Consider the following 57,671-nt stretch of genomic DNA (forward strand, 5'->3'; position numbering starts at 1 on the left):
GTTGAACTGGCCAGAGAAGTCTTCCCATGGGTTCGACTTGCACTGCTTGATGCCCAGGGAGATACGACGACGCTCTTCGTCGATGTCCAGAACCATGACTTCCACTTCGTCGCCGACTTGTACGACTTTCGAAGGGTGGATGTTCTTGTTGGTCCAGTCCATTTCCGAAACGTGTACCAGACCTTCAACGCCTTCTTCCAGCTCAGCGAAGCAGCCGTAGTCGGTCAGGTTGGTTACACGAGCGGTAACGCGAGTGCCTTCTGGGTAACGGGCTTTGATAGCAACCCATGGATCTTCACCCAGTTGCTTCAGACCCAGGGAAACACGGTTGCGTTCGCGATCGTATTTCAGAACCTTGACGTCGATTTCGTCACCAACGTTGACGATCTCGGAAGGATGCTTGATGCGCTTCCAGGCCATGTCGGTGATGTGCAGCAGGCCGTCCACGCCACCCAGATCGACGAATGCGCCGTAATCGGTGAGGTTTTTGACGATACCTTTGACTTGCTGGCCTTCCTGCAGGGATTCCAGCAGAGCTTCACGCTCGGCGGAGTTCTCGGCTTCGAGGACGCTGCGACGGGAAACGACAACGTTGTTGCGCTTCTGGTCCAGCTTGATGACCTTGAATTCCAGCTCTTTGCCTTCCAGGTGCGTGGTGTCGCGCACTGGACGGACGTCAACCAGGGAACCTGGCAGGAACGCACGGATGCCGTTAACGTCGACAGTGAAGCCGCCTTTAACCTTACCGTTGATAACGCCCTTGACCACTTCCTCGGCTGCGAAGGCTGCTTCCAGAACGATCCAGCATTCAGCGCGCTTGGCTTTTTCACGGGACAGCTTGGTTTCGCCAAAGCCGTCTTCAACCGAATCCAGAGCAACGTGAACTTCATCACCAACGTTGATGTTCAGTTCGCCAGCATCGTTGTAGAACTGCTCAAGCGGGATGAGTGCTTCAGACTTCAGACCAGCGTGAACGGTTACCCAGCGAGCCTGGTAATCGATATCAACGATAACACCGGTGATGATGGAGCCTGCCTGAAGGTTCAGGGTTTTCAGGCTTTCTTCAAAGAGTTCCGCAAAGCTTTCGCTCATTTTAATTCCTGTAGATGAGGGCGAAGTAAACGCCCATCTCCACACCCCAGACGGTGTGGGTTAGTTTCATTTAAAAGAAGCACCGCAGGACTATGACTGGTCCCCTGCGGCCCTCTTGGTCACCCGGCGATATCGCGAATGGCGATCTCGCTCATGATGCGTTCAAGCACCTGATCGATGGAAAGCTCCGTGGAATCCAGCTGAATCGCGTCGGCCGCCGGCTTGAGCGGGGCTACTGCGCGCTGGGTGTCACGCTCATCGCGTGCACGGATCTCATCTAGCAGACTCGACAGACTAACACCCTCGACTTTGCCCTTCAACTGCAAATATCGACGGCGCGCCCGCTCCTCGGCACTGGCGGTCAGGAAAATCTTCAGCGGTGCATCCGGAAATACCACCGTGCCCATGTCGCGACCGTCCGCCACCAGCCCCGGCGCTTCCTGGAACGCACGCTGGCGCTGCAGCAGCGCCTCGCGCACGGCGGGCAGCGCGGCTACTTGCGAGGCGCCGGAACCGACGCTTTCGGTGCGAATGACATCGCTGACTTCGTCGCCTTCGAGAATGATCCGCTGCAGCTGACCTTCCGTCGCGGCGATAAACTGCACATCCAGATGAGCGGCCAATGTCTTCAGCAGCTCTTCATTGGTCAGGTCGACGCCATGGTTGTGCGCAGCGAACGCGAGCAAGCGATACAGCGCACCGGAATCCAGCAGGTTCCAGCCCAGACGCTTGGCCAGAATCCCGGCGACCGTGCCTTTGCCGGAGCCACTTGGCCCATCGATGGTGATGACCGGTGCAATGTTTTTCACGACTGAGCCTCTTGTGCCACACGAATGCCGACTTGCCCGCACAGCGCAAGGAAGTTGGGGAACGAGGTCGCGACGTTGGCGCAATCGTGGATGCGGATCGGTGCGGTAGCGCGCAAAGAAGCGACGCTGAAGGCCATGGCGATACGGTGGTCGCCGTGACCGTGCACTTCACCGCCGCCGATCTGGCCGCCGTCGATGATGATGCCGTCCGGGGTCGGTTCGCACTTGACGCCCAGCGCCAGCAAACCGTCCGCCATGACCTGAATCCGGTCGGACTCCTTGACCCGCAGCTCTTCGGCGCCGGTCAGCACGGTACGCCCTTCGGCGCATGCAGCAGCAACGAACAGTACCGGGAATTCGTCGATCGCCAGCGGCACCAGTTCTTCCGGAATCTCGATACCCTTGAGTTTAGCTGCCCGCACGCGCAAGTCAGCCACTGGCTCGCCACCGACTTCGCGCTGGTTTTCCAGAGTGATATCGGCACCCATCAGGCGCAGGATATCGATCACGCCAGTGCGGGTCGGGTTGATGCCGACATGTTCAAGCACCAGTTCGGAACCTTCGGCAATCGAGGCCGCGACCAGGAAGAACGCCGACGACGAGATATCGCCAGGCACTTCGATGTGAGTTGCGCAGAGCTTGCCGCCGGACTCGACAGAAGCCGTGGCACCGTCGACGCTGACCGAGTAGCCGAAGCCGCGCAGCATGCGCTCGGTGTGGTCGCGGGTCGGTGCCGGCTCGGTGACGGTGGTCTTGCCTTCGGCATACAGACCGGCAAGCAGCAGACAGGATTTCACCTGGGCACTGGCCATCGGCATGGTGTAGGTCAGACCCTTGAGCTTGTGGCCACCGCGAATGGTCATCGGTGGACGACCCTCAGCAGCGGTTTCGATGACTGCACCCATTTCCCGCAAAGGATTGGCCACGCGGTTCATCGGACGCTTCGAAAGCGAGGCATCACCCGTCAAAACACTGTCGAAGTTCTGCGCCGCCAGCAGGCCGGAGAGCAGACGCATCGAGGTGCCGGAGTTGCCCAGATAGATCGGGCCCGGCGCAGGTTTCAGGCCGTGCAGGCCGACACCGTGAATGGTCACGCGGCCGTGGTGCGGGCCTTCGATGACCACGCCCATGTCGCGGAATGCCTGCAAGGTCGCCAGGGCGTCTTCGCCCTCGAGGAAGCCTTCGACTTCGGTGACGCCTTCGGCCAGCGAGCCGAGCATGATCGAACGGTGGGAAATCGATTTGTCACCCGGTACGCGAATCCGACCGGACAGGCGGCCACCAGGTTGAGCCAGGAAGATCAGATCGTTGGAATTCATAGCGTCCACATAGGCCCTGCGGGCCAGGATTTTACTGAAATGCTCGCGGGCAACCCGGGCGCGCGTGAAAACGCCCAACAATTGGTGCCCATCCCCTGCATCGACCGCGTCGCGCAAGGCGTCGAGGTCGCTGCGAAATGTATCGAGTGTGCGCAGGACAGCCTCGCGGTTGGCGAGGAAGATGTCGTGCCACATCACCGGGTCGCTTCCGGCGATTCTTGTGAAATCGCGAAAACCACCGGCAGCGTAACGGAAGATCTCCAGATTTTCATTGCGCTTGGCCAATGAATCGACCAGACCGAAGGCCAGCAGGTGCGGCAGATGGCTGGTCGCGGCAAGCACTTCATCGTGACGCTCGACCTGCATGTGCTCGACATCGGCGCCCAGTTCGCGCCAGAGACGATCGACCACCGCCAGCGCGGCAGGATCGGTTTGCTCGAGCGGCGTCAGGATCACCTTGTGCCGACGGAACAGTTCGGCATTCGAGGCTTCCACCCCGCTCTGCTCGGAACCGGCAATCGGGTGCCCGGGGACGAAACGCGACGGCATGCCGCCGAACGCTTCGGTCGCCGCGCGCACCACGTTGCCTTTGGCACTGCCGACATCCGTAAGAATCGCCTGCCCCAGATCCATGACAGCCAGACGCGCGAGCAGCTTTTCCATGGCCAGAATCGGCACCGCCAGCTGAATCACATCGGCACCGACGCAAGCCGCCGCCAAGTCGTCTTCGCAGCGATCGACCACACCCAGCTCAACGGCGAGCTTGCGCGATTGCGTGTCCAGATCGACGCCGACCACTTCACGGCACAGGCCGCTTTCACGCAAACCCTTGGCAAACGAACCACCGATCAACCCCAGACCGACCACCACAAGGCGACCGATCATAGGTGCAGCAGGTTGCAGCGCAGTGACATCAACCACGAGCCAGAACCTTGCGCAGCGCCTCAAGGAAACGGCTGTTTTCTGCCGGCAGACCGATGGTCACCCGCAGGTGGTTCGGCATGCCGTAATTGGCCACCGGACGCACGATCACGCCTTCGCGCAGCAAGCCCTGAAAAATCGGCGCTGCGACCTGGCCGAGATCGACGCAGATGAAGTTGCCTTTGGACTCGATCCAGCCCAGCCCCAGCTCGCGGAAGCCATCCTGCAGCTGCTGCATGCCGGATTCGTTGAGCTGACGGCTTTGCGCCAGATATTCCTCGTCCTTCAGCGCCGCACACGCCGCCGCCAACGCGAGGCTGTTGACGTTGAATGGCTGACGAACGCGGTTCAGCACGTCCGCCACCACAGGCGTCGACAAGCCATAACCGACGCGCAGCGCGGCCAGACCATAGGCCTTGGAGAAGGTGCGCGACACCAGCAGGTTCGGATACGCCGCGAGGAAGTCGAGACCGTCCGGCAAATCACTGCCTTCGGCGTACTCGATGTAGGCCTCGTCGAGGACTACCAGCACATGCTCGGGAACGTCCTGCAGGAATTCGTCCAGCGCTTCGGCCCCGAACCAGGTGCCGGTCGGGTTGTTCGGGTTGGCGATGAACACCACGCGAGTGTTGGCATCGATGGCTGCGAGCATGGCCGGCAGGTCATGCCCCCAATCCTTGGCCGGAACCACCTTGGCTTGTGCGCCAACGGCTTGGGTAGCAATTGGATATACCGCGAAAGCGTGCTCGCTGAACACGGCATTCAGGCCCGGTGCCAGATAGGCACGCGCAACCAACTCAAGAATATCGTTGGAGCCATTGCCCAGGGTGACCTGATTCAGCTCGACTCGGCACTGCTCGGCGAGCAAAGACTTCAGGGCGAAGCCATTGCCGTCCGGGTAGCGGGTCAGCTCGGCCAGCTCATCGCGAATTGCCGCCAGCGCCTTCGGACTGGCGCCCAGTGGGTTTTCGTTGCTCGCCAGTTTGACGATTTTTGCCGGATCCAGATCCAGCTCGCGCGCCAGTTCGTCCACCGGCTTGCCCGGAACGTACGGCGAAAGTTGTTGCACGCCCGGCTGTGCCAGAGCGAGGAAGTTGCCACTCATTTGCTACCGCCCCTTAGAGAACTGCTTTCGGGTAGGAACCCAGCACTTTGAGTGCTACTGCTTCCTGACTGATCTTTTCCAGCACACCTTTGATCAACGGATCACGGTGATGGCCGACGAAGTCGATGAAGAACACGTAGGTCCATTTGCCGCTGCGCGACGGACGGGTTTCGATGCGGGTCAGGTCGATACCATTGTCGTGGAACGGCACCAGCAGCTCATGAAGCGCGCCGGGCTTGTTGCTCATCGACACGATGATCGAGGTCTTGTCGTCGCCGGTCGGCGGCACTTCCTGGTTACCGATCATCAGGAAGCGCGTCGAGTTGTCCGGACGATCTTCGATTTTCTCGGCCAGACGCGTCAGACCGTACAGCCCCGCAGCCATATCGCCAGCGATCGCCGCCGAGTTCCACTCACCCTTGACCCGCTTGGCCGCTTCGGCGTTGCTCGACACCGCGACGCGCTCGACATTGGGGTAATGCGCGTCCAGCCACTTGCGGCACTGGGCCAGCGACTGCGCGTGGGAATAGATGCGACTGATGCTGTCGGTCTTGGTGTTTTCGCCGACCAGCAGATGGTGGTGGATGCGCAACTCGACTTCGCCACAGATCACCATGTCGTGCTCGAGAAAGCTGTCCAGCGTGTGGTTGACCGCGCCTTCGGTGGAGTTTTCCACCGGCACCACGCCGAAATTCACCGCACCGGCAGCGACTTCACGGAACACTTCGTCGATTGCCGCCATTGGCTTGCTGATCACCGCATGGCCGAAGTGTTTCATCGCTGCCGCTTGGGTGAAAGTGCCTTCAGGACCGAGATAAGCCACTTTCAGTGGCTGCTCCAGAGCCAGGCACGAGGACATGATTTCGCGGAACAGCCGCGCCATTTCTTCGTTGCCCAGCGGCCCCTGATTGCGCTCCATCACGCGCTTGAGCACCTGAGCTTCGCGCTCGGGACGATAGAACACCGGCACTTCGCCTTCGGCCAGCGAGGCCATCTTCACGCGGGCGACTTCCTGGGCGCAACGCGCACGCTCACTGATCAGCTCGAGGACTTTGGTGTCCAGAGCGTCGATGCGAACGCGCAGTGCCTTGAGTTCTTGCTCGGACATCAGCCGTGTTCCTTCTCGAATTCCGCCATGTACGCCACCAGCGCGTTGACCGCAGTGATGTCGACGGCGTTGTAGATGGAGGCGCGCATGCCGCCCACCGAACGGTGGCCCTTGAGGTTGAGCAGACCGCGCTCGTCGGCACCGACAAGGAACGGCTTGTCCAGACGATCGTCAGCGAGACGGAACGGCACGTTCATCCACGAGCGATCCGACTTGTTGATCGGGTTGCTGTAGAGACCGCTGGCGTCGATGAAGTCGTACAGGGTGCGCTGCTTGACGTCGTTGAGCTTGGCGATCGCTTCGACGCCGCCCTGCTCTTTCAGCCACTGGAACACCAGGCCGGACAAGTACCAGGCCAGCGTCGGCGGGGTGTTGTACATCGAGCCATTATCGGCCGCGACCTTGTAATTAAGCATGGTCGGGCACAGCGAGCGCGCTTTGCCGAGCAGGTCTTCGCGGATGATGTTGACGACGATGCCGCTCGGGCCGATGTTCTTCTGCGCGCCGGCGTAGATCATGCCGAAACGCGAAATATCGACCGGGCGCGAGAGGATGTCCGAAGACATGTCCGCCACCAGCGGTACATCACCGGTTTGCGGGATCCACTGAAATTCCAGACCGCCGATGGTTTCGTTCGGCGCGTAGTGAACGTACGCGGCGTCTTTCGACAGGTTCCACTCGTTCTGGCCGGGAATGGCGAAATAGTCGTAAGGCTTGGCAGTGGCAGCAACGTTGACGTGACCGTAACGCGAGGCTTCTTCGATGGCTTTCTGCGACCAGATACCGGTGTCGATGTAGTCGGCCGAGCCGCCTTCAGGCAACAGGTTCAGCGGGATCTGCGCGAACTGCTGGCTGGCGCCGCCCTGCAGAAACAGCACTTTGTAGTTCGACGGGATATTCAGCAGGTCACGCAGATCCTGCTCGGCCTGGGTGGCGATGGACACGAACTCATCGCTGCGATGGCTCATTTCCATGACCGACAGACCCTTGCCGTGCCAATCAAGGAGTTCACCCTGGGCGCGCTGCAGGACAGCTTCAGGCAGCGCCGCCGGGCCGGCGCAGAAGTTATAGGCTCGCTTGCTCACATCCAATCTCGCTCTGATTTGGTGATACACAAAAACTGTAAATCGCTGATGCTGCACATAGGCGAATGTGCACATTCTGGCATCCGAACATCTAGCCTGTAGGAGCTGCCGAAGGCTGCGATCTTTTGATCTTCACCCCGAAAAGCAAGATCAAAAGATCGCAGCCTTCGGCAGCTCCTACAGGGACCTCTCGAAAATTCATACCGGACAAATAACAAGGGGGCGAATTCTCATCCGCCCCCTCGTTTGTCCGCTTATTCCTGCGGTTCTTCGTCTGCTGCGGCGTCGAGTTGCTGGTCGTCTGCGGCCTCGTCGATACCGACGGTGCCTGCGATTTCCTCGCCCTCTTCACCTTCGAGCTCTTCGCCTTCGATTTCCGAAGGCTCCTGAACCCGCTCCAGCCCGACCAGGGTTTCATCCTTGGCCAGCTTGATCAGCGTCACGCCCTGAGTATTACGGCCCAGGCTCGACACTTCGCCGACACGGGTACGTACCAGGGTGCCCTGATCGGAGATCAGCATGATTTCTTCGCCGTCGAGCACCTGTACCGCGCCGACCAGACGGCCGTTACGCTCGTTGCTGACCATGGCGATCACGCCCTGGCCGCCACGCTTGTACTCAGGGAACTCAGTGATCGCGGTGCGCTTGCCATAACCGCGCTCGGAAGCGGTGAGGATCTGGCTGCCTTCTTCCGGGATCAGCATGGAAATCAGCTTCTGCCCTTCCGGCAGACGCATGCCGCGCACACCGCGAGCGGTACGGCCCATCGCACGTACATCGGACTCTTTGAAGCGGGTAACCTTGCCGCCGTCGGAGAACAGCATCACTTCGCGCTCGCCATCGGTGATGGCCGCAGAGATCAGCACGTCGCCCTCGTCCAGCTCCAGCGCGATCAGACCGACGCTGCGCTGACGGCTGAAGGATTCCAGCGGGGTCTTCTTCACAGTGCCGTTGGCGGTGGCCATGAAGATGTAGTGACCTTCGGTGTATTCCTCGACCGGCAGCATGGTGGTGATGTATTCACCGTCATCCAGCGGCAGCAGGTTGACCAGCGGACGACCACGGGCCGCGCGGGATGCTTCCGGAATTTCGTAGGTCTTGAGCCAGTACACCTTGCCCTTGCTGGAGAACAGCAGCAGCGTGGTGTGGCTGTTGGCGACCAGCAGGTGAGCGATGTAGTCCTCGTCCTTGACGCCGGTGGCGGATTTGCCTTTGCCGCCACGACGCTGAGCCTGGTACGCAGCCAGCGGCTGGGTCTTGGCGTAGCCACCATGGGAAATGGTCACGACGCGCTCTTCTTCCGGGATCATGTCACCCAGGGTCAGGTCGAGACGGGCATCGAGAATTTCGGTGCGACGCACGTCGCCGTATTCGGCGCGGATCACTTCCAGTTCTTCGCGGATCACTTCCATCAGGCGCACAGCGCTGTTGAGGATGCGGATCAACTCGCCGATCTGGTTGAGGATCTCTTGATACTCGGCCAGCAGCTTCTCGTGCTCCAGACCGGTCAGGCGGTGCAGGCGCAGTTCCAGAATGGCTTGCGCCTGTTCTGGCGAGAGGAAGTACTTGCCTTCGCGCAGGCCATATTGCGGATCGAGGTTTTCCGGACGGCACGAATCGGCACCGGCGCGTTCAACCATCGCCACCACAGCCGAGGACTCCCAAGGCGTGCTGATCAGCGCTTCCTTGGCTTCCGACGGCGTTGGCGAAGCCTTGATCAGGGCGATCACCGGGTCGATGTTCGACAGCGCAACGGCCTGGCCTTCGAGAATGTGCCCACGCTCGCGCGCCTTGCGCAGTTCGAACACGGTACGACGGGTGACCACTTCGCGACGGTGACGGACGAAGGCTTCCAGCAGATCCTTGAGGTTGAGGATACGTGGGCGGCCGTCGATCAGCGCGACGATGTTGATACCGAACACCGATTGCAGCTGGGTCTGGGCGTAGAGGTTGTTGAGAATCACCTCTGGCACTTCGCCGCGACGCAGTTCGATCACGACGCGCATACCGTCCTTGTCGGACTCGTCGCGCAGCTCGGTGATGCCTTCGAGCTTCTTCTCTTTGACCAGCTCGGCGATCTTCTCGATCAGACGTGCCTTGTTCAGCTGGTAAGGCAGTTCGGTGATGACGATCTGCTGACGGCCACCGACCTTGTCGATGTCTTCGATGATCGAGCGGGCACGCATGTAAATGCGTCCGCGACCGGTGCGGTAGGCTTCGATGATGCCGGCGCGACCGTTGATGATCGCAGCCGTCGGGAAGTCCGGACCGGGAATGTATTGCATCAGCTCATCGACGGTCAGCTCAGGATTGTCGATGAGGGCCAGGCAACCGTCGATGACTTCACCGAGGTTGTGCGGCGGAATGTTGGTCGCCATACCTACGGCGATACCGCTGGAACCGTTGACCAGCAGGTTCGGTACACGGGTCGGCATGACCGCCGGGATCAGTTCGGTGCCGTCGTAGTTCGGCACCCAGTCCACGGTTTCCTTGTGCAGGTCAGCCAGCAGCTCGTGCGCCAGCTTGGTCATGCGCACTTCGGTGTATCGCATGGCCGCAGCGTTGTCGCCGTCGACCGAACCGAAGTTGCCCTGGCCGTCGACCAGCAGGTAGCGCAGGGAGAAAGGCTGGGCCATACGAACGATGGTGTCGTACACGGCAGTGTCACCGTGCGGGTGATACTTACCGATCACGTCGCCGACGACACGGGCAGATTTCTTGTACGGCTTGTTGTAGTCGTTGCCCAGCTCGCTCATCGCGAACAGTACGCGACGGTGCACGGGCTTGAGGCCATCGCGCGCATCCGGCAGTGCACGGCCGACGATCACGCTCATTGCGTAGTCGAGGTAGGACTGTTTCAGCTCGTCTTCGATATTGACCGGGAGGATTTCTTTGGCCAGTTCGCCCATGAGAAGCCTGATTCCTTTTTCTGGTGAAACTTCGTCATATCCATGTGGGAGCAACGAAGCTCGTCGGGGCCGGCCGAGTGCCATGCGCCGACTTACGACAAATCAACATTGGATCGCGGATTTGCGCAGTAAAGACAGCTCCGTGGAGCCGCCTCGGAAAACGCCGGATGTTATCACAAAGGCCGCCACGCACCTATCCCCCAGATGCGCATGGAGCATAGTTAGTTGACTGATGACAGGCTTGAGAGGGACGAGAGAGGCTCAGAGCTTGGTTGAATGTGAAATCGGGGGTTGAATTAGCGATGTTTATTGACATTACCGACCTCTTCGCGAGCAGGCTCGCTCCCACACGGGTCTGCGGCGATCACAAAACCTGTGGGAGCGAGCCTGCTCGCGAAGGGCTCGCTGCAAGACCAAAGCCTGTCAATGCAGGCGCTTGCGGCACATAAGCTGGGCCATTTTCGCGGTATCCGGGCGTTCGACGATGCCTTTCTCGGTGACGATCGCATCGATCAGATCCGCCGGGGTGACATCAAACACCGGGTTGAACGCTTCAACATCGGCGCCGACGCGCTTGCCACCGACTTCCAGCAGTTCGGCGCCATCACGTTCTTCGATCGGAATGTCATCGCCGCTGGCCAGGTTCATGTCGATGGTCGAACTTGGCGCCACGACCATGAAGCGCACGCCGTGGTGCATGGCGTTGACTGCCAGTTGATAGGTGCCGATCTTGTTCGCCACGTCGCCATTGGCGGTGATGCGGTCGGCGCCGACGATCACCCAGGTCACGCCTTTGGTTTTCATGATGTGCGCGGCGGCGGAGTCGGCGTTCAGGGTTACCGGGATGCCTTCGTTGGCCAGTTCCCACGCGGTCAGGCGCGAGCCTTGCAGCCACGGCCGGGTTTCATCGGCGTAAACGCGCTCGACCATGCCTTCTATATAAGCTGCGCGGATCACCCCCAGCGCGGTACCGAACCCGCCGGTGGCCAGCGCGCCGGTGTTGCAGTGGGTCAGAATCGCCTGAGCGTTGCCCTGATGCTTGCGAATCAGATCGACGCCAAGCTGCGCCATGGTCAGGTTGGCCTCGCGATCACTTTCGTGAATGGCAATAGCTTCGGCTTCCAGCGCGGCCAGAGGATCGGCGTTGCTTTTCAGGCGATCCAGGCGATCGTGCATGCGGCCTAGCGCCCAGAACAGATTGACCGCGGTCGGACGCGAATCGGCGAGCAGGGCAAAATCCTCTTCCAGCGCCGCATACCAGTCGCCGCCTTCGGCAATCCGCGCCCGCGCTGCGAGGACGATGCCATAGGCCGCGCTGATACCGATGGCCGGTGCGCCACGCACGACCATCGAGCGAATCGCTTCGGCCACGCCGGCGGCGCTGGTGTAGGCGATCCAGTTTTCCTCGAACGGCAAAATACGCTGATCCAGCAGGTGCAGCGCGCCATCACGCCAATCGATGGCCTTCACTTTCTCCGCAGCCAACAGTCGATCGCGCATCCCACACCCCGCACTCATGATCAAAAGCCGCCGATTATAGCGATCCCCCCGCGAAGACGCTCGGGTATACTTCGCCATCCTTTACAAAAGCACTGGAACCGACCCTCGATGCCGAAACCTGCCATTGCGCTCGACCTGTTATTGCTGCCGACCTGGCTGGTCCCCGTTGAACCGGCAGGCGTGGTGCTCAAGGAGCACGGCCTGGGCATCCGTGACGGTTGCATCGTGTTTATCGGCCCGCGCGCCGAAGCATTGAAGTGTAACGCGACAGAAATCCGTGAACTGCCGGATGTTCTGTTGGCACCAGGGCTGATCAACGCCCACGGCCATGCGGCGATGACGCTGTTCCGTGGCCTGGCCGACGATCTGCCATTAATGACCTGGCTGGAAAATCATATCTGGCCGGCCGAGGGCAAATGGGTCGATGAAGATTTCGTCCGCGACGGTACCGACCTGGCCATTGCCGAGCAGATCAAGGGCGGCATCAGCTGTTTCTCGGACATGTATTTCTTCCCGAAAGTCGCCAGCGAGCGCGTACACAACAGCGGTATCCGCGCGCAGATCGCCATTCCGATCCTCGATTTCCCGATTCCGGGCGCCAGCAACGCCGACGAAGCCATTCGTCAGGGCGTCGAATTGTTCGGCGACCTCAAGCATCACGAGCGCATCAAGATCACTTTTGGCCCGCATGCACCCTACACCGTCGGTGATGAGAATCTGGAAAAAATCAGGGTGATCGCCGAGGAACTGGACGCCGCGATACACATGCACGTGCACGAGACCGCTTTCGAAGTGCAGCAGGCCGTCGAGCAGACCGGTGAGCGGCCACTGGCTCGGCTCGGCCGCCTTGGCCTGCTCGGCCCGCGCTTCCAGGCGGTGCACATGACCCAGATCAGCGATGAAGACCTCGCGCTGCTGGTAGAAAGCAACAGCAGCGTGATCCACTGCCCGGAGTCCAACCTCAAACTGGCCAGCGGCTTCTGCCCGGTCGAGCGTTTGTGGCAGGCTGGGGTGAACGTCGCCGTCGGCACCGATGGCGCGGCGAGCAACAATGATCTCGATCTGCTCGGCGAAACTCGCACCGCTGCCCTGCTGGCCAAGGCCGTCGCCGGTTCCGCCACCGCGCTGGACGCCCACCGCGCCTTGCGCATGGCCACTCTCAATGGCGCCCGTGCGCTGGGGATCGAGGCGCAGGTCGGCTCGTTGGAGATCGGCAAAGCTGCGGACATCGTCGCTTTCGACCTGTCCGGGCTGGCGCAGCAACCGGTGTATGACCCGGTGTCGCAGCTGATTTATGCCACCGGGCGTGATTGCGTGAAACACCTGTGGGTCGCTGGCAGGCAACTGCTCGACGACCGGCGCCTGACCCGCATGGACGAACAACAGTTGGGCGCGACCGCCCGCCACTGGGGCCAGCGCATCAGCGGCCACACCGAATCGTAAACACCGCGGCGCAATCTCCGCGGCTACAGCCCTTTTCAGGTTTTTCGAGGAATTGAACATGAGCAACGTCGACCACGCCGAAATCGCCAAATTCGAGGCCCTGGCCCATCGCTGGTGGGACCGTGAAAGCGAATTCAAGCCGCTGCACGACATCAACCCGCTGCGGGTCAACTGGATCGACGAACGAGTCAATCTGGCCGGCAAGAAAGTCCTCGACGTCGGTTGCGGCGGCGGCATTCTCAGCGAAGCCATGGCCCAGCGTGGCGCCACGGTGATGGGCATCGACATGGGCGAAGCGCCGCTGGCGGTCGCACAACTGCATCAGCTGGAATCCGGTGTCAGCGTCGAATATCGCCAGATCACCGCCGAAGCCCTCGCCGACGAAATGCCCGAGCAGTTCGACGTGGTCACCTGCCTGGAAATGCTCGAACACGTGCCGGATCCATCCTCGGTGATCCGCGCCTGCTTCCGCATGGTCAAGCCGGGCGGCCAGGTGTTCTTCTCGACCATCAACCGCAACCCGAAAGCGTATCTGTTCGCGATCATCGGCGCCGAATACATCATGAAGCTGCTGCCACGCGGCACCCACGACTTCAAGAAATTCATCCGCCCGTCGGAGCTCGGTGCGTGGAGCCGCATGGCCGGCCTGACCGTCAAGGACATCATCGGCCTGACCTACAACCCGCTGACCAAGCACTACAAACTGGCCAACGACGTTGACGTCAACTACATGATCCAGACCCTGCGCGAGGAATAAGCCGATGGCCATCAGAGCGGTACTTTTCGACATGGACGGCACCCTGCTCGACACCGCGCCGGACTTCATCGCTATCTGCCAGGCGATGCGCGCCGATCGCGGTCTGCCGCCGATCAACGACAAGCACATCCGCGACGAGATTTCCGGCGGGGCCAAGGCCATGGTTGCGGTGACGTTCTCGATGGATCCGGAATCGCCCGGTTTCGAGGAGCTGCGCCAGGAGTTTCTCGAACGCTATCTGGTCGGTTGCGCGGTGCACAGCAAACTGTTCGACGGCATGGGCGAACTGCTCGCCGATATCGAAAAGGCCAACCTGATCTGGGGCGTGGTGACCAATAAACCGCTGCGCTTCGCCGAGCCGATCATGCAACGTCTGGGGTTGGCCGAGCGTTCGGCGCTGCTGATCTGCCCGGATCATGTGAAGAACAGCAAGCCGGATCCGGAGCCTTTGATCCTCGCCTGCAACATGCTTGATCTGGATCCGTCGACCGTACTGTTTATCGGCGATGATCTGCGCGATATCGAATCGGGCCGCGACGCCGGCACCAAAACCGCTGCGGTGACCTACGGCTACATTCACCCGGACGACAATCCGCGGCATTGGGGCGCGGACGTGGTGGTGGATCACCCGCTGGAATTGCGCAAGGTGCTTGATAGCGCGCTTTGCAGCTGCTGATCAAAATCAAAAGGACTATGAGGTTTTTATGTTTGATTACACCGCTCGCCCTGAATTGCTCAAGGATCGGGTCATTCTGGTCACCGGTGCCGGGCGCGGCATCGGCGCAGCTGCGGCGAAAACCTATGCCGCTCACGGTGCGACCGTGCTGTTGCTGGGCAAGACCGAAGCCAATCTGACCGAGGTCTACGACGAAATCGAAGCAGCGGGCCACCCGCAACCGGCGGTGATCCCTTTCAATCTCGAGACCGCCCTGCCCCATCAGTACGATGAGCTGGCAGCGATGATCGAAACCGAGTTCGGCCACCTCGACGGCCTGCTGCACAACGCTTCGATCATTGGCCCGCGCACGCCGATCGAGCAACTCTCCGGCGAAAACTTCATGCGCGTCATGCAGGTCAACGTCAACGCCATGTTCATGCTGACCAGCACCCTGCTGCCACTGCTCAAGCTCTCGCAGGACGCCTCGGTGGTGTTCACTTCCAGCAGCGTCGGGCGCAAGGGCCGCGCGTATTGGGGCGCTTACGGTGTTTCGAAGTTTGCCACCGAGGGGCTGATGCAAACCCTGGCCGATGAAGTGGAAAGCGTTGCGCCGGTACGCTCCAACAGCATCAACCCGGGCGGCACACGCACCAGCATGCGCGCGCAGGCTTATCCGGGGGAAAATCCGCTGAACAATCCGACCCCGGAAGAGATCATGCCGGTGTATCTGTACTTGATGGGCCCCGACAGCGCGGGCGTCAATGGCCAGGCTTTCAACGCCCAGTAGCGCCATACGTCGCATTTGTTGCCGCGGCAGAATGCTGTCGCGGCAAGCCATTGCCGCTTAAAACCCTCGCAATGCCGCCAATAACCCAGCGCGGCATTCCGTGAGCCGCCAGCAACTCATTGATTCGAAAAGCTTTAAATAAAATCGAACCGAATGGCACGGGTTTCGCTCTAAATTCCCTCAAAACATGCCGTGTGATGGCCATGGGGCAGACGCCGATTTCGATAGCTGACTGATCGTCTTGCGGCAGACTAAACTTACGCCAATCGTCCTACGGGACTGATGGATCAGTACGACGCGCAGCCCATAGCCGCTCTCACCCAGCCTGTAAGACAGACTTACTGCTTAGGGGCTCACGCCATATGAAATCTCCTTCCCAGACCCATGCAATTGACTTTGACAGTGCCAAATTGCAGCGCCTGGGCTTCGGTCAACTTCCGGCGCTGATCGAGCGCCCGACCAGCCTGGCGCAACTGCGTCAGCAAATGAGCCTGCAACTGCAAACCAGCCTGGAGCCTCAGCGCATCCTTGGCCTGTTCTTCCGCGAAATCCAACGCCTGGTGCCACTGGACGCCCTGAGCTATGTGCATCAGGCCAGTGACCTGCGCCTCGAGTTCGGTGCACGCGGCCACCATTCGGTGAGCTACACCCTCAGCCACGAAGGCGAGCACATGGGCGAGCTGGTCTTTCGCCGCAATCAGCGTTTCAACGACAAGGAACAGGGCGACCTCGAGTCGCTGCTGTCGTGCCTGCTGTACCCGATGCGCAACGCTCTGCTGTACCGCGCTGCAACGCAAAGTGCATTGCGCGACCCGTTGACGGGTGCCGGCAATCGAGTGGCCATGGAGCAGACCCTGCAGCGCGAAATCGATATGTCGCGCCGCCATGCGCAGCCGCTGTCGGTGCTGATGCTCGACATCGACCACTTCAAACGAGTCAACGATGACCACGGGCATGGCGCCGGTGATGAGGTGCTCAGAGCCATTGCGGCGTCGATCAAGGCGCAACTGCGCAACGTCGACATGGTGTTCCGTTATGGCGGCGAAGAGTTTCTGATCCTGCTGTCCAACACCGGTCGCGAAGCGGCGGCAATGGTTGGCGAGCGTTTGCGCCAGGCGACGCAGTCGGAGGAATACTTTGCCGATGGTCAGTTGATCGAGATCACCGTGAGCCTGGGATGCTCGACGTTACTGCCGGGCGAATCGGCGGACAGCTTGCTGCGCCGGGCCGACAGTGCGTTGTATGTCGCAAAGCGCGAGGGGCGGAACCGGCTGGCGATGGCCGGCTAAAAATCATTGTGGGAGCGGGCCTGCTCGCGAAGAGGGAGCGTCAGACAACGAGTCGTTGAATGACCCACCGCTTTCGCGAGCAGGCTCGCTCCCACAGTTTCAATCAGCTTTCGGTTACGGTCCTGCGCTCGCGGTTGACCAGCAACCGCTCCGAGGTTTCGAGCTGCATGCACCGTTCCAGGAACAGGTACATGTAGTCGTAGCTCTTGCAGATCGCCTGACGCAGTTCCGCCTGCAAGGCCTTGCTCGGGTTCATGCCGGCCAGGGTGCAGATGATTTCCAGCGCTTCCCACGGGTGGGCATCGTCGTACTGGGCGTGCATCTTCAACCACTTCATCGCGCGCTTGCGGTCCTCTTCCGGGAACGCCGCCGCGTAGACCCCGGTCGAGCAGACTACCGCTGACCACTCCCCGGTCGCGCCTTCGATCGCATAGTTGGTCGCGGCAATCGCCACGATCAGCGAATCCGCCGAGCTGGTGTGCCAGCACCAGTGACTCAGCGCGTGCAGCTCCGGCGGCACTTGCTGGGCCTGGAGATCTTCGAGGCTGACGCCATGGGCGCGACTCCAGTGCATCCAGTAGTCAGCGTGATTGAGTTCGACGCGGATATTGCGCATCAGCCAGCGCCGCGCCATGTCCTCGCCGGGATGGCGGGCGAAGCGGGTCTTGGTGAGGTTCTGCGCCATGTACAAGGCAAACTGCTCGACCACCGGCCAGCCGCCGATGAGGTACTGGCGCATGGTTTTCGCGCTGAGTCTGTTGTCGCGCATGCGCTGATAAAGTTCATGCTCGACAACCCGGCGCTTGCTCTGGCTGCAATCCTTGATGAGCTGTTGGGCCCAGGCAGGATAACTTGCAGCTTCCATGAGGGGTCCGGTTCGGTTGAATGTGTCGATCACTGTTCGGCTCCTTTTGAGTTGTGATGGCAAGGATCGGCGAGAGACTTCAACGGAACGTGCCAGGCGCTTTGAACAACAACGGCTGCGGTCTGGCAGGGCGACTTTGCAAACTGTCACAGGTAAACAACTGTGGCCGCTCAATAACATACCCCTGAGCGTAATCCACACCTATTTCAAGCAACGCCTGTTCGATCTGGTTAGTTTCAACAAACTCGGCAATTGTCTGCTTACCCATAACATGGCCGATGTGATTGATCACTTCGACCATTGCCCGATTAATCGGGTCGTCCAGCATGTCCTTTACGAAACTCCCGTCGATCTTCAGGAAGTCTACAGGCAAATGTTTCAAGTAAGCGAATGAAGACATTCCGGCACAAAAGTCATCCAGCGAAAAGTGGCAACCTAAGCCTTTGAGTTCATTGATAAAACGAATTGCACTGCCAAGATTTGCAATTGCACTGGTTTCAGTAATTTCAAAACAAATCATTTCAGGCGGTATAGCGTAGTTAGCAAACTGTTCCCGCAGGAAGTGCAAAAAGGCGTCATCTCCGATAGTAATGCCTGACAGATTAATCGCACACATCGCTAAAGGAAGTTCATGTTCCTGTTCAATGCACTGAGCAATAACCTTGAAAACATTTTGAACTACCCAGCGATCTAACTGGGTCATCAAACCATATCGCTCCGCCGCCGGGATAAAGCTGTCAGGCAGAATCATCCGCCCCGATTCATCATGTAAACGCAGCAGAATCTCGATGTGTCCGGCCTGACCTGCATGCGGTTTGAGTGGAGCGATCTGCTGGGCGTAAAGGCAGAAGCGGTTCTCTTCCAGCGCCATGTGCAGGCGCTGCACCCAGGCCATTTCACCGAAACGCATGGAAAGCTCTGAGTCGTCGGCGTGATAGACCTGCACGCGGTTGCGGCCCTTTTCCTTGGCCATGTAGCAAGCCATGTCCGCCGCGCGCAGCGAGGCTTCGAGGGTGGTCGGATTCTGCGCCACATGCACCAGGCCGATACTGACTGTGGTCAGGAACGGTCGGCCTTTCCAGACAAAGTGCAGGTTCTGCACGGTCTGGCGCAGGCTCTCGGCGATCTTCTCCGCCACCTCCGGCGGGCAGTTCTCCAGCAGAATGCCGAACTCGTCGCCGCCCAGCCGGGCCAGCGTGTCGCCCTCGCGCAAGTCTGATTGCAACAGCGTGCAGATGTGCCGCAGCAATTCATCGCCTGCCGCATGCCCGCAGGTGTCGTTGACCAGTTTGAACTGGTCGAGATCGAGGAACATCAGCGCATGCCGCCCTGGCTGGCGTGTCAGGTTATGCAAGGCCTGTTCGAGTCGATATTCGAATTCGCGGCGATTGGCCAGACCGGTCAGCGCATCATGGGTCGCTTGCCAGGACAGATTGGCAATGTACTGCCGCTCCTGGGTCATGTCGTGCAGCACCAGCACCGTGCCGCTGACATTCCCGGCATTGCGGATCGGCGCGCCGACCAGGGTCACCGACAACGTGCTGCCGTCCAGACGCTGGATCAATTTGGAATGTTCGCTACCGCCGCTGAGCTGGCCGCTGAGAATGTGCTCGATCAAGGTCAGCCCTTCGGTCTGGGCGTTCTCGTCGAGCAGGTTGAACAGCGCCGACAACGGCAGGCCCGCCGCCTGTTCGGCCTTCCAGTGAGTCATGACCTCGGCGGCCGGGTTCATGTAATCAATCGCGCCGTTGACGTCGGTGGTGATCACGCCATCGCCAATCGACTGTAGCGTAATGTGCGCGCGATCCTTCTCCAGCTGCAGCGCCTGGGCAAACTCATGGCGCTGCTTGAGCAGTTTGTGCGTGCGCCACAGCGCCAGCACGATCAGACCCAGCGCGGTGGCCAGGTTGGTGAACAGCAGCAGGCGCATGATCACCCGCGAGCCTTCGCCCAAGGCATCGCTGAAGGCTCTGGCGGCTGGAGTCACTGCATCGTTGATCGCGAAGATCTGTACTTTCCAGCGTTGCACATCGCCGGGGCTGGCCCGGTTCTGCGCAATGCCTTGATGCATCTCCTGCGCAACTTCGTGCAATCGGTCGAGATACGCATCGCCGATTGTCCAGCGATCTATCGCAGTTTCCAGATAACTGAAATGGCGAAAATTGAGGTACAGCCAGATCAGGCTGGAGACGTCGTCCGGGTGATTGCCGCCCTTGAGGATGCCTTCGCGCGCGGCTTGCAGATCCGGCGGCTGGCGATCCAGCGCCAGACGCAATTGGTGCCCGCCCTGCGGCACGGCGATCGCCGACAGGTATTTGCGGTAGATCGCCTCGTCACGGCTGTCGGCGTAGAGGTTCAGGTAATAGATGGCATCTTTCTGGCTCTTGGACCACAGGCTTTCGCCAGCCACGTAGCCACGCACGGCCGATAGCACATAAAGGCTCACGCCCCCCAGTAATGCCTGGAACACCACGACAGCAATAAAGGGCCAGACGATACCCAACAACCGTGGTGTTCCCAGAGTCTGCTTTTGCTTCATGAGATTCCTTGCATGAGCACTGCCTGCTCGCCTTCCGGGCGAATTCGCTATGACGAGACTAGGTGGGGTTCTCGTTCAAGGCAAGGCGCGGCTGTACGCCGCGCGCAGAACGTCTGACAGGTCGGCAAGGGTTTCGATCAATGCTGTTGCAAGTTGCCGTAGAGCTTGGCGTACAGACCGCCGTCGGCGATCAGTTGGCGGTGGTCGCCGTCCTCGGCGATCTGCCCGCCGTCGAATACCAGCACCCGGTCGGCCTGTTTCACCGCCGACAGGCGATGGGCAATGATCAGCGTAGTACGGCCATTGAGAAATTTCGCCATCGCCTGATGCAGGTTGTACTCGGTGGCGGCGTCGAGGGCCGAGGTGGCTTCGTCGAGAATCACTACTTTAGGCTCGGCGAGAATCATCCGCGCAATCGCCAGACGCTGGCGCTGGCCGCCGGACAAACGCACGCCGGAGCGACCAACGATGCTGTCGAGGCCGTTGGGCAGCGCGCGAATGGTCGCGGCCATTTGCGCAATATCCAGAGCCTGCCAGCAGGCTTCGTCGCTGCGCATGCGGCCCATGGTCAGGTTGGCGCGCACGCTGTCGTTGAACAGCGCCGGATGCTGCAGCACCACCGCGACGTTCTCGCGCACGGTCTCCAGACCGATTTCCTGCTGAGTTGACCCACCGAAGCGAATGGTCCCGGCCGCTGGCGTGTACAGGCCCAGCAGCAATTGCACCAAGGTACTTTTGCCGCCGCCGCTGGCGCCGACGATCGCGACTTTTTCACCGGGCAGGATCGACAGGTTCATCTGATCCAGCACCAGCTCGTCGCCATAACCGAAGCTCAGGCCTTGTACCTCGATGCCGACAGTGTCGCGGCCCTTGAACGGATCGACGCCGCCGGGGTACTGCGGCTCGTCGGCGCGCGCCAGCAGTTCATTGATCCGCGTCAGCGCGCCGCCCGCTGCGTAATAGGCGTATTGCAGATTGAGCAGCTGTTCGACCGGGCCGATCATGAACCAGAGGTAACTGAACACCGCGAGCATCTGCCCGATCGACAGGTCGGAAAACAGCACGGTGAGCATCGCCGCCGCGCGAAAGATGTCGATGCCGAACTGGAACAGCAAACCACTGGCGCGGTTTGAGGCGTCGGTTTTCCACTGCGAGTTGACTGCGTAGTTGCGCACTTCCTGCGCGCGCAAACCGAGGCGCCCGAGGAAATAGCCCTGGCGGTTGCCGGCGCGCACTTCCTGAATCGCATCGAGGGTTTCGCTCAGCGCCTGAGTGAAGCGCGAGGTGCTGTCGTTTTCCAGTTTCTTCAGATGCTTGACGCGCTTGCCCAACTGCACCGTGGCGTAGATCACCAGCGGGTTGAACAGCAGAATCAGCAGTGCCAGCTTCCAGTGCATCCACATCAGGATGCTGGCGGTGCCGACCAGCGTCAGCATGGCGACGAGGAAGCGGCTGAGGGTTTCGCCGACGAATTTGTCGAGGGTGTCCAGATCGGTGACCAGGTGGGTGGTCACCGTGCCGCTGCCGAGGCTTTCGTACTCGCCGAGGGAAATGCGCTTGAGCCGCTCGATCAGGCGCACGCGAATGCGGTAGACGATGTCCTTGGCCAGCCGCGCGAACAGCCGCGACTGCAACACGCCAAAACACAGGGCGCTGCAACGCAAGGTCAGGGTCACCACCAGCATCAGGCCGATATAACCCGCTGCCTGCTGCCACATGCCCGGCAGGAAATGGTTCATGACTTTCAGCGCAGCATCGCCGTGGCCGAGCAGCACTTCGTCGACCAGCAATGGCAGCAGCAATGGAATCGGCACGCTGCACAGCGTCGCCAGCACGGCCACGCCGTTGGCGATCCACAGGGATTTCTTGTGATGCAGTGCCAGACGCCGGACTTCAGCCCAGCTCAGCCGGTCGACACGCTCTACGGATGGCGTGTCATCGGCGCGGTCAGACACAGGCCGCACGCTCCAGCCAGCGGCCGAGCAATGGCGACAGCTCGCTGAGCGGTTGATAGCCATTGGTCAGCAGCGCCAGTTGCCCGTTGCGCTCGGCCAGCAGAGTCGGAAAACCGGCGATGCCCAGATCCTGTACCCAGGTGAAATCAGCCTGGGTCGCCTTGTGCTGATCGGCATGATCGAACAACGCCGCGAATTCGATACGCGGCACCCCGGCCTGTTCCGCCAGCTCGACCAGCACGCTGGCCTGGGTGACATCGCGACCCTCGGCGTAAAACGCCTGCTGGATCAGCCCGACCAGTGTCCACGCGCAATCCGGCGCCAGACTGCGCGCGGTGACAATGGCGCGACAGGCAGGCTCGGTGTCGTAGACAAAACCGTCGGGCAGCGCGCCGTCGAACTTGAACGGCTGGCCGGTGGCCTCGGTGACCGCTTGCCAGTGCTCGAGAATATAGCGCCGCGTGGTCGGCTCCAGCGCCGAACCGCTGCCGGTACGCAAGCCGCCCACCACCAGATGCAGCTCGACCCCGGCTGCCTGCGCCTGCTCGACCAGTGCCTTGGCCACCGGAGCAAACCCCCAGCACCATGAACACATAGGATCCATCACATAGAGCAGGCGCGCAGACATGGTTAAGCCTCGGTGGATGCTTGCTTATAGTTGTAGCCGATCGGGTGCGGCTGGTTGCGCGCCTTGGCCAGTTCGATCTGCTTTTGCCGATCGATGGCGCTGCGCCGGGTTTTCTCGCTGAGCTTGTCCCAGCAATGCGGGCAACTGATACCCGCGACGTAGTGCTGGGAGGCGCGATCTTCAACACTGACCGGTGTGCGGCAGGCATGACATTGATCGTAGTCGCCTTCCGTCAGGTCGTGGCGCACGGTGACGCGGTTGTCGAAGACGAAGCAGTCGCCGCGCCACTTGGTTTCTTCCTGCGGCACCTCTTCGAGGTACTTCAGGATGCCGCCCTTGAGGTGATAAACCTCTTCGAAACCCTCGCCGAGCATGTAGCTCGAGGCTTTCTCGCAGCGAATGCCGCCGGTGCAGAACATCGCGACCTTCTTGTGCACGGCCGGGTCGAAGTGTTCTTTGATGTAGTCGGGAAACTCGCGAAAACTGGTGGTTTTCGGATCGATGGCGCCTTCGAAGGTGCCGATCGACACTTCGTAATCGTTGCGCGTGTCGATCAGCAGCACCTCCGGGTCGCTGATCAGCGCGTTCCAGTCCTGCGGTTCGACGTAGGTGCCGACCTTCTTGTTCGGGTCAACGCCTTCGACGCCGAGGGTGACGATCTCTTTCTTCAGCTTGACCTTGGTGCGATAAAACGGCTGTTCGTCGCAGTACGATTCCTTGTGGTCGATGTCGACCATGCGTGGATCGTTCTTGAGCCAGGCGAGCAGACCGTCGATGCCTTCGCGGCTGCCGGAAACCGTGCCGTTGATGCCTTCTTCGGCGATCAGCAGGGTGCCTTTGATGCCGTTGTCGACCATCGCTTGCAGCAGTGGCTCGCGCAGGTCAACGTAATCTTCGAGGGTGACGAACTTGTACAGTGCCGCCACGACAATCGGTTGTGTCATGGGTATTTCTCCAGGTGGCTACCCTCGCAAAGGGTGAACCGGATTCAAAAAAAACGCGCCGGCTAAGCGGCGCGTCGGGATTCTAGCAAAAAAGCAGCTGCAAGCTCCAAGCTTCAAGCGGTACGTCGCTGCTTTTGATTCTGCTTGAAGCTTGCAGCTCGAAGCTTACCGCTGATCCCCTCCTGCACAGGTCGGCGACGCCGGGGCGCCATCGATCTCTGCCCATTCCTGCGGGGTATAGGTGTGCAGCGCCAACGCATGGAACTCGCCCATCAGCTCGCCGAGCGTGCCGTAGACTTTCTGGTGGCGCTTGACCCGGTTCAGGCCTTCGAACTGCGCGCTGACCACCACCGCTTTGTAGTGGGTCTGCGACCCGCGACTGTGCATGTGGCTTTCGTCCAGCACTTGCAGGTGCTCAGGCTGTAACAGGGCCAGCGTCGATTCGATGCGTTGTTGCATGGTCATCACGAACTCCGCTTACTTCTTCTTGGCCGGCGCAGCAGCGCCTTTCGGGTCCAGCTCTTTGGTCATGTCGTCGAGCAGCTTGTTGACCACAGGCACCGCGCTTTCCAGTTTGCCCTGGGTCATCTGCGCCGATTGCTGGGTCAGCTGCGGCATTTTTTCCAGGACTTTCTTGCCCAGTGGCGACTGGTAGAAAGCAACCAGGTCCTTGAGCTCGGATTCGCTGAAGTTGCTGGTGTAGAGCTTGACCATGTCCGGCTTGAGCTTGTTCCAGCCGATGGCCTGGTCCAGCGCGGCGTTGGCCTTGGCCTGGTAGGTTTCAAGCACGGCTTTCTTCGATTCAGGGGCTTTGGTCTGTTCAAAGCGCTGGGCGAACATTTGCTGCACTTGCATGTACACCGGGGTGCCCAGCTTGTCAGCGTGAGCCAGCGTCAGGAAAGCTTCGGCACTGGCGTTGTGGCTGGCGGTATCGGCAAGCACCTGGCCGCTGGCGCAAACCAGTGCAACCGCGGTACAGATGGCGCGAAGACGAGTCATCGAGTTTCCTTTAAGCAAAGCGAGGTCGAACCCCAAGGGCGACCATTCTGCGCCTAACAATCGCTGTGGCTCAACCCCCGGCCCTTGCCGCGCTTGATTGGCGGGGTTTTGCGGTCAACAATCGAGTCGATGGAACCACCCGGGCCGACGCCGGCCTAAATTGCGCCAACAGACCAACAGGAGTGTGCACGATGAGCCGTATCGAAACCGACAGCCTGGGCCAGATCGAGGTCCCGGACGACGCTTACTGGGGTGCTCAGACGCAACGCTCGCTGATCAACTTCGCCATCGGTCAGGAACGCATGCCGCTACCGGTGCTGCACGCCCTCGCCCTGATCAAGAAAGCCGCCGCGCGGGTCAACGACCGCAACGGCGACTTGCCCGCCGACATCGCCCGCCTGATCGAACAGGCCGCCGATGAAGTCCTCGCCGGCGAGCATGACGAGCAGTTTCCGCTGGTGGTCTGGCAGACCGGCAGCGGCACCCAGAGCAACATGAACGTCAACGAGGTGATCGCCGGTCGCGCCAACGAACTGGCCGGCAACCCGCGCGGCGGCAAGTCGCCGGTGCACCCCAACGATCACGTCAACCGCTCGCAAAGTTCCAACGACTGCTTCCCTACCGCCATGAGCATCGCCACCGCCAAAGCGGTGCAGGAACAACTGCTGCCGGCGATTGCCGAGCTGTCCGGCGGCCTTGCCGAACTGGCGGCGCGGCACATGAAACTGGTGAAGACCGGGCGCACGCACATGATGGACGCGACGCCGATCACCTTCGGTCAGGAACTGTCCGGCTTCATCGCGCAACTGGATTACGCCGAGCGCGCGATTCGTGCCGCGTTGCCGGCAGTCTGCGAACTGGCTCAGGGCGGCACTGCGGTCGGCACCGGGCTGAATTCACCGCACGGCTTTGGTGAGGCGATTGCCGCCGAACTCGCAGCACTGTCCGGTCTGCCGTTCGTCACCGCGCCGAACAAGTTCGCTGCACTGGCCGGCCATGAACCGCTGGTGACCCTGTCCGGCGCGCTGAAAACCCTCGCCGTGGCCTTGATGAAGATCGCCAACGACCTGCGTCTGCTGGGCTCAGGTCCTCGCGCAGGTTTCGCTGAAGTGAAGCTGCCGGCCAACGAACCGGGCAGTTCGATCATGCCCGGCAAGGTCAACCCGACCCAGTGCGAAGCGCTGTCGATGCTCGCCTGCCAGGTGCTCGGCAACGACGTGGCGATCGGTTTCGCTGCCAGTCAGGGGCACTTGCAGTTGAACGTGTTCAAACCGGTGATCATCCACAACCTGCTGCAGTCGATCCGTCTGCTTGGTGATGGCTGCAGCAACTTCCAGCAGCACTGCATCGCCGGGCTCGAACCGGATGCGGAGGTCATGGCCAAGCATCTGGAACGTGGGCTGATGCTGGTGACCGCGCTGAACCCGCACATCGGTTATGACAAGTCGGCGGAGATCGCCAAGAAGGCTTACAGCGAAGGGCTGACTTTGCGTGAGGCGGCGTTGCAGCTGGGTTATCTGACTGATGAAGAGTTCGATGCCTGGGTGCGCCCGGAGAACATGATCGAGGCTGGCGCCAAGGGCTAAAGCAAAAGATCGCAGCCTTCGGCAGCTCCTACAGGGAAACGCATTCCAATTGTAGGAACTGCCGCAGGCTGCGATCTTTTGAACTTCAGGCCATACGCATCCGCCGCGCCCTGAGCCCGGCAATCAACGATGGCCCCAACGCGACCAGCGCCGAACCCAGCACCACCAGCACTGCCCCGCCATAGCCCAGCGCATTGATCTGCTCGGCATGCACATAGTCCGGCCAGATCCGCGCCGCAATCGCCACTGCCGCAAACGTCACCAACGGCGTGATCGCCAGTGTCGCGCTGACCCGCGACGCTTCCCAATGCGCCAGTGCTTCGGCGAATGCGCCGTAGGCAATCAACGTGTTCATGCAGCACGCCAACAGCAGCCAGCCCTGCAACGGGCTCAGATTCAGCGCTTCCAGCGGATGCACCCACGGTGTCAGCAACAGCGCGCAGAACAGGTAGATCACCATCATCACTTGCAGCGAATTCCACACCGTCAGCAATTGCTTCTGGCCCAGCGCATAGAAGGTCCAGACCGTCGACGCCAGCAGCACCAACAACACACCGGCGGTGTAATCGGACAGCGAAGTCAGCAGCTCGGCCAGGCGCTGATTGAAGAACAGGCCGAAGCCGATCAGCAGTACCAGCAAGCCGAGGCCCTGGCCGATGCTGAAGCGCTCCTTGAACACGAACAGACTGGCGATCAGCAGCATGATCGGGCCCATTTGCACCACCAGTTGCGCGGTGCCAGGGCTGAGCAGGTTGAGGCCCATCAGGTACAACACGTAATTGCCGACCAGCCCCAACACCGCCATCAGCACCAGCCAGCCGCCCTTGGGCCCGAGCACCTTGCGACTCGGCAGGCGTTTGACCGAGGCCAGATAAATGAACAGGCAGCCGCCGGACACCAATAGGCGAAACCAGGTCACCGTGACCGGGTCCATTACCTGCAACACCTGTTTGAGCTTGATCGGCAGGATGCCCCACAGAAACGCAGTCAGCAGCGCCAGGAACAGTCCGTACACCCAGCGCCCCGATGAAATGTGCATACGAACCCCGAAAGCCTGCTGACAAGAGCCTGCATTCTAGGCGCCCTGTCCCGTGCAACACAGGGACAGTTGCCGGCAGGCCGCGAATGAAACTGTGCAGGTCGCAGCAGTAAACCGGCGCGCCGCCGTTGATCGGCCGGGCAGGCGCGCCAAGTGCTTCAGGCATAAGCTGAATGCAGACTTTTCAACGCATTGATCAGGGAGACCGACATGTACGCCATGCGCGCCGAGGACAGCGCCCCCGCCACCCGTTTCCGCAGCGACCGCGTGTGTCGGGTCAATGGCGAGCTGTATTTCAGCACCCGGGAAAATACCCTTGAAGGGCCGTATGACAGTCAGGTAATTGAGCGGGAGATTCAGGCTTATATAGCGCGGATGCAGCGGCGGGATTCCAGCCGCTGAACGTGGCGCTGCCTTCGCGAGCAGGCTCGCTCCCACAGGGGAATGCGATCACCTGTGGGAGCGAGCCTGCTCGCGAAGGGGCCTGAACAGGCAACCAATTTTTTAGCGCACCACCTCAAACAACCCGCTCGCCCCCATCCCGCCACCCACGCACATGGTGACGATGCCGTAACGCAAATTACGCCGCTGCAATTCCCGGATCAGATGCCCGACCTGACGCGAGCCGGTCATGCCGAACGGGTGGCCGATGGAAATCGAGCCGCCGTTGACGTTGTACTTGTCGTTGTCGATCTCCAGCCGATCTCGGCTGTACAGGCACTGCGAAGCGAATGCCTCGTTCAATTCCCACAGATCGATATCCGCCACTTGCAGGCCCTTGGCCTTGAGCAGTTTCGGCACCGAGAACACCGGGCCGATGCCCATTTCGTCCGGCTCGCAACCGGCGACGGTGAAGCCACGGAAAAACGCTTTCGGTTTGAGCCCCAGCTCCAGCGCTTTGTCCAGGCTCATCACCAGTGTCATCGAGGCACCATCGGACAGCTGCGAGGAATTGCCCGCCGTCACCGAACCGTCGTCGGCGAACACCGGTTTCAGTCCGGCAAGGCTTTCGTAGGTGGTGTCCGGGCGGTTGCAGTCGTCGCGCTCGACGACGCCGTCGACAATCTGCACTTCCCCGCTGTTCTTGTCCTCGACGCGGTATTTCACCGCCATCGGCACGATTTCATCATCGAACAAACCCGCAGCCTGGGCCTGGGCCGTACGCAGCTGGCTTTGCAGCGCGTAGCGATCCTGGGCCTCGCGGCTGACGCCGTAACGGCGTGCCACCACTTCGGCGGTCTGGCCCATGGTGTAGTAGATGCCGGGAGTCTGTTGCTTGAGCAGCGGATTGATCAGGTGATCAGTGTTGACGCTTTTCAGGGTCAGGCTGATCGACTCGACGCCGCCGGCAACGATGATGTCGCTGCAACCGGAGGCGATCTGGTTGGCGGCAATTGCAATGGCCTGCAAACCCGACGAGCAGAAACGGTTGAGGGTCATGCCGGCAGTGCCGGTGCCCAGGCGCGAGAGCACCGCGACGTTGCGGCCGATGTTGTAGCCCTGCGCGCCCTCGTTGGAGCCGGCGCCGACGATGCAGTCCTCGACGCTGGCCGGGTCGATATCGTTGCGGGTCAGCAGCGCATTGACGCAGTGGGCCGCCATGTCATCGGGGCGGGTCTGGTTGAACTTGCCGCGAAAGGATTTGGCCAGGCCGGTCCGCACGCTGTCGACGATCACCACTTCACGCATGGCATACCTCATTGTTGTTGTCGGTTGAAAGTGGACCTGAGCATAAGTCCACCTTCTTGCCGACCGCGAGGATCATTCATCCGGCGTATGCGCGGCCATCGCTTCAATCCTTGTGCTTCCTGGCCTTCTTGTCGGATTTCTCGAACGCTTCTTCCAGCGCGCGGTTGATGGTGCGCAACACTTTCACCCGTGCCCAGCGTTTGTCGTTGGCCTCGACCAGCGTCCACGGCGCGATCTCGGTGCTGGTGCGATCAACCATGTCGCCGACCGCCATACGATAGTCGTCCCACTTTTCCCGGTTGCGCCAGTCGTCCTCGGTGATCTTGAAACGCTTGAAGGAAATCTCTTCGCGCTCCTGAAAGCGCTCCATCTGCGTGTCCTTGTCGATGGCCAGCCAGAACTTGACGACGATGACCCCGGCGTCGGCCAGTTGCTCTTCGAAGTCATTGATCTCGCCGTAGGCGCGCAGCCAGTCGGCCGGGGGGCAAAAGCCCTCGATCCGCTCGACCAGCACCCGCCCATACCACGAGCGGTCGAACACGGTGAATTTGCCTCGCGCCGGAATGTGCCGCCAGAACCGCCACAGGTACGGTTGCGCGCGTTCCTCTTCGGTCGGCGCGGCGATCGGCACGATGCTGTACTGACGCGGGTCGAGCGCCGCTGCCACGCGGCGAATCGCCCCGCCCTTGCCCGCCGCGTCGTTACCTTCGAATACCGCCACCAGCGCATGGCGGCGCATGCGTTTGTCGCGCATCAGCCCGGACAGCCGCGCCTGCTCGGTGATCAATTGCTCTTCGTAATCTTTCTTGTCCAGACGCTGTGTCAGGTCGAGGCTGTCGAGCAGGTTCAACTGATCGACCGGCGTACCCAGCGGCGCGGCACTGACTTCGTGGGGATTGACGTCGGCCCGCTTGAGCGCACTTTGCAGGCCTTCGAGGAGAATCTTGCCCACCGCCAGGCTGCGGTAATTGGCATCGGCACCTTCGATGACATGCCACGGCGCGTAATCGCGGCTGGTGCGGCGCAACACCCGCTCGCCGTATTTGACGAACTTGTCGTAGGTCTGCGACTGCTGCCAGTCCAGCGGGCTGATGCGCCAGCTGTGCAGCGGGTCGTCGGCCAGCGATTTGAGCCGTGCTTTCATCTGCTTCTTGGACAGGTGAAACCAGAATTTGAAAATCAACGCGCCTTCATCGCAGAGCATTTTTTCCAGACGCTCGGCGCCGGCGATGGCCTGGTCCAGGCGCGGATCCTTGAACAAACCATGGACCCGGCCCTGGAGCATCTGGCTGTACCAGTTGCCGAAGAAAACCCCCATTCGTCCTTTGGCCGGCAGCATGCGCCAGTAGCGCCACGCCGGTGGCCGCGCCAGTTCTTCATCGGTTTGCTGGTCGAAGGTGCGCACTTCGATCAGGCGCGGGTCCATCCACTCGTTGAGCAGCTTGACCGTCTCGCCCTTGCCCGCCCCTTCGATGCCGTTGATCAGGATGATCACCGGAAAGCGCTTCTGCTGCTGCAGCTCGAACTGGGCTTCAAGCAAGGCTTCACGCAGCGCAGGGACCGCCGCCTCATAAGTGTCTTTGTCGATGGCGTGACCGATTTCAGCGGATTCGAACATGGGACGGCTCCTTCCAGGGTTCAGCAAGACTAGCGGATGATTGCAGCACCTGAACAGATCGCAGCCTTCGCCAGCGCCTGCATTTGCAAATGCGTTTGACTGTAGGAGCCGCCGAAGGCTGCGATCTTTTGAGATTTTTCCTGACATGCCCAAATCCTGTCTTGCGCTGGATCAGGCAACCCTCGCCCGATCGGCTAGAATGGCCGCCTTGTGTTTGCCGAGCCTGCCATGAAAGCCGAAATGCCCCACGCCCAACTCGACTGGGACGACCAGGGACGCCCACGTTCGCGAGTGTTCGATGACGTGTATTTTTCCGACCAGTCGGGGCTGGAGGAGACCCGTTACGTGTTCCTCGAACAGAACCGTCTGGCCGAACGCTTCACCGCGCTGCCGGCGGATGGTCGACTGGTGATTGGCGAAACCGGCTTCGGCACCGGACTGAATTTTCTCTGCGCCTGGCAGTTGTTCGAACGACACGCAGTGGCCGGTGCGCGCCTGCATTTCGTCAGCGTGGAAAAGTACCCGCTGGCGCCAGCGGATCTGCACCGGGCCCTGGCGCTGTGGCCGCAACTCAAGCCATTGGCCGATCAGTTGCTTAAACACTACGTGGCGATTCATCAAGGCTTTCAACGCATCACTCTGGCCAATGGCCGCGTGACGCTGACCTTGCTGATCGGCGATGCGCTGGAGCAACTGCCGCAACTCGATGCACAGGTCGACGCGTGGTTTCTCGACGGTTTCGCCCCGGCAAAAAATCCGGACATGTGGACTGCTGAACTGTTCGTCGAACTGGCGCGTCTGGCCGCGCCGGGCTCGACCATCAGCACCTTCACCAGCACCGGTTGGGTAAGGCGTCTGCTCAACGCCGCCGGGTTCAAGATGAAGCGCACGCCGGGCATCGGCCACAAGTGGGAAATCCTGCGTGGCGAATTTCTTGGCTGGCCCGCCGAGGTGGCGGCGCCGATACCGGCGAAACCCTGGTTCGCCCGCCCTGCTCCGGTTAACGGTGAACGCCGGGCGCTGGTGATCGGTGCCGGTCTGGCCGGCTGCGCGACAGCATCGAGCCTGGCGGCGCGCGGCTGGCAGGTGAGTCTGCTGGAGCGGCATGCGGCGGTGGCGCAAGAAGCTTCGGGCAACCCGCAAGGCGTGCTCTATCTCAAGCTGTCCGCCCATGGCACGGCGTTGTCGCAATTGATCCTCAGCGGCTTCGGTTACACCCGGCGCCTGCTGGAAACGCTACAGCGCGGCAGCGACTGGGATGACTGCGGCGTGCTGCAACTGGCGTTCAATGCCAAGGAAGCCGAGCGCCACGCGCAACTGGCGGCGGCATTTCCGGAAGATCTTTTGCAGTGGCTGGAGCAACCTGAAGCCCAGGCCCGCGCCGGTGTCGGCGTGGCCCATGGCGGTTTGTTCTACCCCGAAGGCGGCTGGGTGCATCCGCCGGCGCTGTGTCAGGCTCAGGCAATGCACGCCAACATTGAATTGCTCAGCCATCACGATGCGCTGGAGCTGCGCAAAGTCGCTGACCATTGGCAAGCCTTCGACGGCGAGCGTTTGCTCGCCAGTGCGGCGGTTGTGGTGCTGGCCGGCGCTGCCGAGATCAAACGCTTTGCCCAGAGTGCCGAATTACCGCTCAAGCGCATTCGCGGACAGATTACCCGGCTGGCTGAAACCGCAGACAGTCATGCCTTGGCCACGGTGGTGTGCGCCGAGGGCTACGTCGCCCCGGCGCGTCTGGGCGAGCACACCCTGGGTGCGAGTTTTGCCTTCAACAGCGACGATTTGACACCCACAATTGCCGAGCACGAAGGCAATCTGGCGATGCTCGAAGAAATTTCCAGCGACCTGCTGACACGCCTCAACATCAACGAGCAGCCACTTGAGAACCTTGAGGGCCGCGCCGCCTTCCGCTGCACCAGCCCCGATTACCTGCCGATCGTTGGCCCGCTCGCTGACCGCGCAGCCTTCGTCCAGACTTACGCGGCATTGAGCAAGGACGCCCGGCAAGTGCCGGACGTCGTCTGCCCGTGGCTCGACGGTCTGTACGTCAACAGCGGCCACGGTTCTCGCGGGCTGATCACCGCGCCATTGTCCGGCGAACTGCTCGCCGCGTGGCTGGACAACGAGCCGCTGCCGTTGCCGCGCAGCGTAGCCGAAGCCTGTCACCCCAACCGGTTTGCCCTGCGCCAGCTGATTCGCGGCAAGTGAGCCTCACTCGTCGGGCATCACACAGAGGCCGAGGTCCATCAGGCGTATCGACTCTTCGGTCAGGCGCTTGATCACGGCTTGTTGTGCCTGATCGCGCTCGAGCCTGATGGCATCCATCTGGCTCAGGTAATCGGCGGAGGGCAGCGTTTCGGCCTGTTCGAATACAGCATCGATACGCGGTGCGTAGAGCGCATCGATTGGCGAGAACTTTCGCACGAACGTGCGCTGCAGATAGTCTGTCCAGAACCCTTGCCGCTGCATGAATTTCAGCCATTCGGACGACAGCTCCGCCGTGGTGATCCGGTTCTTGGCGACTTCCAGATCGGCGGCAGTCACTCCACCCTGTTCGGCGAATTGCATCCGTCGCGGCTGTCCGGGTAAATCGAGCGCCTCGGCAAGGCCGGTGCGATAGGCCAGATTGACTTCCAGCGCGTCGGCTTTCGGATGTTTGCGCGCATGTTCAAGCGCAATGTCGCCGAGCTTTTCCAGACGAAACAGACGTTTTCCCAATTCGAGAAGCGGTTTGGCCGTGACTGGCCGCCCGCCGGCGGCGTTGCTGACCCGATCAACTTCGACCGCCACTTCCAGATGACTGAAATTCATCGCCGCGCTGTCCGTACAGTTGATCGGATTGGCAGCCAGGTTGAGCAATTGATCGCAAAGCGCCGGATCACGCTGCGCCGCCTCCAATACAGCCCAGACCCGCTCACGCATGTCGGCGCTGCCTTGCGTCGCATCAGCGGTATCGCCCAGTTCCGACAACAAGTGAAACAAGGCTTCGCCGCGCTCGTCGTCCTTGAATGCGGCCCAGATTCGTTCACGCTCGACAGTCTGCGCGGGCGGGCTGTCAGTCAACCACAGCGAGCGCGCCTTCTGCTCGTCCAGGCGCGCAATGTCATCCTCCAGATAGCCCATGCCGATGCCGGTGTTGGTGCGGTAGTCTTCGAGGTGAGTCGCGCTGCTGGCAGACAACGGATTGAAGCGCAGATTGAGCGCCTGACTGAACGCCCGCCTGGTCTGGAACAGCCAGTCCGGCAAGTCTTTGATCTGATTGCTGCGCAGATCCATCCACTCGGCGCAGGGCAGTTTTTCAAGGCCGACGGGAATCTCCGTAAGCCCTGTTTCACGCAGCAGCAATCGGCGCAAACCGCGCATGGCACTGACGTCCGGCGTCGCGCCCAACGGATTGCCATTGAGATTGAGGTAATGCAGCGTGGTCATGCGCTTGAGCTTGGCCAGCGTCGGCTCCGTCAGCCGCAGCTGATTGTGTGCCAGACTCAGCCGCTGCAGTTTGGGCATGTACGAGAGCATTTCCGGCAGGCGGGTTACGCTGTTGTTGTCGAGCTCCAGCGACTCGAGCTGTTTGAAGGACTTGAGAAAGTGCGCGACATCGTCGCCCTGGGCCATGTTTTTCATCGACAGCTGCTGGATGTGGTCAAAGCTCACCCCCGGCGGCAGTGTTGGCAGCTTGCCGACGCGCATGCCATCAAGGTTGAGCGTGCAGAGGGATTTGCCTTGTTCGTCAGGCACCCAGTGAAACCGGCGAAAACCCTCCTCGATCAGTTCTGCGGTCATTTTTCGGCCGTGGCGCGCTTCTGCCAGGTCACCCCCCAAGGCCTTCAGGCCAAGTGCGTCCTCGCTCCACACGAACAAGGCGTCACGCAGGACTTTCAGTTCCTGCTGCAGCGCTTTGACCCGCGTTGCCCGGCTCAGCGGATCCGCGCCGAGGCCATCGATCAGTTGGCTGGCCTGGGTTTCGCTCAGGCGCGGGTAAAGCCTGCGCACTTTGCGCAGTAACCCGCGCGGATGTCGGGTTGCGGGCGCCTGATCGCCTTGCACACACGCAGGCTCTGCAATCTTTACGGCACCTGGATTACGCAATGTGTCGGCCGAGGCCTGGCGCTCTTCCAGTGCTGCATCGAGCAATTTGCTGCGCAATTGCCGGGCGTTCTTGGCAAACCCCGGTACCGTTCGTTGCCCCTGCGGCAATGCCTTGAAAATCGCCGTGAACAACGCTTCAGGCGCCTTGGCCACCTTGCCCAAGGACTTTCCCGCGCCGCTGAACGCTTCATAACCTGAGGCGGACTTCACCAGCGTGCAGGTGTTTTCAGCGCTGGCCGCCGTGTCGCCGACTTCCTCCAGAACCGCTCCCTCCAAGGTGTTTTCGCGCAACTGCAAACGCAATTGCGCGTCCCAACCGCTCAGGCGCGGCAGCAGACGGATCGCCAGCGCATCAGTGTCGGCGTTGGCCAGACGCGGCCAGTGAAACCCCGTCAGCGCGCGATCGAGGCGCACTTCGTCGATGCCGGCCGTAGCGCGCTGCGCAAGCCGCAACGGCACTCGTCCTGTCGAGCGCAGGTGCTGGCGCTCGACGCTCGTGGCGCGGTCGATCAAGCGTTGCCCATGGCGCGCAGGAATGTCAGCAAATACCTGGCGTAATTTCACCAGCTCATCCGCCTCGCTCTGGTCGTAACGCTGGTACATGCGCTCGAAGGCGGCGCGATGATCCGCAGTGAGCGCCGCGGCCAGCTTCTTGGCCAGCGCCGAGGTTTCGGTAGACGTGGCCACTTTGCCGCCAAGCAGCGCATTGACTTCGTGCGCGTGCAGGCCATCGACAACGGCTTGCAGCAATTGCCCCCGGGACAATTGTTCGCGCGTCACCTCCACGCTGAGGGTGTCGTCGAGCAAGCGAGTCGCAGGATAGGTTGCTTCGATGGCTTTTCCGGCGGTGGTTACAGCGATATAACGGTCTGTCGGCCAGCCCGGCAGCGTCGGCAAGGCGTGCAATTGCTCCTCGACAGGCTGACCGGAATGGTACTCGCCGCTGTGCAATTCGATTGTCAGCTCGCGCAATTGCCGGACCAGGCGCACGCGCTCCACGGTGTCGCGCAAGCGCACCGGCAGCTTCAGGTTGTCATTGAAGGTTTGCAATAGCGTCTCGTGCGAGGTGTCGCTGAGCCGGCGCATCATGTCCAGATCATCATCGACGAACTCGCTGAGTTGCGGATCGGTGCGCTTGAGCGTGTAGGGCGAGCTGCTCCATTCTTCCGGCGCCTCGTTGGGAATCCGCCAGCCACCCTCGACATGCCGGACCAATTGAGGGGCATAGGCTTGCGCACGCTCTGCATGTTCGAGGTACCAGATCTGGCTCTGCGCGTCGTACTTGCCGGCAAGCAGTCGATGATCGACACGGCCCAGGGTTTTGACCCCGATCCGGTAGAACTCCTCGGAGCCCGCATCGATGGTGAAACCGGCTGGAAGCGCGTGCTCATAATGGCTGAGCTCAGGCTTCCACAAGCGCGGTTTTGCGGCGTGATCGAGAATCGCAGCGAATTGTCAGAAAAATTCGGGATGGCTGCGCAGCAGCTTGCCGCTCAAGGCACCGAGCGCTTTTTGCCCACCGGCGAAGACGCCCATGAGCGCAATGTTCTCGACCACACTGAGCACATGCGACAGGGCTTGCTGGTGGTCGCCGCGCTGCCAGTCTTCGACGCCCTCGAACACCTCGCCGAGCAACTGGCCCACTGCGACGCCCATCATCAATTGCCCGAGCACCGGCACGAACAGCCCTGCCACAGACGCCAGAGTCACCCCCGACTCGAGCCAGTCCAGCAAGCGTTTCTGACGCGCATCTTCGTCAACATCGGCGGTCGGCACCGCCAGCTTGCGCGCATCGATCTGGCGCTTGCCGATGTGACTCTGCAGCATGAATTCGAACAGCGACACATCGATCGACAACTGCTTGATAACGCCCACCTCTTTCTTGTCGGCGAATGCCTTGAAAAAATCGGCCCGGTCATCTTCATCCAGACTGCGAGCGAAGTATTCGCGGTAGTCCGTCGTCTGCAGTTGTTGCGTAAGGTAGAGCTTGAAGGCCGCCAGATTGGGGTACTCGTACAGCGCTCGTGCGGACTCGCCAGGCATGTACACCAGGCAGCCATCCTCGGGATGATGTTCGAGGGAACGTGCGCTGAAAACCACAACGCCCCAGACGCAGCTGTCGAATATTTCAATGCCCTGCATGACCATCGGGTCCTTGCCGTAGCGCAGGGTTTGCGGCGACGCCACGCCATCGGCCTCGATCAGATCCTTGACCATGCGCAGCCCGGATGAGGTGATGTCGCCTTTGAGCCAGGCCAGCTCGGCGTCCAGTCGTAACAGATGCTTTTTCATCGCGACGATGTCGCGGGTCATGGCACTGCTGGCCAAGACCTCCCCGCCATCGTCTACAAGGCCGAAGGTTTTCTGCAAATGCAGCTGGTATTGCTTGCCCAGATCCAGTTCGCGGCACAACGTGGCGAACGCCGCCGGCGTCAGATCCTTGATCCCACCGGGCGCACTATGGACGCGTACCAGACTGCCGGCGGGGAACGCATCTGCCTGTTCTTCATCCTCGGTGAAATTCTGCATCGCCGCCTGCAGCAGGGTTTGCGTGGCATGTTTGATCACTTCGACGCCGGACTCATCGGCAGTGACCGCCTCACAACCGCAGTCGACACCGGGCAGGCTCAGCAGATCCCGCTCGACGTCATAGACCGCCGGCCATTTGCGGTTCAGCGCAGCGGTCAGCTCGCGGATGCAGAAATGCGGCAATGACTCCAAGCGCCGAAAGTCCTTTTCGACCCGCAGTTGCAGGGTATGCAGATGTCTGACGGTTTCATCGAGCACTGCGAGCGTCGCAGGCGAGGTCGTGAGCAAATGCGGCGGCAGGTTTTTCTGCAGGGCTTCGGCAATATCGAGGTCGCCGGCAGCCTCAAGCAATGTGTCGAGAATCGTGGCTTGAGTGGTTGCGATGTTGTTTTCTTTGGAAGGCATGGCAATAGTCCTTTATTGCGGTAAGCCTGTGACCTTAGCGATGCCGCAGGCGAATTGATAATTCAAAAAGCTTGGAGAAAACCCGGCAACCGAACAGGATTTGCGACCGATAAAACAGCCCGCTACCACCCGGTCGTTCAGAGTCGGTTGTCCACGCTGCTTGCTCCTGGAAAACCGCCGCACCTCGGCGCAAACGGCTCGCTTATAACTTATCGATCTAAAACTCCGCCTACCGAGACAGGTCAGTTTCTGAGTACCCGCACTTTTCGCGCGGTACGGCTTGACCTTCCCCAACGGAAAAACCGGTAAGGACTTTATGTGCGGATTAGCTGGCGAGTTACGTTTTGATCAACAACCTGCAGACCTTGCAGCGATCGAGAGAATCACCCATCACCTGGCCCCTCGCGGCCCCGACGCGTGGGGCTTCCATGCCCAAGGGCCGATTGCCCTGGGCCATCGACGCCTGAAAATCATGGACCTGTCGGACGGCTCGGCGCAGCCGATGATCGACAGCCAACTAGGCCTGTCCCTGGCGTTCAACGGCGCGATCTACAACTTCCCGGAATTGCGCGCAGAGCTCGAGGCACTGGGTTATGCCTTTTATTCCGGTGGCGACACCGAAGTGCTGCTCAAGGGTTATCACGCCTGGGGCGAGGCGCTGCTGCCGAAGCTCAATGGCATGTTTGCTTTCGCCATCTGGGAGCGCGACGCCAAGCGCCTGTTCATCGCCCGCGACCGTCTCGGCGTGAAGCCGCTGTATCTGTCGCGCACTGGCCAACGCCTGCGCTTTGCCTCGGCACTGCCGGCCTTGCTCAAGGGTGGCGACATCAACCCGATTCTTGATCCGGTGGCGCTCAACCATTACCTGAATTTCCATGCCGTGGTGCCTGCGCCGCGCACCTTGCTGGCCGGTATCGAAAAACTGCCGCCCGCCACCTGGATGCGCGTTGAAGCCGATGGCCGCACCGAGCAGAAAACCTGGTGGACCCTGCCGTACGGCCCGCATGAGGACGAGAAAAACCTCAACCTTGAAGACTGGGTTGATCGCGTCCTCGACAGCACCCGCGAAGCGGTGGCGATTCGTCAGCGCGCGGCGGTGGATGTCGGTGTGTTGCTCTCAGGCGGTGTCGATTCGAGCATGCTCGTCGGCCTGTTGCGCGAAGTCGGCGTAGAGAATCTGTCGACCTTCTCCATCGGTTTCCAGGACGCCGGCGGCGAGCGCGGCGACGAGTTCCAGTATTCGGACCTGATCGCCAAGCACTACGGTACCCGCCACCATCAACTTCGCATCGACGAGAAAGAAATCATCGAGCAACTGCCCGCCGCGTTCCGTGCGATGAGCGAGCCGATGGTCAGCCATGACTGCATCGCTTTCTATCTGTTGTCCCGTGAAGTAGCCAAGCATTGCAAAGTGGTGCAGAGCGGCCAAGGCGCGGATGAGTTGTTTGCCGGTTATCACTGGTATCCGCAGGTCGACGGCGCAGCAGATCCTTATGCGGCCTATCGCGATGCGTTCTTTGATCGCAGCTATGACGACTACGCGGCGACGGTCCAGCCGAAATGGCTGGTCGACCACGATGCGGCGGGCGACTTCGTCAAACAGCACTTTGCCCAGCCTGGCGCCGATGCCGCGGTGGACAAAGCCCTGCGCCTGGACAGCACGGTGATGCTGGTCGATGACCCGGTCAAACGCGTCGACAACATGACCATGGCCTGGGGTCTGGAAGCGCGTACGCCGTTTCTGGACTATCGACTGGTCGAGCTGTCGGCTCGTGTACCAGGTCAATTCAAGCTGCCCGATGGCGGCAAGCAAGTACTGAAAGAAGCTGCGCGCCGGGTCATTCCAAGCGAAGTGATCGACCGCAAGAAAGGCTATTTCCCGGTGCCGGGCCTCAAGCACTTGCAGGGTGACACCCTCAATTGGGTGCGCGAGCTGCTGCTGGATCCGAGCCAGGATCGCGGCCTGTTCAACCCGACCATGCTCGACAAGCTTTTGACTGACCCGCAAGGCCAACTGACCCCGTTGCGCGGTTCGAAACTGTGGCAACTGGCAGCCCTGAACCTGTGGCTCAGTGAACAAGGAATCTGATTGATGAAACCCCATGCCACGTCCATCAACCAACGCCTGTTGCGTGGTCAGGCTCCCTCGTATGAACGTTTGCAGGCACGCTTGGCCGAAGACGGCAGCGAGCCTGCCAGCGCCCCGATTGCCGTGCATTGCGGCTGGGGCCGACTGCTGATCGGTCACACTTTTCCCGATCCGGCGTCACTGGCGCAGGAGCTGCTCAACGAGCAGCCGGGCGAGCGCGATATCGCCCTGTACGTCGCCGCACCACAGCAGATTCTCGGCCTTGAGCCGACGCAGCTGTTTCTCGATCCGTCCGACACCCTGCGTCTGTGGTTCAGCGATTACCGGCAGGCCACGCGGGTGTTTCGCGGCTTCCGCATTCGTCGCGCGCAGAGCGAAACCGACTGGCAAGGCATCAACCGTTTGTACCAGGCGCGCGGCATGTTGCCGATCGATCCGGAGCTGCTCACCCCACATCATCAGGGCGGCCCGGTGTACTGGCTGGCGGAAGACGAGGACAGCGGCGCGGTGATCGGCAGTGTCATGGGCCTCAATCATCAAAAAGCCTTCAACGATCCGGAACACGGCAGCAGCCTGTGGTGCCTGGCGGTCGACCCGCATTGCTCGCGCCCCGGCGTCGGCGAAGTGCTGGTGCGACATCTGGTCGAGCACTTCATGAGTCGTGGTCTGGCCTATCTGGATTTGTCGGTGCTGCACGACAACCGTCAGGCGAAAAACCTCTACGCCAAACTGGGTTTCCGCAACCTGCCGACCTTCGCCATCAAGCGCAAGAACGGCATCAACCAGCCGCTGTTCCTCGGCCCGGGGCCGGAAGCCAATTTCAACCCTTACGCGCGGATCATCGTCGAAGAAGCGCATCGACGCGGTATCGATGTGCAAGTGGATGACGCCGACGCCGGGCTGTTCACCCTCAGCCATGGCGGCCGCCGCGTGCGCTGCCGCGAGTCGCTGAGCGACCTGACCAGCGCCATCAGCATGACCTTGTGCCAGGACAAAAGCCTGACCCACAAAGTGCTCAAGGCCGCCGGCCTGAAACTGCCGGCACAGCAACTCGCGGGTAATGCCGACGACAATCTGGCCTTCCTCGATGAACATCAGCGCGTGGTGGTCAAACCGCTCGATGGTGAACAAGGCCAAGGCGTCGCTGTGGACTTGCGCACCATCGAAGAGGTGCAGCAGGCCATCGAAACCGCCAAGCAGTTCGACAGTCGCGTGTTGCTGGAGAGCTTCCACGAAGGTCTCGATCTACGCATTGTGGTGATCGGTTTTGAAGTGGTGGCAGCCGCTATTCGCAAGCCCGCCGAAGTGGTCGGTGATGGTCAGCATTCGATCGGTGCGCTGATTGAGGCGCAGAGCCGTCGTCGGCAAGCGGCCACCAGCGGCGAGAGCAAGATCCCGCTGGACCACGAAACCCAACGCACGCTGCACGCGGCCGGGTACGACTACAGCAGCATCCTGCCGGCCGGCGAGCATCTGTTCGTGCGGCGCACGGCCAATCTGCACACCGGCGGGACGCTGGAAGACGTGACCGACATTCTTCATCCGACTCTGGTCGACGCGGCAGTGCGCGCGGCGCGGGCGCTGGATATTCCAATGGTCGGGCTCGATCTGATGGTGCCGGCGGCGGATCAGCCCGAGTACGTGTTCATCGAAGCCAACGAACGCGCCGGCCTCGCCAACCATGAACCGCAGCCGACGGCAGAGCGCTTTGTCGATCTGTTGTTTCCGCATAGTCAGCCGGCTGTTTCGTGATTATGCAGCGCCTCTACTGACGCCTTCGCGAGCAGGCTCGCTCCCACAGGGTGAATGCATTCCAAATGTGGGAGCGAGCCTGCTCGCGAAGAGGCCCTGAACCGCCCCGCAAACCTTCCTCATCGAAACCATCGATGTGCTCAACCCATCAGGAGTTTCCATGACCATGACCACACAAATCCCTGAACCGGATCTGGCTTACCTGCAAAAAGTCCTGCTGGAAATGCTCGCCATTCCCAGCCCTACCGGGTTCACCGACACCATCGTGCGCTATGTCGCCGAGCGTCTCGAAGAGCTGGGTATTCCGTTCGAAATGACCCGGCGCGGCACCATTCGCGCGACGTTGAAGGGCAAAAAGAGCAGTCCTGACCGCGCCGTGTCGGCGCACCTGGACACCATCGGCGCCGCTGTGCGTGCGGTGAAAGACAACGGTCGCCTGACCCTCGCCCCGGTCGGTTGCTGGTCGAGCCGCTTTGCCGAGGGCAGCCGGGTCAGCCTGTTTACCGACACCGGGGTGATTCGCGGCAGCGTGTTGCCGCTGATGGCGTCCGGGCATGCGTTCAATACCCAGGTCGATGAAATGCCGATCAGTTGGGACCATGTCGAACTGCGTCTGGACGCCTACTGCACGACCAAAGCCGATTGCGAGTCGCTGGGCATTCATGTCGGCGACGTGGTGGCGTTCGACCCGCTGCCGGAGTTCACCGAAAGCGGCCATATCAGCGCCCGCCACCTCGACGACAAGGCCGGTGTTGCCGCATTGCTCGCTGCTCTGAAGGCGATTGTCGACAGTGGCCAGGAACTGAACATCGATTGCCATCCGCTGTTCACCATCACCGAGGAAACCGGCAGCGGTGCGGCGGCGGCATTGCCGTGGGATGTCAGCGAGTTTGTCGGCATCGACATCGCACCGGTCGCCCCCGGCCAGCACTCCAGCGAACACGCGGTGAGCGTGGCGATGCAGGATTCCGGCGGGCCGTATGACTATCATCTGTCGCGGCATTTGTTGCGTCTGGCCGATGAACACGAATTGCCGGTGCGTCGCGACATGTTCCGCTATTACTTCAGCGATGCGCACTCGGCCGTCACCGCCGGTCACGACATTCGCACCGCCCTGCTCGCCTTCGGCTGCGATGCCACCCACGGCTACGAACGCACGCACATCGACAGCCTGGCGGCGCTCAGTCGCTTACTCGGCGCGTACATTCTTAGCCCGCCGGTGTTTGCCAGCGATGCGGCGCCGGCCAATGCTTCACTGGATCGCTTCAGCCATCAGATTGAGCATGACACCCAGATGGAAAGCGAAACCCGCGTGCCCCCGGTGGACAGCCTGGTGGGGCAGCGTTCCGACAGTTGAATCTTCGGTGATCACATAACCGTCTTCGCGAGCAGGCTCGCTCCCACAGGGATCGCATTCAAATGTGGGAGCGAGCCTGCTCGCTAATGGGCCGGCACAACCAATACAGAACTGGCAGGTAAAACCCAATCCCCGTAGCATCCCGACATTGATTTGACCGAGGTGCCCATGCTCATTCCCCACGACGCGCTTGAAGTTGACACCCTCACCCGCCTGATCGAGGACTTCGTCACCCGCGACGGTACCGACAACGGCGATGACACTCCGCTGGAAACCCGCGTCCTGCGCGTGCGTCAGGCATTGACCAAAGGCCAGGCATTGATCGTGTTCGACCCGGAAAGCGAGCAGTGCCAGTTAATGCTCAAGCACGACGTACCCAAGCATCTGTTCGACTGAAACCCTCAGCCAGCCTTCGCTGCGGCCTCCTTGCGCTTGATCCGGTCATAGACCTCGGCGCGGTGCACATGGACTTTCTTCGGCGCCTCGACGCCGAAGCGCACGCTGGAGCCATTGACTGACAGAACACGCAGGGTGATGTCGTCGCCGATTGAAATCAACTCACCGACCACACGGCTGAGTACAAGCATGGGATTCATCCTTCAGGACTGGCAAACCCTGAAGATGCGCGGCTTACAGCCGCTCCACAATGCATGACGCGCAATTCAGTCTTGCCCTACAGCCTCCCACGCCCGCAGCCGTCAGACGCTTCGCACAAAACCATCAGGCAGCGGTAAAGCGCGGCCCGAACAGAATAATGCTGGCACCGACCACGCACAGCGCCATGCCGATCCAGTCCGAGCTCAGCGGACGCACCCGCTCGACCACCGCCAGCCAGCCAATCGAAGCAACAATGTAGATCCCGCCGTACGCCGCATAGGCGCGCCCGGCATAGGCTGCTTCAACGCGCGTCAGCAACAGTGCGAACAGGGTCAGGCTGAGCAATGCGGGAATCACCCACAACGCACTCTTGCCCTGGCGCAGCCACATGTAGAAAGCAAAACAGCCGGCGATTTCAAACAGCGCCGCAAGGAAGAACCACAAGTAATTGAGCATGGAGGCGTCTCGACAGGGTGACCATGGCGGCCACCCTAACGACGCGGCGGGCAACGAACAAGATCAAGCGTTGTTTTGTTTGGCCTTGGCGCGCATTTTCTCGGCCATTGAAGTCATTTCGTTGTAGAGCAACTGCGGATTCTTCTGCTTGAGCGCCCAGGCCATGCGCCCTTGTTCGTGGGGCAGAATCATGAACTCGCCGGCAGCGACTTGCTGATAGATGTAGTCAGCGATGTCGGCCGCGCTGATCGGCGAACTTTCCAGCAACTTGCCGACCTGGGCTTTCATTGCCGGGGTCGGGCCACGGAATGAATCGAGCAAGTTGGTCTGGAAGAACGACGGGCAAACCACATGCACCGCCACTTCCTGCTGCGCCAGTTCGATCAGCAGACTTTCCGACAACGCCACCACACCCGCCTTCGCCACGTTGTAGTTGCTCATCGCCGGGCCTTGCATCAGCGCGGCCATGGAGGCGATGTTGATGATCTTGCCCTTGCTCAGTTCCAGCAGCGGCAGGAACGCTTTGCAGCCCTTGACCACGCCCATCAGGTTGATCGCGATCTGCCAGTCCCAGTCTTCCAGCGACAACTCGCTGAAGAATCCGCCCGAGGCGACGCCGGCATTGTTGACGATGATGTCGATGCCGCCGAGCTTCTCTTCACAGGCCTGAGCGAACGCGGTGAGCTGGCTGTAATCGCGCACGTCGCAGCGCTGGATGAAACCGTCACCGCCCGCCTCGCGCACCAGCTTCAGGGTTTCCTGCAGACCGGGTTCACTGACATCGGACAAGGCCAGCCGCCAACCTTCACGGGCCCAGCGCAGCGCGATTTCGCGACCCAGGCCTGAGCCTGCACCAGTGATCATCATGCGATTTTGCATAGCGGACAGCCTTGTTGTTCCGGGAGAGATGCGCCGAGTGTAGCGAAGGATCCAGCGCCGCCCACGCTCCATCCAGTTGCTGAATGGAGGATCAAAAGATTGCTGCCGTCATAGTTCCCCGGTTGGTCTCATGTAGGAGCTGACGAGTGCAACGAGGCTGCGATCTTTTTGCTGGAAAGGAAATAACAGAGCAATCCAAATACATTAAAAAAACATTGAATTATTTTTCACCGGCGCAAGTCGGAACATGTAAGCCGGCTGGAATTTAGTTGCTCTCCAGCTGCCCACTGAGCATCAAGACTCTTCCAGAATCTGAACAAGGAAATCACCCATGGGCACAATTCTAATCATCATCCTGATCCTGTTGCTGATCGGTGGTCTGCCGGTCTTCCCGCACTCCAGAAGTTGGGGTTACGGCCCGTCGGGCATTATCGGCGTGGTGTTGGTCGTGCTGCTGGTGCTGTTGTTACTCGGCAAGATATGACGACTTGAAGCTGTAAAAAAAGAGGCCCTTGTTCAAGGGCCTCTTTTTTATTGCGTGGACTTTTTGTTAACCCGGCATCAGTCCGGCGTGCCGTGAATCACACCGGCGGTATTGTCGAGCAGGCTCTTGGTCGCAGTTTGCAGGAACGCTTCAAGTTTGAGTTTGAGTTCGGCAGTGCGCGGCGCGTCCGGCACTACTTCGGCGTGCGGATTGGCACCGAGCTGGTATTGCCAGATTTTCGGGCCCATATCCTTGTCACGCGGCAGCACCAGAATCTGGTCGGCGGTGACAATGGCGGTGGTCTGCTCGCTGCCCGAAGGCTTGATCACACCGAAACCGGTATCGCCCTGCGGCAGGTTGAGCAGGTCACGACCCCAGCACTGGTGACGCACTTCACCACCGAGACGGCCCATGATGGTCGGCACGATGTCGATCTGCGTGCCCACGGTGTGGTCACGGGCACCGAACTTCTGCTGAATGCCCGGGGCGATCATCAGCATTGGCACGTTGAAGCGCCCCAGGTCCATTTCAGTGATCTGGCGCTCGTTGCCGAAGCCGTGGTCGCCGACGATGACGAACAGGGTTTCGTTGAAGTACTTCTCTTTGCGCGCCTTCTCGAAGAACTGGCCGAGCGCCCAGTCGGAGTAGCGCATGGCGGTCAAGTGTTCGTTGAGGCTGCCACGGTCAGTAACGCGCTCGACCGGCAATGGCGTCGGCAAGGCGTACGGCGTGTGGTTGGACAGGGTTTGCAGCAGCGCGTAGAACGGCTTGCCGTTTTCCCGCGCCTTCAGTTCTTGCAGGCCACGATCAAACATGTCCTGGTCGGACACGCCCCAGGTCGGATCGGAGAACACCGGATTGACGAAGTCGTTGCGGCCAACGAAGTTGGTCATGCCTTGGTTGCTGAAGAAGCCCGACTGGTTGTCCCAGGCGAAATCGCCGTTGTAGACGTACACGTCGTCATAGTCGCGGGCACTGAGCACCTGCGGCAGGCCGGACAGCTTGTGGCTGCCTTCGGGGGTCTGCATCAGGTATTCGAAGCCAGGCAGGTTGGGGAAGCAGGCCATGGTCGCAAACATGCCCTGGTGAGTGTGGGTGCCGTTGGAGAAGAAACGGTCGAACAGCAGGCCTTCCTTGGACAGTTTGTCCAGGTACGGGGTGATATTGCCCGGAGCACCCAAGGCGCCTACCGAGTGACCGGCCATGCTTTCCATGAGGATCACGACGACGTTCTTGACCGGCAGGGTCTTGTCGGCTGGCGGCGTGTAATCACGGCGCACGGCGGCAATATCGGCGTCGACCAGTTTGTCGTCCGGCATCAGCAGCATGTCACGTACGATTTTCTGCGCCTGGTCCTGCGGCAGCGTGGCTTTCCAGATATTGTCGCGATCTTCGCCCATGCGCGACTTGGCGGCCTCGATCAACGACAGCGTGGCATTGAGACCGAGCTGGTTGGCGAAGTTGGAATCAGTGGTGTACACGTCGCCCCAGCGCATTGGCGGGCCTTGACGCAGGGTGCCACGCGCGGCAACCACGCAGATCAGCAGGCAGACCACAAACACCGCCAGACGGGTGTACCACGGTGCAACCTGACGGGAGCTGACGCTGCCGCCGCTGAACGGCCCGCGCGGGCGGGTGGCACGGTCGGCGCCCTTGAATGCGAGGGTCAGAATGACCGTGCCGATGACCCACGCCAGCAGGTAGCGAACCACCGGGAAACCGTACCAGAGCATGCTCATTACGGTTTTCGGGTCTTCCTTCACGTACTGGAACACCAGACCGTTGAGCCGCTGGTGAAACTCGCGGTAGAAGTCCATTTCCATCAGGCCGAGGAACAGCGCGATGCTCGAGGCGATGGTCAGCCACAGGCGAAAGAAACCGCGCGCGGCCATGGCCCTGGCACTGAACAGCGCCAGCACCAGCGGAATGCACAGGTACACCACCAGGCGCAGGTCGAAACGCAGACCGTTGACGAACGCTTCGAGGAAGGTCGCGGCCGGGGTGTCGAGGATCATCTCGCGGTTGTAGACCAGCAGCGCAAGGCGCAGCGCGGAAAACATGACCATCATGACCAGGGCGCACAGCAGCGTGTAGGCCAGATGCGATTTGACGGTCGGTTGCAGCAGGCGAGCAGAAGATCGCTGCTGATTCAGGGCGTCCGGGTTTGCCATGTCGTTTTAGGACCCATTGAAAGTTGAAGTTGCAAAAATACAGCGGCGCCAGGCCCTCTATTGGTCAGTCCAGACCCCGGGGCGTGCGCGGTGCGCAAATGTTGCACGATCGTTCACACCATTGCCATTGATTACTGCCCTGCTCTTCGAGACTTTCACTCAAAGGGCTGGCAGCGCAATGGCAGGCAACAAGTGCGGGCGAATTGTCTTGGAGACTTTGTGAAAATTTCGTGCAACGCATATCTGGAAATACAATTTAGAGACAAAACAAAACGCCCCGAAGCGGTCGGGGCGTTTTGCTTACAGCGAATTGATTATTTCTCGGCGCGTTCTTTCAGCGCTTTGAGGGTATTGAATGGCGCATCGACCACGAACTTGTTGGCGACCATGGCCGGTACGCTACCGCCCGGCTCGGTGTGCACCTGATAAGTCACTTCGACCTGATCGCCTTTAGGCACGAACTTCCAGAAGCCTTTGACTTGCTGAACCCGTACGAAACCTTTTTCTTCCGGCAGATAGGTCGGTACGCCTTCAAGATTACGGGTCAGGCTGCCATCGGCGCCCTCAACGGTGGTGATCTTCAGCACCGAATCACGCGGGGTCACCGGCCACGGCGTGTTGAATTGCGAATAGGTCCAGCTCAGATCGCCTTCATGCTTGAGCAGTTTCTGGCTCTTGCATTCGTGAATCCACGCGCACGCGCCGGAGACGTCTTCCTGCAAGGCGCGCAGTTTGGCGATGGTGGTCTTCATCAGCGCGACGCCCTGATAGGACTTGTAGTCCGAACCGGGTATTTCGCTCAGGGAAACCTTGATGCCGTCTTCGTTCTTGGCGACTTTCCAGTCTTCCGCCTGGGCGACCGAAGTGGCAAGTACGGCAGTCAGACCACACAACACAGCGAAACGGTGCAGCGAACCCATAGTGTTATTCCTTATTGTTGAAGTTCCGTTCGTGAACACATCACGCCGCCGTCATCTGCTCCCACCAGCCGATCAATCTGATCGCTTCTTCAGAACTGCTGCCGCATACCTCGACATCCGCAGCGAAACCCGAGCAAACCGGCGGACGCTCCGGGCGGCCGAAAATGTTGCACAGGTTATCGACCGACAGTTGCACGCAACGTTCGCCGGCGGGTTTGCCGTCGGGCATGCCGGGGATCGGCGAACTGATGGAGGGGGCAATGCAGCAAGCGCCACAGCCTTCACGGCATTTCATGACGAACAGATCCTCGCGACGGGCGATGTGTAAAGAGACGGGAAACAGAGTAACCGCTAAAACGGCTGTTTCAAATTGCTACAAGCGGCTTTTCAACGATAAGTAAAAGTGACCGGGCAGTCTCCGACGAAGCGTCTGCTCTGCGCGTTGCAGAGGGCTGCATCTATTGCTTGAATTCGAAATCCAGCGCCGCGCCTTCCACATCGCGTCGCGCTTCGTTGCGCAATTGCAATTCCATTTCATTGCTGAGCAAGCGGCCGTTGAGCTGGAAGCCGTTATCTTTTTCGCCAAACATCTGCGGCAGGATCGCCTCGCGTTTGGGCAGCTCCACAGTGCCCTTTGGCTTCAGATCTTCAACCATATCCTTGGGCAGGCTGAGATCGAGTTTTGCCGGCGGCAATTTGGTCTTGGCCACTTCGCTGGCAGGTTTCGATTTCGAGGCAACCGGGCGGCGCTTCTTCACCGTGGCGTTTTGTTTGGCCTGGGCTTTTTTTGCTGGCGCCGTGGTTTTAACGGTTTTCTTCGTCGTACTGGTCGCTGCCGGTTTTTCCTGGGTTGCGGCCGCCATGGCACCCGGTGCCTGACCGATCATCAGCAAACCCAGCAATACCCACGCGGCAGGAACAATCGCTTTCATGGACCCAACGTACTAACGGCAGAGGGCCACATGCTCGCCTGTTGTGCGTCACATGACAAGCCTCAGCGCCCTCCCCGTTCAGAATCCGCCAGCGGTTTCCTGACACAGTTGGGTGGCCAACAGACCCAGCGTCATCAGCGCCCGCTCCGCCTCGCGGTTCCACGGAATGCCGCAATTGAGGCGGATACAGTGGTTGAACTGCTCGGTGTTACTGAAGATCAGCCCCGGCGCGATGCTGATGCCTTGTTGCAGCGCGCGAACATGCAATTCCTGGGTATTGACGCGCCCCGGCAAGCTCACCCATAGGATGAAACCGCCCGTAGGTCGGGACATTTGCGTGCCTTCAGGGAAGTGCTGCTGCACCGCTAGCTGGAACGCGCTGAGGTTTTTTCGGTATTCCTGACGGATGTAGCGTAAATGCCGGTCATAACCGCCGTTTTCCAGATAAGCGGCAATCGCCATCTGCGTGACGCTGCACGCCGAATGGGTACTGAACGTTTGCAGGCGCTGGATTTCCTGCTGGTACTTGCCGGCGATCATCCAGCCGATGCGCACACCGGGCGACAGGGTTTTGGAGAAGCTCGAACAGTAAATCACCCGATCCAGCCGATCGTAGGCCTTCAGCGCCTTGGTGCGGCCCTGTTCGAACATCAGTTCGCCGTAAATATCATCTTCGACAATCTGAATATCGAAATCCGAGGCCAGGCGCAGCAACTGTTTCTGCCGCTCTTCCGGCATGGTCCCGCCGAGGGGATTGCTCAGGCGCGTGGTCAGCACCAGCGCCTTGATCGACCATTGGTTGGCGGCCAGTTGCAAGGCTTCCAGACTCATCCCGGTGGCGGGGTCGCTGGGAATTTCGATGACTTTCAGGCCGAGCAGATCGGCCAGTTGCAGCAGGCCGTAATAGGTCGGCGATTCGGCAGCGATCAGATCGCCCGGCCGGGTCAGCACGCGCAATGACATCTGCAAGGCGTCGACACAGCCGTGGGTGATCACCACTTCCGACGGATCGACCACCACGCCAGCGTCACGCATGCGGATCGCGACTTGCCGACGCAACGGTTCGAAGCCGGGGCTGAACATGTAGCTGAATGCCCGTGGGCTGTGAAACCGGGTCACCTTGGCCAACTGCTGATGCAGCGCACGTACCGGCAGATAATCGACACTCGGCACCGCAGCGCCCAGCGGAAACACGCCTTCGCGGCGGGATTCGACCAATACCTGCTGAATGATGCTGCTGCGCGTCACCAGTCCCGGCCGTTCGACCCGGGCGATGTCCGGCGTCGGCGCGGTCAGCGCGGGGGTCTGGTGGACGTAATAACCCGACTGCGGGCGAGCGCGGATCAGGCCCTGATCTTCGAGGTTGGCATATGCCTGTAATACCGTCGCGTGGCTGACGTTGAGCTGCGAACTCATCTTGCGCACCGAGGGCACGCGCTCCCCCGGTTGATAGACACCACGGCGGATGTCTTCGGCCAGTTGCTGAGCAATACGCTGATAGAGCAAGAGATTGGTCATGACGCAGCACTCGATTTCACGGGCGTTTTATTCTTGTGTGGAACAATACCGGAACAGTTTAGAAGTGTACTGGGACAGTTGCCAGATTACTCGACCGTACAGTGCGGTGTCTGCCCCATCTGTACGGATTTGCGCGGCAATCGACAGACATGAAAAAGCCCGGCACTGCATGACAGTCCGGGCTTTCCAGAGACGCAGCCCTCAGCGGGCGGCGCCGAGCTGGCCTTTTTCGTCGGAGAACACAATTTCCACACGGCGATTTTGCGCCCGTCCACGCTCGGAGGCATTGGCGTCGACCGGGAACTGATCACCGTAACCTTCAACCTGGATACGTTTTTCATCGATACCCAGATCGACCAGCACGTCAGCCACCGATTGCGCACGATCGCGGGACAGTTTGAGGTTTTCCTGCTTGCCACCGGTGCTGTCGGTGTAACCCTCGATGCGCACAACGCGCTTGGGATTCAGTTGCAGGAACTGGACGATCTTCAGTACGACGCGGTTGGCCGAGTTTTTCAGTTCCGCCTGGCCGGTGTCGAACAACACGTCGCCGAGGGTCATCACCAGACCCCGATCGGTCTGCGTGGTCGCCAGCGCCACGATCTGTTCCTCCAGCCACTTGCCTTGTTGCTGCACGCTGAGCAGTTTCGATTCGCGCAGGGCTAATTGCAGGCGTTGCCGCTCAAGCTCAAGCTTGGCGGCGCGCTCCTCGTTAAGCGCCTGATTGGTGTGCTCGCGGGCGATTTCGCTGTAGCGCTGGCTCAGGTAGGCGTAATGCACCACGTCGGCACCGCTGCCCCAATAGGTCGACAGCCGATCGGCGCGGGCCAGGGATTCGCCAGCGCGGATCACGTCTTTCGGCGCGATGCGCAGCACGTTGGAATCTTCCTTGACCTTCTGGAAATCAGCGCCGGCCTGTTGCAGCGCCGCCTCGCTGTGCTGGCCGGCGCAGCCGTAGAGGCTGGCGCAACCGGCGAGGAGCAGAATGCCGAGAGCATTGGACTTGAGGCTCATTGCGCTTCCCCCAGTTGCAGCTGCTTGCGCAGGCGAACAATGCGGGTATTGAGCACATTCAGTTGCTCTTCGCTTTTTTTCGTCAGCACCTTGGCTTCGGCCAGACGTGCATCCAGTTCGGCCTGCTCGGCACGCATGCGCGCATTGCGATAGGACTCGTCCGCCATGTTGCCTTTGGCGCGGTTGTACTTGGTTTCGGCCAGTTGCATTTCCGGCACTTCGTCAGCGGTGGCGCCGACTGCCTTGGCCTGCACGATGGCCTGTTCGGTCAAACGCATTTGTTCACTGGGTGCCGGATCGGTTGCGCACCCGGCCAGGGCCAGAACGGCCACAGCCGCGAAAAGAGGTCGAATACTCACTAAGAATCCCTACTGTTTTGAGGCACTGACAGGTTGTGGCGGCTGTTGCTGTTGCGCCTTCCAGCGCTCGAAGTTGCGTTGCAGCGCGGCTTCCGTCAGTCCGGACGCGGGCAATTCTGTCATCTTTTTGGCGAGCTGTCCGCGCAACCACGGATCGTTGCAGGCCGAGTTATGCGAAACCGCGAGGAACAGCCCCGGGCGATCAATGGGTTGCTCGAACGCCAGCAGATCGCTGGTCATGCCCAATGTCTGCGCGGCGGCCAGGCCTGAGTAGCGCCCGGCGAGGACGTATTCCACCTCGCCCAGCAGAAGTTTCTGCAGGGCCTGGGTAAGGTTGGCTGTCCGCGTCAGGGTCAGATTCTGCTCGGCGAAAGTGCCGAATGCCTGGGTCATTCGAGACTTTTCCGACATCGCGCCGGCATGGCCTTTCAGGTCGCTGGCCTCGGCATAGGTTAAAGTCGAGCCTTTGCGCGTCCACACCAGGTAGTCATTTTCCAGCAGTGGCGGATGAATGAAGTCAAAGTTTTCCAGCTCGGGCACGGTCAGCGGCGCGTCGGCCAGCATGTCCATGCGCCCGCTGCGCACCTCATCGAGGGCCTGCGAGCGTTTGCCGGCGTAGAGCAGGTCGACTTTGATGCCCAGATCCTTGGCCACTTGCTGCAACAGATCGGCACTCGCGCCGATCAGGAGCTTGGGGTTTTGCGGGTCCTGCCACAAGTACGGCGGCGCATCCGGGCTGCCGGTGACGACCAGGCGCTCGCACTTGCCAGCGGCCATGGCCAAACCGGGCAACAGCATCAATCCCAATAACCATCCGCAGCGCAGATCCATGGCAAAACGCTCCCCACTCAAATCCGAGACAAAAAAAAGCCCGACCAACAGGCCGGGCTCTTTATAAGTGAAGCCGCCGGATTAGACCAGCTTCTCCAGCTCAGGTACTGCTTCGAACAGATCCGCTACGAGACCGTAATCGGCCACCTGGAAGATCGGCGCTTCTTCGTCCTTGTTGATCGCGACGATCACCTTGGAGTCCTTCATGCCGGCCAGATGCTGGATCGCGCCGGAGATACCGACGGCGATGTACAGCTGTGGCGCAACGATCTTGCCGGTCTGACCGACCTGCATGTCGTTCGGTACGAAACCTGCGTCGACCGCAGCGCGCGAGGCGCCCACAGCAGCGCCGAGCTTGTCGGCCAGCGCGTACAGATGTTTGAAGTTGTCACCGTTCTGCATGCCGCGACCACCGGAAACAACGATCTTGGCAGCGGTCAGCTCAGGACGATCGGACTTGGCCAGCTCTTCGCTGACGAAGCTCGAAGTACCAGCGTCGTGGGCAGCACCCACGGCTTCAACGGCAGCCGAACCACCTTCAGCGGCAACCGGATCGAAACCGGTGGCACGCACGGTGATTACTTTGATCGCGGCGGTCGATTGCACGGTGGCGATGGCGTTACCGGCGTAGATTGGGCGCTTGAAAGTGTCAGCGCTTTCCACCGAGATGATCTCGGAGATCTGGTCAACGTCCAGCGCAGCGGCGACGCGCGGCAGGATGTTTTTGCCATTGGAAGTGGCGGCAGCAAGGATGTGGCTGTAGCCAGCGCCCAGCTCAGCAACCAGCGGCGCGACGTTTTCCGGCAGCTGATGCGCGTAGGCGGCGTTGTCAGCGTTGAGGACCTTGCTCACGCCAGCGATTTTCGCTGCGGCTTCGGCGACCGGGCCTGCGCCCTGACCTGCTACCAGAACGTGGATGTCGCCGCCGATTTTGGCAGCAGCGGCCACGGTGTTCAGTGTGGCCGGGGCCAGCACTTTGTTGTCGTGTTCAGCAATAACCAAGATAGTCATTTAGATTACCTTCGCTTCGTTCTTGAGTTTTTCAACCAGTTCAGCCACCGACTTGACCTTGATGCCTGCGCTGCGTGCAGCCGGCGCTTCGACTTTCAGGGTCTTGTTGGTGGAGGCGGTGGAAACGCCCAAAGCGTCCGGAGTCAGCACTTCAAGAGGCTTCTTCTTGGCTTTCATGATGTTTGGCAGGGACGCGTAGCGCGGCTCGTTCAAACGCAGGTCGGTGGTGACGATGGCTGGCAGTTTCAGCGAAACGGTCTGCGCGCCGCCGTCGATTTCGCGAGTCACGGCAACGCTGTCGCCGGAGACTTCGACTTTCGAAGCGAAGGTGCCCTGACCGTAGCCGCTCAGTGCAGCGAGCATCTGGCCGGTCTGGTTGTTGTCGCTGTCGATCGCCTGTTTGCCCAGGATCACCAGTTGAGGTTGTTCCTTGTCGACGACGGCCTTGAGCAGCTTGGCCACGGCCAGCGAGGTCAGGTCTTCAGCGGATTCGACGAGGATGGCGCGGTCGGCACCCAGAGCCAGTGCGGTACGCAGCTGCTCCTGAGCGGTGGTCGGGCCGATGGAGACGACGACGATTTCAGTCGCAACGCCCTTCTCTTTCAGGCGCACGGCTTCTTCCACGGCGATTTCGCAGAATGGGTTCATCGACATCTTGACGTTGGCGAGGTCGACGCCGGAATTGTCCGCCTTGACGCGGACCTTGACGTTGTAATCCACAACGCGTTTGACAGCTACAAGAACCTTCATGGATTCCTCGTTACTCTCCGGTGAAAAGAAAGTCGCCTAGGCGAACCTGGCGGATGATGCTCATCGGGCGACAAGGGCACCTCTAAAAACGCCGGCTTGAATGTGAGGTGATTCACTTCGCGAAGGGAGTTGACCGTTCGTCAGGGGTGACTGCCGGGTCATTCATTCTCACGCTGTGTAAACTGCGCGCCGGACTTGCGCTGCGCATCACCGTCTACTGCCTGTGCCCTGTCTTTAGAGGTGCTCTTGAAACCGCCAGTCTGCCTACGGCGAGCGCAAAACCGCCCGTATCTTGACCGGAACGCCCATTCTGGTCAATACGCCAAAATGCCCTGTCATAAGCCGCGCTTCTTTGATTTATCAGGGCTGGAGGCGATTCAAACAAACGTTTGTATTGGACGCTGGGAGTGGTGTAGATATAATGCGCCGCCTAGAGAGAAAGGTGGATTCGCCAATATTCCCTTTGACGTTAACGTAAAGGCAATACGGATGCGAGATCAAACCTCCATATTAGAAAAAAAACTGTTGAGCCTTGAGTAGGAGATAGCCTGTGGAACGCGAATACATGGAATTCGACGTCGTCATCGTCGGTGCCGGCCCCGCTGGTCTGTCCGCCGCCTGCCGCTTGAAGCAGAAGGCCGCTGATGCCGGTAAGGAAATCAGCGTCTGCGTGGTCGAAAAAGGCTCCGAAGTCGGTGCGCACATCCTCTCCGGTGCGGTGTTCGAACCCCGCGCATTGAACGAATTGTTCCCGGACTGGAAAGAACTCGGCGCGCCGCTGAACACGCCCGTCACACGCGATGACATTTTCGTGCTGAAAAACGCCGACAGTGCGCAGAAGATTCCTGACTTCTTTGTGCCCAAGACCATGCACAACGAAGGCAACTACATTATCTCCCTCGGCAACCTGTGCCGCTGGCTGGCTCAACAGGCTGAAAACCTCGGTGTGGAAATCTACCCGGGCTTCGCCGCTCAGGAAGCGCTGATCGATGAAAACGGCGTGGTGCGCGGGATCATCACCGGTGATCTGGGCGTCGACCGCGAAGGCCATCCGAAAGAAGGCCTGTACACCCCGGGCATGGAACTGCGTGGCAAATACACGCTGTTCGCCGAAGGCTGCCGTGGCCACATCGGCAAGCAACTGATCAAGCGCTACAACCTCGACAGCGATGCCGACGTGCAGCATTACGGCATCGGTCTGAAAGAAATCTGGGAAATCGACCCGGCCAAGCATCAGCCGGGCCTGGTGGTGCACACCGCCGGTTGGCCGCTGGACATCATGGGCACCGAAAACACTGGCGGCTCGTTCCTCTATCACCTGGAAAACAATCAGGTGGTGGTCGGTCTGATCGTCGACCTGTCCTACAGCAACACTTACCTGTCGCCGTTCGATGAGTTCCAGCGCCTCAAGCATCACCCGGTGCTCAAGCAATATCTGGAAGGCGGCAAGCGCGTCAGCTACGGCGCCCGCGCCATCGCCAAGGGCGGCCTGAACTCGCTGCCGAAAATGGTCTTCAAGGGCGGCGCGCTGATCGGTTGCGACCTCGGCACCCTGAACTTCGCCAAGATCAAAGGCAGCCACACCGCGATGAAGTCCGGCATGCTCGCGGCGGAATCGGTGGCAGATGCGCTGTTCGCCGAGCAGGATTGCACCGTCGAACTGACCACTTACGTCGACGCGTTCAAGAACAGCTGGCTGCATGAAGAACTGTTCGCCAGCCGTAACTTCGGCCCGGCGATTCACAAGTACGGCGCAATCATCGGTGGTGGTTTCAACTGGCTGGACCAGAACATCTTCGGCGGCAAGCTGCCGTTCACCCTGCGCGACACCAAGCCGGATTACGCCTGCCTCAAGCTCGCGGCCGACTGCAAGAAGATCGACTATCCGAAACCCGACGGCAAACTGAGTTTCGACAAACTCAGCTCGGTGTTCATCTCCGGTACCAACCACGAAGAAGAGCAGCCGTGCCACTTGAAGCTGACCGATCCGAGCATCCCGATCAGCAAAAACCTGCCGCTGTACGACGAACCGGCGCAGCGTTACTGCCCGGCCGGCGTATACGAAGTGATCACCAAGGAAGACGGCGAGAAGCGCTTCCAGATCAACGCCCAGAACTGCGTGCACTGCAAGACCTGTGACATCAAGGACCCTGCGCAGAACATCACCTGGGTGGCACCGGAAGGTGCCGGCGGCCCGACTTACCCGAACATGTAAGTCGAAACGCTGAACGACAAGGCTCCCGAAATGGGGGCCTTTTTGTTGCCCAAAATTGCTCTGAGACCACAAAACAACTGTGGGAGCGAGCCTGCTCGCGAAAGCGGTGTGTCATATAAAGATGATGTCGACGGACACACCGCCTTCGCGAGCAGGCTCGCTCCCAAAGGGGATATCGTCGGATCAGGCTGCGCGCTCGTCCCCCGGGCTGCGTTCGAAGTAACGCTTGTACTCGCGGCTGAACTGCGACGTGCTCTGATAACCCACCCGATGCGCCACCTGCGCCACGCCCAGCCCCTCCGCCACCAGCAGCGTCTGCGCCTTCAACAAGCGCAAACGTTTCAGATACTGCACCGGCGACAACAATGTGCTGCGTTTGAAATGCTCATGAAAGGTCGACACGCTCATGTTCGCGCAACCAGCCAATGTCTCGACATTCAGCGGCTCGGTGTAATGCGCATGCAGATGGCTGATCGATGCCGCGACCCGGGCGAATTGCCCTTGTTGCTCGACCAGCGCACGCAGCACATCCGCTTGCGGCCCGCGCAGCGCGACGAACAATAATTCGCGAACCCGCGCCGGGCCGAGAATCTGGCATTCCAGCGGATCGTGCAGACAGCTGAGCAGCCGCTCAACACAGCCACGCATGCCATCGTCGAGCACCACCGA

48 protein-coding genes (2 of these 48 running past the window's edge) are annotated in these 57,671 nt (G+C 60.6%); 14 read left to right on the forward strand and 34 right to left on the reverse strand.

The window, feature by feature from the left end:
- The 8 genes from rpsA to mtnA form a co-directional block, all read right to left on the reverse strand.
- On the reverse strand, positions 1-1,092 hold the 5' portion of the coding sequence (rpsA, locus tag AC4IHP_RS13715) for a 30S ribosomal protein S1 (protein ID WP_460120635.1). It extends 594 nt beyond the left edge of the window; the window shows 1,092 of its 1,686 coding nt (coding positions 1-1,092); the start codon lies at positions 1,090-1,092; the stop codon falls past the left edge of the window.
- A 119-nt stretch (positions 1,093-1,211) separates the two neighbouring features.
- Positions 1,212-1,901, reverse strand: a complete 690-nt coding sequence (gene cmk / locus AC4IHP_RS13720) for a (d)CMP kinase (RefSeq protein WP_024013869.1) — start codon at positions 1,899-1,901, stop codon at positions 1,212-1,214.
- On the reverse strand, positions 1,898-4,105 hold the full coding sequence (locus AC4IHP_RS13725) for a bifunctional prephenate dehydrogenase/3-phosphoshikimate 1-carboxyvinyltransferase (protein ID WP_490831951.1): 2,208 nt from the start codon (positions 4,103-4,105) through the stop codon (positions 1,898-1,900). Before AC4IHP_RS13725 ends, cmk begins: the two co-directional genes overlap by 4 nt.
- Positions 4,106-4,133: 28 nt before the next feature.
- Positions 4,134-5,246, reverse strand: coding sequence for a histidinol-phosphate transaminase (hisC, locus tag AC4IHP_RS13730; protein WP_490831922.1), 1,113 nt, complete (start codon positions 5,244-5,246; stop codon positions 4,134-4,136).
- A 13-nt stretch (positions 5,247-5,259) separates the two neighbouring features.
- Entirely contained in the window at positions 5,260-6,354 is a 1,095-nt protein-coding gene (gene pheA / locus AC4IHP_RS13735; protein ID WP_016770924.1) for a prephenate dehydratase, read from the reverse strand.
- Positions 6,354-7,439, reverse strand: coding sequence for a 3-phosphoserine/phosphohydroxythreonine transaminase (gene serC, locus AC4IHP_RS13740; protein WP_460120638.1), 1,086 nt, complete (start codon positions 7,437-7,439; stop codon positions 6,354-6,356). Before serC ends, pheA begins: the two co-directional genes overlap by 1 nt.
- Before the next feature lie 254 nt (positions 7,440-7,693).
- Entirely contained in the window at positions 7,694-10,348 is a 2,655-nt protein-coding gene (gene gyrA / locus AC4IHP_RS13745; protein ID WP_095182243.1) for a DNA gyrase subunit A, read from the reverse strand.
- 423 nt (positions 10,349-10,771) lie between these two features.
- Entirely contained in the window at positions 10,772-11,848 is a 1,077-nt protein-coding gene (gene mtnA, locus AC4IHP_RS13750) for an S-methyl-5-thioribose-1-phosphate isomerase (protein ID WP_076563766.1), read from the reverse strand.
- 108 nt (positions 11,849-11,956) lie between these two features.
- Between mtnA and AC4IHP_RS13755 the strand changes: the two genes are divergently transcribed.
- The 5 genes from AC4IHP_RS13755 to AC4IHP_RS13775 all read left to right on the forward strand — a co-directional run bounded on the left by AC4IHP_RS13755 (position 11,957) and on the right by AC4IHP_RS13775 (position 16,782).
- The gene (locus AC4IHP_RS13755; protein ID WP_460120640.1) at positions 11,957-13,291 is read left to right on the forward strand and encodes a TRZ/ATZ family hydrolase; all 1,335 of its coding nucleotides are present in this window, start codon (positions 11,957-11,959) and stop codon (positions 13,289-13,291) included.
- Positions 13,292-13,349: 58 nt separating this feature from the next.
- Entirely contained in the window at positions 13,350-14,048 is a 699-nt protein-coding gene (gene ubiG / locus AC4IHP_RS13760; RefSeq protein WP_024013875.1) for a bifunctional 2-polyprenyl-6-hydroxyphenol methylase/3-demethylubiquinol 3-O-methyltransferase UbiG, read from the forward strand.
- 4 nt (positions 14,049-14,052) lie between these two features.
- A complete protein-coding gene (gene mupP / locus AC4IHP_RS13765; RefSeq protein ID WP_490831923.1) occupies positions 14,053-14,724 on the forward strand; it encodes an N-acetylmuramic acid 6-phosphate phosphatase MupP in 672 nt (223 codons plus the stop codon).
- 28 nt (positions 14,725-14,752) lie between these two features.
- The gene (locus tag AC4IHP_RS13770) at positions 14,753-15,493 is read left to right on the forward strand and encodes a YciK family oxidoreductase (RefSeq protein WP_490831924.1); all 741 of its coding nucleotides are present in this window, start codon (positions 14,753-14,755) and stop codon (positions 15,491-15,493) included.
- 362 nt (positions 15,494-15,855) lie between these two features.
- Positions 15,856-16,782, forward strand: coding sequence for a GGDEF domain-containing protein (locus AC4IHP_RS13775; protein WP_024013877.1), 927 nt, complete (start codon positions 15,856-15,858; stop codon positions 16,780-16,782).
- 103 nt (positions 16,783-16,885) lie between these two features.
- Here AC4IHP_RS13775 and AC4IHP_RS13780 read toward each other — a convergent pair whose 3' ends face one another.
- The 7 genes from AC4IHP_RS13780 to AC4IHP_RS13810 all read right to left on the reverse strand — a co-directional run bounded on the left by AC4IHP_RS13780 (position 16,886) and on the right by AC4IHP_RS13810 (position 24,712).
- A complete protein-coding gene (locus AC4IHP_RS13780) occupies positions 16,886-17,647 on the reverse strand; it encodes an iron-containing redox enzyme family protein (protein ID WP_490831925.1) in 762 nt (253 codons plus the stop codon).
- A gap of 79 nt (positions 17,648-17,726) precedes the next feature.
- Complete coding sequence (locus AC4IHP_RS13785) at positions 17,727-20,186, reverse strand: EAL domain-containing protein (RefSeq protein ID WP_490831926.1); 2,460 nt, start codon at positions 20,184-20,186, stop codon at positions 17,727-17,729.
- Between the two features lie 137 nt (positions 20,187-20,323).
- The gene (locus AC4IHP_RS13790) at positions 20,324-22,141 is read right to left on the reverse strand and encodes an ABC transporter ATP-binding protein (RefSeq protein WP_490831927.1); all 1,818 of its coding nucleotides are present in this window, start codon (positions 22,139-22,141) and stop codon (positions 20,324-20,326) included.
- On the reverse strand, positions 22,134-22,736 hold the full coding sequence (locus AC4IHP_RS13795) for a DsbA family protein (RefSeq protein WP_177180902.1): 603 nt from the start codon (positions 22,734-22,736) through the stop codon (positions 22,134-22,136). Before AC4IHP_RS13795 ends, AC4IHP_RS13790 begins: the two co-directional genes overlap by 8 nt.
- A 35-nt stretch (positions 22,737-22,771) precedes the next feature.
- Entirely contained in the window at positions 22,772-23,713 is a 942-nt protein-coding gene (gene trhO / locus AC4IHP_RS13800) for an oxygen-dependent tRNA uridine(34) hydroxylase TrhO (protein WP_490831928.1), read from the reverse strand.
- A 165-nt stretch (positions 23,714-23,878) separates the two neighbouring features.
- Positions 23,879-24,178, reverse strand: coding sequence for a BolA family protein (locus AC4IHP_RS13805; RefSeq protein ID WP_041478259.1), 300 nt, complete (start codon positions 24,176-24,178; stop codon positions 23,879-23,881).
- 12 nt (positions 24,179-24,190) lie between these two features.
- Positions 24,191-24,712: a DUF2059 domain-containing protein gene (locus AC4IHP_RS13810; protein ID WP_039760068.1), complete on the reverse strand. Its 522-nt coding sequence runs from the start codon at positions 24,710-24,712 to the stop codon at positions 24,191-24,193.
- A gap of 191 nt (positions 24,713-24,903) precedes the next feature.
- Between AC4IHP_RS13810 and AC4IHP_RS13815 the strand changes: the two genes are divergently transcribed.
- Positions 24,904-26,298: a class II fumarate hydratase gene (locus AC4IHP_RS13815; protein ID WP_016770937.1), complete on the forward strand. Its 1,395-nt coding sequence runs from the start codon at positions 24,904-24,906 to the stop codon at positions 26,296-26,298.
- An 85-nt stretch (positions 26,299-26,383) separates the two neighbouring features.
- Here AC4IHP_RS13815 and AC4IHP_RS13820 read toward each other — a convergent pair whose 3' ends face one another.
- Positions 26,384-27,337, reverse strand: a complete 954-nt coding sequence (locus AC4IHP_RS13820; RefSeq protein ID WP_490831929.1) for a DMT family transporter — start codon at positions 27,335-27,337, stop codon at positions 26,384-26,386.
- A 210-nt stretch (positions 27,338-27,547) separates the two neighbouring features.
- Here AC4IHP_RS13820 and AC4IHP_RS13825 point away from each other — a divergent pair, with 210 nt between their 5' ends.
- Positions 27,548-27,739 (forward strand): DUF6316 family protein, encoded by a 192-nt coding sequence (locus tag AC4IHP_RS13825; protein WP_056788322.1) that lies wholly within the window; start codon positions 27,548-27,550, stop codon positions 27,737-27,739.
- 102 nt (positions 27,740-27,841) lie between these two features.
- On the opposite strand, the gene AC4IHP_RS13830 is transcribed toward AC4IHP_RS13825, so the two are convergent.
- Entirely contained in the window at positions 27,842-29,026 is a 1,185-nt protein-coding gene (locus AC4IHP_RS13830) for a thiolase family protein (RefSeq protein WP_490831930.1), read from the reverse strand.
- 103 nt (positions 29,027-29,129) lie between these two features.
- Positions 29,130-30,644: a polyphosphate:AMP phosphotransferase gene (gene pap / locus AC4IHP_RS13835; protein ID WP_490831931.1), complete on the reverse strand. Its 1,515-nt coding sequence runs from the start codon at positions 30,642-30,644 to the stop codon at positions 29,130-29,132.
- Between the two features lie 228 nt (positions 30,645-30,872).
- Here pap and mnmC point away from each other — a divergent pair, with 228 nt between their 5' ends.
- Positions 30,873-32,852, forward strand: a complete 1,980-nt coding sequence (gene mnmC, locus AC4IHP_RS13840; RefSeq protein WP_490831932.1) for a bifunctional tRNA (5-methylaminomethyl-2-thiouridine)(34)-methyltransferase MnmC2/FAD-dependent 5-carboxymethylaminomethyl-2-thiouridine(34) oxidoreductase MnmC1 — start codon at positions 30,873-30,875, stop codon at positions 32,850-32,852.
- Positions 32,853-32,855: 3 nt separating this feature from the next.
- On the opposite strand, the gene AC4IHP_RS13845 is transcribed toward mnmC, so the two are convergent.
- Both AC4IHP_RS13845 and AC4IHP_RS13850 read right to left on the reverse strand, forming a co-directional pair.
- Positions 32,856-36,149: an NEL-type E3 ubiquitin ligase domain-containing protein gene (locus AC4IHP_RS13845; RefSeq protein ID WP_490831933.1), complete on the reverse strand. Its 3,294-nt coding sequence runs from the start codon at positions 36,147-36,149 to the stop codon at positions 32,856-32,858.
- Positions 36,150-36,188: 39 nt separating this feature from the next.
- A complete protein-coding gene (locus AC4IHP_RS13850) occupies positions 36,189-37,667 on the reverse strand; it encodes a dermonecrotic toxin domain-containing protein (protein ID WP_490831934.1) in 1,479 nt (492 codons plus the stop codon).
- Positions 37,668-37,983: 316 nt separating this feature from the next.
- On the opposite strand from AC4IHP_RS13850, the gene AC4IHP_RS13855 reads away from it, so the two are divergent.
- The 4 genes from AC4IHP_RS13855 (at position 37,984) to AC4IHP_RS13870 (ending at position 43,261) form a co-directional block, all read left to right on the forward strand.
- On the forward strand, positions 37,984-39,756 hold the full coding sequence (locus tag AC4IHP_RS13855; protein WP_490831935.1) for an N-acetylglutaminylglutamine amidotransferase: 1,773 nt from the start codon (positions 37,984-37,986) through the stop codon (positions 39,754-39,756).
- 3 nt (positions 39,757-39,759) lie between these two features.
- A complete protein-coding gene (gene ngg / locus AC4IHP_RS13860) occupies positions 39,760-41,508 on the forward strand; it encodes an N-acetylglutaminylglutamine synthetase (RefSeq protein ID WP_460120665.1) in 1,749 nt (582 codons plus the stop codon).
- A gap of 166 nt (positions 41,509-41,674) precedes the next feature.
- On the forward strand, positions 41,675-42,865 hold the full coding sequence (locus AC4IHP_RS13865; protein WP_024013890.1) for an osmoprotectant NAGGN system M42 family peptidase: 1,191 nt from the start codon (positions 41,675-41,677) through the stop codon (positions 42,863-42,865).
- Positions 42,866-43,033: 168 nt separating this feature from the next.
- Complete coding sequence (locus tag AC4IHP_RS13870) at positions 43,034-43,261, forward strand: YheU family protein (protein WP_003172962.1); 228 nt, start codon at positions 43,034-43,036, stop codon at positions 43,259-43,261.
- Between the two features lie 5 nt (positions 43,262-43,266).
- On the opposite strand, the gene csrA is transcribed toward AC4IHP_RS13870, so the two are convergent.
- From csrA to AC4IHP_RS13885, 3 genes are all read right to left on the reverse strand, one after another.
- Complete coding sequence (gene csrA, locus AC4IHP_RS13875; protein WP_024013891.1) at positions 43,267-43,452, reverse strand: carbon storage regulator CsrA; 186 nt, start codon at positions 43,450-43,452, stop codon at positions 43,267-43,269.
- Between the two features lie 133 nt (positions 43,453-43,585).
- Complete coding sequence (locus AC4IHP_RS13880) at positions 43,586-43,918, reverse strand: YnfA family protein (RefSeq protein ID WP_490831936.1); 333 nt, start codon at positions 43,916-43,918, stop codon at positions 43,586-43,588.
- A 63-nt stretch (positions 43,919-43,981) separates the two neighbouring features.
- Positions 43,982-44,797: an SDR family oxidoreductase gene (locus AC4IHP_RS13885; RefSeq protein WP_460120670.1), complete on the reverse strand. Its 816-nt coding sequence runs from the start codon at positions 44,795-44,797 to the stop codon at positions 43,982-43,984.
- Between the two features lie 331 nt (positions 44,798-45,128).
- On the opposite strand from AC4IHP_RS13885, the gene AC4IHP_RS13890 reads away from it, so the two are divergent.
- On the forward strand, positions 45,129-45,281 hold the full coding sequence (locus AC4IHP_RS13890; RefSeq protein WP_003183939.1) for a DUF3309 family protein: 153 nt from the start codon (positions 45,129-45,131) through the stop codon (positions 45,279-45,281).
- A gap of 77 nt (positions 45,282-45,358) precedes the next feature.
- Here AC4IHP_RS13890 and AC4IHP_RS13895 read toward each other — a convergent pair whose 3' ends face one another.
- From AC4IHP_RS13895 to AC4IHP_RS13940, 10 genes are all read right to left on the reverse strand, one after another.
- Positions 45,359-47,452 (reverse strand): LTA synthase family protein, encoded by a 2,094-nt coding sequence (locus AC4IHP_RS13895; protein WP_460120672.1) that lies wholly within the window; start codon positions 47,450-47,452, stop codon positions 45,359-45,361.
- 314 nt (positions 47,453-47,766) lie between these two features.
- Positions 47,767-48,372: an START domain-containing protein gene (locus AC4IHP_RS13900; protein WP_460120674.1), complete on the reverse strand. Its 606-nt coding sequence runs from the start codon at positions 48,370-48,372 to the stop codon at positions 47,767-47,769.
- Positions 48,373-48,412: 40 nt separating this feature from the next.
- Positions 48,413-48,667 (reverse strand): YkgJ family cysteine cluster protein, encoded by a 255-nt coding sequence (locus AC4IHP_RS13905; protein WP_460120676.1) that lies wholly within the window; start codon positions 48,665-48,667, stop codon positions 48,413-48,415.
- Between the two features lie 163 nt (positions 48,668-48,830).
- Entirely contained in the window at positions 48,831-49,304 is a 474-nt protein-coding gene (locus tag AC4IHP_RS13910) for a translation initiation factor 2 (protein ID WP_490831937.1), read from the reverse strand.
- Between the two features lie 78 nt (positions 49,305-49,382).
- The gene (locus tag AC4IHP_RS13915; RefSeq protein ID WP_024013893.1) at positions 49,383-50,822 is read right to left on the reverse strand and encodes an aminotransferase-like domain-containing protein; all 1,440 of its coding nucleotides are present in this window, start codon (positions 50,820-50,822) and stop codon (positions 49,383-49,385) included.
- Positions 50,823-51,023: 201 nt separating this feature from the next.
- Positions 51,024-51,836 (reverse strand): OmpA family protein, encoded by an 813-nt coding sequence (locus tag AC4IHP_RS13920; protein WP_101156315.1) that lies wholly within the window; start codon positions 51,834-51,836, stop codon positions 51,024-51,026.
- Complete coding sequence (locus tag AC4IHP_RS13925; RefSeq protein WP_172667940.1) at positions 51,833-52,195, reverse strand: DUF4398 domain-containing protein; 363 nt, start codon at positions 52,193-52,195, stop codon at positions 51,833-51,835. The genes AC4IHP_RS13920 and AC4IHP_RS13925 overlap by 4 nt, the downstream gene beginning before the upstream one ends.
- A 9-nt stretch (positions 52,196-52,204) precedes the next feature.
- A complete protein-coding gene (locus AC4IHP_RS13930; RefSeq protein WP_490831938.1) occupies positions 52,205-53,026 on the reverse strand; it encodes a substrate-binding periplasmic protein in 822 nt (273 codons plus the stop codon).
- A gap of 81 nt (positions 53,027-53,107) precedes the next feature.
- The gene (locus AC4IHP_RS13935) at positions 53,108-54,037 is read right to left on the reverse strand and encodes an electron transfer flavoprotein subunit alpha/FixB family protein (protein ID WP_016770954.1); all 930 of its coding nucleotides are present in this window, start codon (positions 54,035-54,037) and stop codon (positions 53,108-53,110) included.
- Entirely contained in the window at positions 54,038-54,787 is a 750-nt protein-coding gene (locus AC4IHP_RS13940; RefSeq protein WP_007908338.1) for an electron transfer flavoprotein subunit beta/FixA family protein, read from the reverse strand. It abuts the gene before it with no gap.
- Between the two features lie 550 nt (positions 54,788-55,337).
- Between AC4IHP_RS13940 and AC4IHP_RS13945 the strand changes: the two genes are divergently transcribed.
- A complete protein-coding gene (locus tag AC4IHP_RS13945; RefSeq protein WP_024013896.1) occupies positions 55,338-57,002 on the forward strand; it encodes an electron transfer flavoprotein-ubiquinone oxidoreductase in 1,665 nt (554 codons plus the stop codon).
- Positions 57,003-57,185: 183 nt separating this feature from the next.
- Here the strand turns inward: AC4IHP_RS13945 and AC4IHP_RS13950 are convergent, their stop codons facing one another.
- Positions 57,186-57,671, reverse strand: the 3' portion of a protein-coding gene (locus tag AC4IHP_RS13950; protein WP_016770956.1) for an AraC family transcriptional regulator. 405 nt of this gene lie beyond the right edge of the window; only the last 486 of its 891 coding nucleotides appear in the window; its start codon lies beyond the right edge, outside the window; the stop codon is at positions 57,186-57,188.

It is taken from the genome of Pseudomonas sp. UF-293 (assembly GCF_058245595.1).

Excerpts from the sequence above, each read along its gene's own strand:
- csrA (WP_024013891.1), bottom strand. The coding sequence starts at position 43,452 with ATGCTTGTACTCAGCCGTGTGGTCGGTGAGTTGATTTCAATCGGCGAC.
- AC4IHP_RS13755 (WP_460120640.1), top strand. The coding sequence starts at position 11,957 with ATGCCGAAACCTGCCATTGCGCTCGACCTGTTATTGCTGCCGACCTGG.
- AC4IHP_RS13810 (WP_039760068.1), bottom strand. The coding sequence starts at position 24,712 with ATGACTCGTCTTCGCGCCATCTGTACCGCGGTTGCACTGGTTTGCGCC.
- mupP (WP_490831923.1), top strand. The coding sequence starts at position 14,053 with ATGGCCATCAGAGCGGTACTTTTCGACATGGACGGCACCCTGCTCGAC.
- AC4IHP_RS13855 (WP_490831935.1), top strand. The coding sequence starts at position 37,984 with ATGTGCGGATTAGCTGGCGAGTTACGTTTTGATCAACAACCTGCAGAC.
- AC4IHP_RS13785 (WP_490831926.1), bottom strand. The coding sequence starts at position 20,186 with ATGAAGCAAAAGCAGACTCTGGGAACACCACGGTTGTTGGGTATCGTC.
- AC4IHP_RS13915 (WP_024013893.1), bottom strand. The coding sequence starts at position 50,822 with ATGACCAATCTCTTGCTCTATCAGCGTATTGCTCAGCAACTGGCCGAA.
- AC4IHP_RS13895 (WP_460120672.1), bottom strand. The coding sequence starts at position 47,452 with ATGGCAAACCCGGACGCCCTGAATCAGCAGCGATCTTCTGCTCGCCTG.
- AC4IHP_RS13725 (WP_490831951.1), bottom strand. The coding sequence starts at position 4,105 with ATGATCGGTCGCCTTGTGGTGGTCGGTCTGGGGTTGATCGGTGGTTCG.
- AC4IHP_RS13900 (WP_460120674.1), bottom strand. The coding sequence starts at position 48,372 with ATGGGTTCGCTGCACCGTTTCGCTGTGTTGTGTGGTCTGACTGCCGTA.
- AC4IHP_RS13805 (WP_041478259.1), bottom strand. The coding sequence starts at position 24,178 with ATGACCATGCAACAACGCATCGAATCGACGCTGGCCCTGTTACAGCCT.
- AC4IHP_RS13780 (WP_490831925.1), bottom strand. The coding sequence starts at position 17,647 with ATGGAAGCTGCAAGTTATCCTGCCTGGGCCCAACAGCTCATCAAGGAT.
- AC4IHP_RS13880 (WP_490831936.1), bottom strand. The coding sequence starts at position 43,918 with ATGCTCAATTACTTGTGGTTCTTCCTTGCGGCGCTGTTTGAAATCGCC.
- gyrA (WP_095182243.1), bottom strand. The coding sequence starts at position 10,348 with ATGGGCGAACTGGCCAAAGAAATCCTCCCGGTCAATATCGAAGACGAG.
- AC4IHP_RS13935 (WP_016770954.1), bottom strand. The coding sequence starts at position 54,037 with ATGACTATCTTGGTTATTGCTGAACACGACAACAAAGTGCTGGCCCCG.
- AC4IHP_RS13885 (WP_460120670.1), bottom strand. The coding sequence starts at position 44,797 with ATGCAAAATCGCATGATGATCACTGGTGCAGGCTCAGGCCTGGGTCGC.
- AC4IHP_RS13905 (WP_460120676.1), bottom strand. The coding sequence starts at position 48,667 with ATGAAATGCCGTGAAGGCTGTGGCGCTTGCTGCATTGCCCCCTCCATC.
- AC4IHP_RS13910 (WP_490831937.1), bottom strand. The coding sequence starts at position 49,304 with ATGAAAGCGATTGTTCCTGCCGCGTGGGTATTGCTGGGTTTGCTGATG.
- AC4IHP_RS13940 (WP_007908338.1), bottom strand. The coding sequence starts at position 54,787 with ATGAAGGTTCTTGTAGCTGTCAAACGCGTTGTGGATTACAACGTCAAG.
- AC4IHP_RS13815 (WP_016770937.1), top strand. The coding sequence starts at position 24,904 with ATGAGCCGTATCGAAACCGACAGCCTGGGCCAGATCGAGGTCCCGGAC.
- AC4IHP_RS13865 (WP_024013890.1), top strand. The coding sequence starts at position 41,675 with ATGACCACACAAATCCCTGAACCGGATCTGGCTTACCTGCAAAAAGTC.
- AC4IHP_RS13825 (WP_056788322.1), top strand. The coding sequence starts at position 27,548 with ATGTACGCCATGCGCGCCGAGGACAGCGCCCCCGCCACCCGTTTCCGC.
- mnmC (WP_490831932.1), top strand. The coding sequence starts at position 30,873 with ATGAAAGCCGAAATGCCCCACGCCCAACTCGACTGGGACGACCAGGGA.
- pap (WP_490831931.1), bottom strand. The coding sequence starts at position 30,644 with ATGTTCGAATCCGCTGAAATCGGTCACGCCATCGACAAAGACACTTAT.
- AC4IHP_RS13870 (WP_003172962.1), top strand. The coding sequence starts at position 43,034 with ATGCTCATTCCCCACGACGCGCTTGAAGTTGACACCCTCACCCGCCTG.
- ngg (WP_460120665.1), top strand. The coding sequence starts at position 39,760 with ATGAAACCCCATGCCACGTCCATCAACCAACGCCTGTTGCGTGGTCAG.
- hisC (WP_490831922.1), bottom strand. The coding sequence starts at position 5,246 with ATGAGTGGCAACTTCCTCGCTCTGGCACAGCCGGGCGTGCAACAACTT.
- trhO (WP_490831928.1), bottom strand. The coding sequence starts at position 23,713 with ATGACACAACCGATTGTCGTGGCGGCACTGTACAAGTTCGTCACCCTC.
- AC4IHP_RS13930 (WP_490831938.1), bottom strand. The coding sequence starts at position 53,026 with ATGGATCTGCGCTGCGGATGGTTATTGGGATTGATGCTGTTGCCCGGT.
- AC4IHP_RS13920 (WP_101156315.1), bottom strand. The coding sequence starts at position 51,836 with ATGAGCCTCAAGTCCAATGCTCTCGGCATTCTGCTCCTCGCCGGTTGC.
- mtnA (WP_076563766.1), bottom strand. The coding sequence starts at position 11,848 with ATGCGCGATCGACTGTTGGCTGCGGAGAAAGTGAAGGCCATCGATTGG.
- ubiG (WP_024013875.1), top strand. The coding sequence starts at position 13,350 with ATGAGCAACGTCGACCACGCCGAAATCGCCAAATTCGAGGCCCTGGCC.
- AC4IHP_RS13830 (WP_490831930.1), bottom strand. The coding sequence starts at position 29,026 with ATGCGTGAAGTGGTGATCGTCGACAGCGTGCGGACCGGCCTGGCCAAA.
- AC4IHP_RS13820 (WP_490831929.1), bottom strand. The coding sequence starts at position 27,337 with ATGCACATTTCATCGGGGCGCTGGGTGTACGGACTGTTCCTGGCGCTG.
- AC4IHP_RS13795 (WP_177180902.1), bottom strand. The coding sequence starts at position 22,736 with ATGTGTTCATGGTGCTGGGGGTTTGCTCCGGTGGCCAAGGCACTGGTC.
- AC4IHP_RS13775 (WP_024013877.1), top strand. The coding sequence starts at position 15,856 with ATGAAATCTCCTTCCCAGACCCATGCAATTGACTTTGACAGTGCCAAA.
- AC4IHP_RS13890 (WP_003183939.1), top strand. The coding sequence starts at position 45,129 with ATGGGCACAATTCTAATCATCATCCTGATCCTGTTGCTGATCGGTGGT.
- pheA (WP_016770924.1), bottom strand. The coding sequence starts at position 6,354 with ATGTCCGAGCAAGAACTCAAGGCACTGCGCGTTCGCATCGACGCTCTG.
- AC4IHP_RS13770 (WP_490831924.1), top strand. The coding sequence starts at position 14,753 with ATGTTTGATTACACCGCTCGCCCTGAATTGCTCAAGGATCGGGTCATT.
- AC4IHP_RS13850 (WP_490831934.1), bottom strand. The coding sequence starts at position 37,667 with ATGCCTTCCAAAGAAAACAACATCGCAACCACTCAAGCCACGATTCTC.